We start from the raw sequence: 57,671 nt of genomic DNA, 5'->3' as shown, positions 1-57,671 counted from the left end.
AAATGTTTTTAACGCTAGAACACATAACTATAAAACAGCAAGAGAAGCAGCGTTAAGTAATAATCACATTCCAGAAGCTGTATATGATAATTTAGTGAAAACAGTTCATAAATACTTACCTTTACTTCATCGCTATACTAAATTGCGCAAAGAACTATTGGGCTTAGATGACATGAAAATGTATGATGTTTACACACCACTTGTTAAAGATATTAAATTTGAAATGCCGTACGAAGAGGCTAAAGATTGGATGTTGAAAGCATTACAACCGATGGGTGAAGAATATATGAAAGTTGTAGAAGAAGGATTAAATCATCGATGGGTAGATGTCTTTGAAAATAAAGGTAAACGTTCTGGAGGTTATTCATCAGGTGCACACTTAACAAATCCGTTTATTTTACTAAATTGGTCAAATACTGTTTCTGATTTGTATACTTTAGTACATGAATTTGGTCATTCAGCACATAGCTACTTTAGTCGTCAAAATCAACCATCTAATTTAAGTGATTACACTATTTTCGTTGCAGAAGTTGCATCGACTTGTAATGAAGCACTATTAAGTGATTATATGGATAAACATTTAGATGACAAGCGCAGATTATTACTATTAAACCAAGAACTTGAACGTTTCCGTGCAACACTATTTAGACAAACAATGTTCGCAGAGTTTGAACATAAAATCCATCAAATAGAAGAAGCAGGAGAACCATTAACAGCTAACCGTATGAATGAAGAATACGCAGCGCTCAACAGAAAATATTTTGGAGATTCTGTTGAAACAGATGAAAATATTAGTAAAGAATGGTCTAGAATACCACACTTTTATATGAATTATTATGTGTATCAATATGCAACCGGATACAGTGCAGCTCAAAGTTTAAGTCATCAAATTTTAACAGAAGGTAAACCTGCTGTTGAGCGATATATCAATGAATTCTTGAAAAAAGGTAGTTCAAATTATCCTATTGAAATCTTAAAAAATGCAGGTGTAGATATGACAACTCCAGAACCAATTGAACAAGCTTGCCAAGTGTTCGAACAAAAATTAGACGCTTTTGAAAAGTTAATGAAAGCTTAGTATGAATGTATTCGTTTACAATATGACAAGTTTGTGACAAAGGAGATTTATTTAATTTTAAAGGTTGAAAGGTATATAACACCGTGTTATATTATATACATGAAATTAATCACATAACAAACATACCCCTTTGTTTGAAGTGAAAAATTTCTCCCATCCCCTTTGTTTAGCGCCGTGTAATCAGACACGGCGTTTTTTTTTATGTTCATTTTTAAAGACTTTTATATGTATAAGAAATTGAATAACTATTCAGATATTTCAGCATATATTTTGACTGGAATTTTATATAAAACATGAATGTATATTGAAAATAATGATTAACAATTAGCAACTACTAAGCAAGTAATTGCAAGTATATATTATACAAAAAAGTGATTGAGTGATCATAACTAGGAATGATAAATAAAAATGCCAACTTCTTTAATACTCATATAGAAGTTGGCATTTCTTTACTTTTATGAAATTTTGTAATTCTATCTACTATGATATTAGCGTATATTCAAAATGTTTATTTAACTTTTATAAGTTTATGAAACATTTTCTAGATAAATCATTAACCTATATAAAATCTTTTAAAGTCATTTTATTTTGACTTATGCTTTTAGCTTTTGATTCGGAAAGTAAGCATGTTGTATGTCACAAGTTTTTAACCATAAAATATACTACGTTTTATGGTGCAGTATATTGATATAGATATGAACAAAATTAATATTTCAAACTTTTGACTTCCAAAATTTACCTTCTGGTGAGCTAAGTTTTTCTATTTTTTGCTGTAATGCTAATTTTTTCAGCTCTTTATTCAATAATTTTTCAGGCCATTCATAAATAGTCAGTAATTCTTCTTTGGTTACTAATTGTTGTTGATAGATGTAAGTTTCCAAACTTGGTGGGAGTTCTTTTTCAATCGGTGAACCAATCAGTTCGTTTATGATGTACGTATATATGTGATAAGGGTACAAGCCTTCGACTTTTAAACCTTCTTCATGAATATCTTCATTAAAGAATACAAGAGAGGGTGCTTCTTCAATTTCCATTTCTCGAGCGATATGCAAGTCAACTTGTAAGCTTTCCCTTAAAGCACTTTTATGTAAGTCTTCTTTAAAGACTTCATAATCAAGGCCAGCATTACTTATACAATTATTGACCATCTCTTCAGTGATAATATCTCGTTTTGGTATTATCTCATTTTGAACAAGATGGATAAAACGCTCCGCCCGTAATCGACCTTGGAGTTCGGCGGCCTTATAGGCAAGTGCAATATTATCTAAATTTGATGTACTTTGTGCTTGGCATTTTGTTAATACACGTAAAGAAGGGTTTAAAATATGTCTAATACTTATATATTGTTTATACTCAAGTCGTAATTTTGAAAGTATCGCAGACAATTTAAAGCACTCTTTACTGAATGGATCGAAAAAGGAATAAATTTCAATCTTACTCAAAGGTGAAAGATTTGCATCTTCACGACTATTAGCATTTATCAATTTTAATTCTTCAGCCATGTTTTTTCACCTACAATTAATTTTCGGAATTAACCATGTGATTCGCTGTTAAACGTAATCGTTCATATAAATAATCCCCGACGCCTGCAGAAAAATCTGCTTGTTGAATAGCTTTATACATATTTTCAAGCCATGCGTCACGTTCGTATGTTGTTATTACAAATTCCAAGTGTCTTTTTTTTAACATAGGATGACCATGTTCTTCTGTATACAGTTGAGGTCCGCCTAAAAATTGTGTTAAGAATTGTTTTTGTTTTCTGCTTGTTTCTTCAAAATCTCCAGGAAACAAATGATTGATTCTATCATCACGTTTAACCATATCATAAAAATGGTCAATCATTTTAAATAAGGCGTCTTGTCCGATAACCTCGTAAGGTGTTTGAGTCATAGTATCACCATATCCTATTAATATAATACTAATATAACATGAATTTTTACATTTGGAAGTAATTCGACTTCTTAATATTGTGCGCAATTAACTGTTGTTTAATTTACGTTTGCGATTGAAAAATCTTTGGACTTTATTGTTTGGAATTTCATGATTGATATTAAATTGATTAAGAATCGATTTAAATTGAACTAATCCTTCATTATAATCATTTACTTCATATTCAAGTTCAAAGTCCTGGAAATCCAAGTAATAATTTTTATCTAAAACAAGTAGATTTCCGTTAATTTCTTTTTCTATACGTTCGGTAGTTAGGTCTCCTAAGACGATTAATGCATCAATATCTACGTCCATTTTTAGGAGTTGGTTTAAAATATCTTGGGGCAGATCCTGACTTTTGATGTGCTTGTTTAGTTTTGGTTCAACGATTGTATCGAAATTATACTCCATCAAACCAATTTCAGCTGGTACTTTTAACGTCATTTCGTATGCATCATCTTTAACGCGAATTCTCAAAGCTGATTGATGAGATTTTAAATCGAAATTTAATGTGTCGATGTAATAATTAGTTTGACTAAATGGTTTGATATTTAAAAAATAGGTGTTGTATATAGCTTGATAATCGTCTTCAGACAATAACTGTTTAAATTCAATTTCATTATTAGTTGCCACGCGTTACACTCCTTAAATATATATGATAATTCATTTTAAAGGACTTGTAAGTTAATTTAAATTAGATTGCATTATACGCTGAAAATTATTATATTTACGTTAAGTCAATTGATGACATAATAATAGTCATGTAACGTGTTATGTACGTCTTAATTATGTTAAAATAATGAAGAATAAGGAGGAACAAGCATGCGTATTTATGTGAATGAAATTAAAGTAACAGAAGATAGTTTAAAGTGTTATACAGAACAATCTACAGAAGGCTTACAAGAAGCAGGACAAATGCTTGTTGATAGTGATAATTATAGCTTTGCATATATCTTAGATGACGGCCAGTCGTATTCATATTTGATTTTTGTTCAAGAAACTTGGTCTATGCTACATGAAAATAAAAATAAAAAGATTATCGTTAATGATCATTTAGAACTAAAACAATTCGATAGAGAATTTAATTATATATTAGAAAATATTCAAGGTAATTCAAACTATGGTAAGGAGTTTGTTTCTGTTGTGGAAGATACTTTCGAATTAGAGTGAAGCGGAGTGAAGCACAATGAATCAATGGGATCAGTTTTTATCTCCATATAGACAAGCAGTTGATGAATTAAAAGTAAAATTAAAAGGGCTTAGAAAACAATATGATGTAGAAGATAATGCTTCACCGATTGAATTTGTGACGGGTCGTGTTAAACCTATGACTAGCATTATTGATAAAGCAAATAAAAGACAAATCTCATTTGATCGATTACATGAAGAAATGTATGATATAGCAGGTTTGAGATTAATGTGTCAATTCGTCGATGATATCGATATTGTGGTCAATCTCTTGAGACAACGTCAAGATTTCAAAGTAGTAGAAGAACGCGATTATATCAGTAATACAAAACAAAGTGGATATCGTTCATATCATGTAATTATTGAATATCCAATCGAAACACTTAAAGGTGAAAAGTCAATTTTAGCAGAAATTCAAATCAGAACATTAGCCATGAATTTTTGGGCAACAATCGAGCATACTTTGCGGTATAAATATGATGGAGATTATCCGCCAGAAATTCAGCACCGACTAGAACGTGCGGCTGAAGCAGCGTTTTTACTTGATGAAGAAATGTCAGAAATTAAAGAGGAAATTCAAGAAGCTCAAAAATACTATTCCAAAAAACGTGCTAAAAAGCATGATAATGACTAGGAGGTGCAATCATGCGCTATACAATTTTATCTAAAGGTGATTCTAAGTCGAACGCTTTAAAACATAAGATGATTAATCACATGAAAGATTTTGAAATGGTTGAAGATACGGAAAATCCTGAAATAGTCATATCAGTTGGTGGAGATGGTACTTTATTACAGGCTTTCCATCAGTATAGTCACATGTTATCGAGGTGCGCATTTGTAGGGATACATACTGGACATTTAGGGTTCTATGCAGATTGGTTGCCACATGAAGTAGAGAAATTGATTATTGAAATTAATAATTCAGAATTCCAAGTTATAGAATATCCACTATTAGAAATTATAGTGCGTTATAACGATAATGGATATGAGACGAGATACTTAGCATTAAATGAGGCGACGATGAAAACTGAAAATGGTTCTACACTTGTTGTGGATGTGAATATTAGAGGAAACCAATTTGAACGCTTTAGAGGAGATGGACTGTGTGTGTCAACACCATCAGGTTCTACTGCATATAATAAGGCGTTGGGTGGTGCGTTAATACATCCTTCTTTGGAAGCGATGCAAATCGCCGAAATCGCTTCTATTAATAATAGAGTATTCAGAACGGTTGGGTCACCATTAGTATTGCCCAAACATCATACATGTCTGATTACACCAGTGAATCATGATAAGATTTTAACAACCATAGATCACGTCAGCATAAAACATAAAAATGTTAATGCAATTCAATTTAGAGTGGCAAATGAAAAAATTAGATTTGCTAGGTTTAGACCATTTCCATTTTGGAAAAGAGTACATGATTCCTTTATTTCAAGTGGAGACGATGAATAATGCAATTTACGTATATGATTAGAGACCCTCAAATGCTAAGAACTTTTTTACAGGAGCAAGGGTATTCTAAGAATACAATTAGCGCCATTAAGCATAATGGCGCTTTAATTGTTAATGGACAAGCAGAAACTGTGCGTAAGCAATTACAGAACGGCGATATAGTGGAGGTACATTTAGGTTGCGAGACAGCTAGTAATAATTTAATCCCATTCAATAAGTCTTTAAATATTTTATATGAAGATGCATACTTATTAATCGTTTCTAAAAAAGCTTTTCAAAACTGCGCACCATCAAGAGAACATAAACATTTTAGTTTAGCTGAACAAGTTCTAGGTTATTTTAAACAATCAGGACAAAACATCGTACCGCATATTGTCACTAGGATTGACCGAAATACTTCAGGTATTGTTGTGATTGCTAAACATGGTTTTTTACATCATCTGATGTCAAACATACACATTGATAAAACCTATTTATGCGTATGCTATGGTGAATTGCAATCACAAGGAATCATAGATGCACCTATTGCTAGAGATCCTGCTAGTATTATTACAAGACAAGTCAATTCAAATGGTAAACAAGCAAAAACAAAATATAGATGCTTAGACCATAAAAATAATTACACTTTATGTGAAGTTACTTTATTAACAGGCCGGACACATCAAATTCGCGTCCATCTTCAGCATATAGGACATCCTATTGTGGGTGATGATTTATATGGAGGAGAACATTCGTATTTTAAACATCAGTTGTTACGATGTTTTAAAATATCTTTTATACATCCAATCTATGATCAAAAGATTGAAATACAAGATAAATATGATGCAATAGAAAACATATTTAATATGATATAATTTGAGTAACTATGGAGGTGGGACTTTTGGCAAATGAAAAAGACCAAATCGTTTTAGAAGATGAGCAAGTATATGATCAAGAAATGCTAGATAAATTACTGCATGAAAATCATATTGGTGAATTTAGAGAAGAATTCTTAGCGATGCACACATATGAACAAAGTGAATACTTTGAAGACAGCGATGAAGATATTAGACAAAAAATGTTTGAAGTATTGTCCCCTGAAGAAGTAGCAGATTTCTTTGAACAATTAGAAATTGATGAAGAAGCGTATGAAGCGCTGTTCGATACTATGGATGCTACATATGCTAGCAAAGTGTTAGAAAATATGTCATACGATAACGCAGTAGACATTATGAATCAATTATCTAAGCAGAAAATTGTTAGCTTGCTGACACTGATGAACCGTGAAGATGCAAAAGAAATTAAAGCATTATTACATTACGAAGAGGATACTGCTGGCGGTATCATGACGACGGAATATATTTCTTTAAAATCAACAATGCCAGTGAAAGAAGCTTTAATGCATGTTAAAGAACAAGCGCCAGATGCTGAGACAATTTATGTCATATTTGCAGTGAATGAGCATAAACAATTAGCTGGGGTTTTATCACTAAGAGATTTAATCGTAGCAGAAAATGATGCTTATATAGAAGACATAATGAGCGAACGTGTGATCAGTGCTAATGCTGCTGATGACCAAGAAGATGTTGCTCAGAAAATGCGTGATTATGATTTTATCGCTATGCCAGTTGTCGATTATCAAGATCACTTATTAGGTATTATTACAATCGATGATATCTTAGATGTTATGGATGAAGAAGCGAGTGAAGACTACTCTCGTTTAGCCGGGGTATCTGATGTTGATGCAACCAATGATTCAGTCATTAAAACTGCTAAGAAACGTTTGCCATGGCTAATTATTTTAACGTTTTTAGGAATGATCACAGCCACGATACTTGGATCATTTGAGGATACTTTAGCACAAGTGTCATTATTGGCAGCGTTTATTCCAATTATCAGTGGTATGTCTGGTAATTCTGGGACACAATCACTTGCCGTATCAGTACGTAATATTTCAACTGGTGAAATTGACGAACAAAGTAATTTTAAAGTCGCATTGAGAGAAGCAGGTAGCGGTTTTTTAAGTGGTTTGATTTGTGCTATATTGCTGTTTATTATTATAATGGTGCTTTATGGACAGCCAATTTTAGCTACGATCGTGGCAAGCAGTTTAACAATTGCTATGACAGTAGGTACATTAGTGGGATCAATGATTCCATTAGTTATGAATAAACTAAAAATTGACCCTGCAGTTGCTAGTGGTCCATTTATAACTACAATCAATGATATTGTGAGTATGTTGATTTACTTTGGATTAGCAACTTCATTCATGTCTTACTTATTATAGGGGGTTACATGGAATTTTTATCACTTGTTGTCGTTGTAATGGCAGCATTCCTTACACCGATACTAATCAATAGATTGCGAATTACATTCTTGCCTGTTGTTGTAGCAGAAATATTAATGGGTATTCTTATTGGGCACTCTTTTTTAAACATAGTAGAACGTGATGCTATGTTAAATATTTTATCTACATTAGGCTTTATATTCTTAATGTTTTTGAGTGGTTTAGAAATTGATTTTAAAGCATTTAAAAAAGACAAAGGCGCATTGGAAGATAATGATAAAAGTAAAGAACCTGGTCATTTACAATTAGCACTTACTGTATTTTTATTTATAATGGTTATTTCAATTGTATTTGCATATGCATTTAAATGGTTTGGTTTAATTGATGATGTTTTATTAATGATTATTATTATTTCTACTATTTCATTAGGTGTTGTGGTACCTACACTAAAAGAAATGAATATTATGCGTACAACTATCGGACAATTCATATTATTAGTAGCAGTATTAGCTGACTTAGTGACAATGATATTATTAACTGCGTACGGAACACTACACGCTTCAGGTGGCACATCACTTTGGTTAATAGGGAGTTTAGTAGTATTTGCGCTTGTTTTTTATTTCCTAGGTGGATTATTTAAGAAAGCACAATTCTTGCAAAAACTGATGGATGGTACAACACAAATTGGTATACGTGCGGTATTTGCGTTAATTATCATGCTAGTTGCTTTGGCGGAAGGCGTTGGTGCAGAAAATATTCTAGGCGCTTTCTTAGCCGGCGTGATTGTTTCTTTACTGGGTCCTGATGAGGATATGGTAGAGAAATTAGATTCCTTTGGTTACGGATTCTTTATTCCAATATTCTTTATCATGGTTGGTGTAGATTTAAATATACCAATGTTAATAAAAGAGCCTTCATTATTACTTATCATTCCATTTTTAATATTGGCCTTTTTAATATCTAAATTAATACCAGTATTTTATATACGTCGATGGTTTGATATGAAAACAACAATTTCTTCAGCTTTCTTGCTAACGTCAACTTTATCGTTGGTTATTGCTTCTGCAAAAATTGCTGAAAAACTTGGAACAATATCATCTGAAATATCAGGTATTTTAATATTAAGTGCAGTTATTACATGTGTTTTTGTACCAATTATATTTAAGAAAATGTTCCCGATGCCAGATGAAGCAACAAGACAGATTGAAGTGAGTTTAATAGGTAAAAACCAATTAACCATACCAATTGCTCAGAATTTAACATCACAACTTTATCAAGTTTCTTTATATTATAGAAATGATTTAAGTGATAAACGTAAATTATCAGATGCAATTTCGATGATTGAAATTGCAGATTATGAAGAACCATTATTAGAGCGTTTAGGTTTATTTGAAAGAGATATTGTTGTTTGTTCTACAAATGATGACGATATTAATAGAAAAGTGGCTTTAATGGCCAAAAGCCATGGTGTAAATCGAGTTATATGTAGGTTAGAAGCGAGTACTGGTGATGAAGGTTTACAAAGTGAAGGTATAGAAGTATTTAGTGGCTTTATGAGTAATAAGATACTCTTGAAAGGTTTAATAGAAACACCAAATATGCTTAATCTTTTAAGTAATGTGGAAACATCTTTATATGAAATTGCAATGCTAAATCATAAATATGATCAAATTCAATTACGTAATTTCCCGTTTGATGGGGATATTATATTTGTGAGAATCATTAGAAATAATGAATCGATTGTACCACATGGTGATACTCAATTACGCTATAAAGACCGTGTCATTGTAACGGGATCTAAAGAGTATGTTGATGAGTTAAAACGTGAATTAGAATTTTATTATTAACATCTATATCTGGGATAGTATTGAAATCCTAAAATATGTATTAATAGGTAGTGAAAGAACAATATGCAAGTTACTTTAAGCTGTTAGTACTGATTAATTGAATGAAGCGTTGGTCAAAATTTCAACTCGAAAGAAAGCAAAAAACGATGAATTCGTTTATAGAATGTAAAATGAATTGTTTAAACAATGAAACCAATGTTAAAATAAAGTTTGTTAGAATTGGCATCGAGCGAAGTGATAGGAAGTATGATTATAACATCTCGAACCAATTTACAATGAAAATTTAAAAAAGGAGTTATTTTCATGTTAAATTTAGAAAATAAAACATTCGTCATTATGGGTATTGCTAATAAACGTAGTATCGGTTTTGGTGTAGCTAAAGTATTAGACAAATTAGGTGCGAATTTAGTTTTTACATATCGTAAAGAACGTAGTAAAAAAGAAATGGAAAAACTTGTTGAACAGTTAGATCAACAAACAATTAGAATGTATCAAATAGACGTACAAAAAGACGAAGATGTTATCAATGGTTTTGCAAAAATTGGAGAAGAAGTAGGTAACATTGACGGTGTTTATCATTCGATTGCTTTTGCTAACATGGAAGATTTAAGAGGTCGTTTTTCAGATACATCTCGTGATGGCTTCTTATTGGCACAAGACATTAGTTCATATTCATTAACAATTGTTGCTAGAGAAGCAAAAAAAATCATGCCTGAGGGTGGTAGTATTGTTGCTACTACTTATTTAGGTGGCGAGTATGCTGTGCAAAATTACAATGTGATGGGTGTAGCTAAAGCGAGTTTAGAAGCAAATGTACGTTATTTAGCATTAGATTTGGGTGAAGATAATATCCGTGTCAATGCGATTTCAGCTGGTCCAATTCGTACACTTAGCGCTAAAGGTGTTGGTGGTTTTAACACAATCATGAAAGAAATTGAAGAACGTGCGCCATTAAAACGTAATGTAGACCAAGAAGAAGTAGGTAAAACTGCAGCTTACTTATTGAGTGATTTTTCAAGTGGAGTTACAGGCGAAAATATCCATGTAGACAGTGGTTATCATATCGTTAAATAATTAAATATCTTTAATTATTAACATATAAAAAGACTATTCGTTTCAACAACTGAAACGAATAGTCTTTTTGTTTTATATCATTATTTCATTCTTTGACGTCACTATTGGCTTTTGCAATAATTTCTTGTCTATAACGGAATACGTTTCTGACAACGGTTTTAATGACAGCATATAATGGAACAGCTATTAAGATTAGACCGAAACCGCCAAGATTACCTGCAGCTAATATCACTACAATAATTGTTAAAGGATGAATACTAAGTGATTTACCCATTACGTTAGGTGTAATCACATTACCTTCTAATTGTTGTGCAATCAGCGTGATAATACATACCCATATAAATGTTGTAGGGCTTTGAATAATTGCAATGACTGCAGCGGGTGCAAATGCCATCCAAGGACCTAAGAACGGTATCATATTTGCTACACATGCAAACATAACGAGTAATAATGTGTAGTTAAGTCCTACAATTGAATAACCAATGTATAAGATAATACCAAGAATGATACTTACTGTAACTTGGCCTTGAATATAGGATTTAACAGTTTCATTTAAATCTTTCAATAATTCTACAGTGAAAACTTTTCTGTCTCCTTTAAATAGTCTTGCGATGAAAGGGATAAAACGTTCATGATCTTTTAACATATAAATTAAAAAGAACGGAACCATTATCAGTAAGAAAAGTGTTGAAATAAATGATGTTAAGTAACCTAAAGAGTTAGATAAAATGTCAGCAGTACTGTCGCTGATAGATTGTACCATTTTATTAATGCGATCTGTTACATCATTAGGTAATCTTTCCATTTGATCTAGAGCGAAATTAATGATGTTTTGAACTTCATGTTGTAATGCAGGTATTTGAGTTACTAAGTTTTCAATTTGTTCTGCAATTAACGGAGCTAATACCCCAATAACAATACTAATAATTATGATTAAGCCTATAAAGATTAGAGTAATGCTACCCCAGCGTGGCACATGATTCTTTTCAAGTATTTTTTGAAAAGGCAAACAAATGTAAAACAAAAAGCCACTCAATAATAATGGCAGTAACACAGATTGAAGGATAATAATGAATGGTGTGAAAAGACTATGTACTTCCATAATCAATTTGATTAGTAAAAACAGGATTAATAAAGCGATACCTGTTCTAAACCATACTTTGTTAAGCATAGAATGGTTCCTCCTATAAAACTTTATTTGAATTTATAATTCAGTATATCTTAAAAAAAGATAGAACAAAAGGTAAATTTGTGAAAGTTTGTACTTAGTCGCACCGTGTGGTTGACTGCAATTTCAGGTAAGTAACAATTGTTACTTAATAATAAGTAGTACGTTATAAGATAATATAAGTATTAAATATATTAATGTTATTTATATAAAAAATTCATAACACATTATATAAATTGTTAAAATAATAACTTATATAATGCGTTGCGCGGAACATAACATATGTGTATAATATTAAAAAATATCATTTTCTTTAATGGTATAACAAGGGGGATACGTTATGATAGAAGGTTTTTTAACTTGGCTTTATGACATAGTATGGAGCAAACCATTAGTTTATGGTTTGTTAATCACTGGTATATTGTTCTCACTATTTATGAAATTTTTCCAAGTCAGACACTTTAAAGAAATGATTCGACTTATGTTTCAAGGGGAAAAGTCACCAACTGGTATTTCAAGTTTTCAAGCAATCGCCTTATCGTTAGCAGGTCGTGTAGGTACTGGTAATATTGTAGGTGTATCGACAGCAATATTTATTGGTGGACCAGGCGCCGTATTTTGGATGTGGGCTACAGCATTTTTAGGAGCAAGTAGCGCCTTTATAGAATCGACACTAGGACAAATATATAAACGAGAAGAGAAGGGACAATATAGAGGTGGACCAGCATTTTATATTGAATATGGTATAAAGGGGAAACTGGGCAAAGTATATGGATTGATCTTTGCAATTGTCACTGTAATTTCAGTCGGATTATTATTGCCAGGTGTTCAATCCAATGCTATATCCAGTTCTATGAAAAATGCGTTTCAATTAAATCCATGGGTTGTAGCCATATTTTTAGCAATCATTATCGGATTAATTATTTTTGGGGGAATCAAATGGATTGCTAATGCAGCGACAGCAGTTGTACCATTTATGGCAGTGTTTTATATATTAATGGCGGTTATTATCATTATACTTAATATTGAAGCGGTTCCTGCATTGTTTGCATTAATTTTCAAATCTGCATTTGGCATGCAAGCAGCATTTGGTGGGATTGTAGGTGCAATGATTGAAATAGGAGTCAAAAGAGGTCTTTATTCAAATGAGGCTGGTCAAGGTACTGGGCCACATGCAGCCGCGGCAGCAGAGGTGTCACATCCAGCAAAACAAGGTTTGGTGCAAGCGTTTTCAGTTTACGTTGATACTTTATTTGTCTGTACTGCAACCGCACTAATCATCTTGCTTTCTGGTACATATAATGTAACGGATGGTGGCAATACACCTAGTGATAAAGCGAGTTTGATTAAAGATAATGGTATCTTTGTTGAAATGTCAAATGGAGATAAAGATTATTCTGGTACAGCAATGTATGCTCAAGCAGGTATAGATAAGGCTTTACAAGGCGGAAGTTATCATTTTGATCCATCATTCTCTGGATTCGGATCTTACTTTATAGCAATTGCATTATTTTTCTTTGCTTTTACTACTATATTGGCTTATTACTATATTGCAGAAACCAATATTGCATACTTAACGAGATCTGCAAATTATAGAACTTCCTTTATATTTATCAATATAACTCGTATTGTATTGATATTAGCAACAGTTTATGGCGCAGTGAAAACGGCAGATATAGCATGGTTAATGGGAGATTTAGGTGTAGGCATGATGGCATGGCTTAATATCATAGCGATTTGGCTATTACACAAACCAGCTATAAACGCATTGAAAGATTATGAATTGCAGAAAAAGCGTTTAGGATCTGGTAGAAAAGCGATTTATAAACCAGACCCAGAAAAAGTACCCAATGCTGTTTTTTGGCTAAAAGATTATCCTGAACGCCTTAAAAAAGAGAATATTAACGATTAAAAAATAGTATCTTACTTTGCTAAATAAAAAGGAGTTATTTTAAAATATTGCGTCTCTTGATACAATGTCATTAAGACTATGAGGGGGCGCATTATTTTTATGGACAATTTTCAAGCAGGACGAATTAATAAAATTAATTTTTCAAGCGACATATTAGATAGAGACATCACACTTTCTATTTATTTACCTAAAGATTTCACAGAATTATTTAAATACAAGGTCGTCTTTTGTTTTGATGGTTTGGATTTTTTTAGCTTTGGTAGAATACACAGAACGTATGAAAAATTGTGGGAAGCAAATGAAGTAGAAAGAGCAATCTTTGTGGGTTTTCATTATGAAGATGTTGAAAAAAGAAGAGCAGAATTTCATCCTCAAGGAGCAAAAACAGCACTAACTGTAAAATGTATGGCGAATGAAATTTTACCGTTTATAGACGCTCAATTCCCAACATATAAAGTAGGAAATGGCAGAGTTATTTTAGGTGATAGTTTAGCAGGGAGTGCAGCTTTGATCACAGCCTTATCCTATCCAAGAATTTTTAGCCAAGTAGGTCTATTGAGTCCTCAACATGATGAGGTAATACAAACATTAATTGAACGATGTCAATTTCAAGAACAATTGACGATTTGGCATACAGTTGGATTAGAAGAAAAAGACTTTGCTTTACCAACGACCGGAAAGCAAGCGGATTTTTTAACACCTAATCGCCAGTTGAAATCGATTATCGAAAATAGTGATATTACTTATCACTATGCAGAGTTTGATGGGGGACATAGATGGAAATCTTGGAAACATTTACTAGATGATTTATTAAAATATTTTTTATCAGATAATATTTCTTTTTAAATATCTGTAGGAAATTTAGTTAAAAGTAACGAATTTTTGTGAAATTTGATATAATGTAGTTATGTTAAACAAAGGAGGAATTTAAATGATTTTAGGATTAGCATTAATTCCGTCAAAAGCGTTTCAAGATGAAGTAAATGCATACCGTAAACGTTATGATGCTCACTATGCAACGATTATGCCACACATTACGATTAAAGAGCATTTTAAAATAAACGAAGGTGATCTTGACGCTGTCAAAGAGACAATCAAATCAAGAATCGAGGGGATACCACCGATTGAAGTACACGCGACAAAGGCATCAAACTTTGCGCCAATTACAAATGTAATTTATTTTAAAGTTGCCAAAACGGACAATTTAGAAAAATTATTTAATCAATTCAATAGTGGTGATTTTTATGGTCGTCCAGAACATCCATTTGTACCACATTTTACAATTGCACAAGGCTTGACTAGTCAAGAGTTCGAAGACATTTTTGGTCAATTGAACTTAGCGGGTATTGACTATAAAGAAGCAATTGAGCAACTTTCTTTAGTTTACTATGATGAAAGTGCAGAAAAATGGAAAGTATTAGAGAATTTTAATTTTGCATAATTTTTTTATATAAAATTATCATTTTAATCGATGATAATATTGAAATTTTAAAAGCGTCGCTATCATATTTTTAGATAATTTCTAAAATGATAGCGACGCTTTTGTATGTTGAAACGTACTCATATACTTAAGTGTGATTGTGTTGTTTTTTATTTTTAATAAAATACAAGCCATAAAATATTGCTAAAAATAAGAACACTAATGCTGAAAAATAAAATGTATTATTAACAGATTTAGAGAATTCTGTAATTAAACCACCTACGAGTGGACCAATCATAGACCCGAAACCTTGAACACTATTGAACACGCCCCAAGTCTCTTCTTGTTCATCCATATGGATATGACTAGCCATAAAAGTATTCCATGCAGGTAATAAGATACCATACATTAGGCCAATAAATAATGCTAAGCCCCAGACTAGTTTAATATCTGTAATAATAGATAAAGCAAATATCATTATAGTGTATAAGACGAAACCACCAAAAATGATACTGTACATAAATAATGTTCCATTGTTATCTATAATTTTAGATAAAAATAGCATAGAAATGGCACAACCTATACCACCAATGATAATTGCTATTGTATATTCTACGGTTGAAACGCCGACAACTTTTGTCGCATATGTAGGTAATATTGGGACTAAGGCGGTGATTGAAGCACCTTGTAATAAAATACCTGGAAATAGAATGAGATGACGTTTGGTCACGTTTACAATTTGTCCTAATTGTTGCTTTACAGGTCTTGTATTGTAGTTAGTAAGCCTGATTTTAACGAAATAGTATAAAATCCATGCAATCAATACGACTAATGACATCATAAACGCAAAGCGTGTTGGGTGGAATTTAAAGATTAAGTTCATTCCAACCATCCCGACTAATAAGCCTAGTAGCCAAGAGAAATAGACATATCCCATTTGTTTACCACGGTTATTTTCATCAACACTTGCAAGCATAATGACCCAAATCGGACTCACTGCGATACCTAGTAATATCGCACTTGTGATTAATACGATTGGTGATGTAGGAAACCAAATGACTAAAAACAAACTACCAAAAGCTAATAAAAATCCAAGTGTTAAAACAAGTTTAGTACCTAAGCGTTTAAGTAAAAAACCAATGACAAAGTTTGTTGTTGCATCAGCAATAAAGTGAATAGAAATAGCGATAGATGTAACACCTACCGCAATAGAAGTTGCCGTTGGAAGTAAGGCTAAGTAACTCAATACATACATACCTCTAGCAAACTCCATTAAAAATAAAATAATCAACATAATAATAAAATTTGTGCTTGAATTGTAGTTAGTATTATTTAACGAAGAGCTTTGCATATAAAGGAACCTTTCCATAAACTTCTTCATAACGTGTCGAATGGTCTAGAAGTTCTAACAAATCTTTGCATAATTTATATGTTGAATATGGAATGCGCGATTCACTCATTGCTTCAGACATTTCCACTAGTGAAGTTGGATGATTTGTTAATGAGGCTACTTGTTGTATAGCTTCATCGGGTGAATAAGCGATTGTACCATAACCTTTTTCTTCAAAATAGAGCGCGTTTTCTAACTCTTGTCCTGGCGCAGGATCTAAGAAAATCATTGGTATTTGTCGCGTTAGTGCTTCAGAAATAGTGATGCCACCTGGTTTTGTTATCATCAATTGACTTGAAGCCATCCATTCATTCATTTGTTTTGTATAACCTAAAATCAGTACGTTATCATAATTTTTAAATTGGCTAGATAATGTGCGCTTCAAATCTTTGTTTTTACCACAAACCATGACGACTTGCGAGTGTGGACTTTTAGTCAAAATATCGCTAATCATTTGATCGAATCCTTTAGAAACACCAAAAGCACCTGCTGACATAAGGATTGTTGGTTTGTCAGGATTCAAATTATTTTGACGTAACCATGCAGATTGGTCGATATCTTGTTCGAATTTATCAGAAATTGGAATGCCTGTAACCTTTAATTGATTTCTTGGAATGCCTAATTCAGCAAATTCATCTTTTAATTCCTCAGTTGCCAAATAATATCGTTGAGAATGTGGTGTAACCCAATTCTTCTGTAATCTATAATCTGTCATAACTGTGGCAATGGGAATATTCATATCAAATTGCTCAGTTAATACAGACATCACTGGCGTAGGGAAGGTAAGTAGAATTAAATCTGGCTTTTCTTTTAGTAATAAATTAATTAATTTATTCAAACCATAATATTTGTAGAAACATTTGTCTATTTGGTCAGGTTTACTATAGTAAAAAGACTTGTACATATTTCTGAAGTACTTAAAGCTATTGATATACCACTTTTTACATATAGAAGTCAAAATTGGGTGAGCTTCTAAAAATAAATCATGTTCAATGACAGTTAAATTGTCTAGATTCATTTCGTTGAATTGGTTTACTACGCTTTGAGTAACCTGTAAATGTCCGTTACCAAAAGAACCAGTAATAATCAATATTTTTTTGTTACGAGTAACCATTTTGAGTCACCCTCCAATAGTATAAATTTAGCTCATGCTAAGTTTAACGCATTTTGTTGTCATGCGAAAGAAAAAACATAATTAATAGAGATTATATCATTTTACAAACGCATAGAAAATAATTCATACTTATTTTTAAAAATTATATCATGATAAATTTAGATTGTTCTATATTTATACCATACCACGCATGCTTTTAAAATAAGTCATCTTAAAAGAAATTAAACAAATAAAAAAGAAAATCTACATAATTAATTACATATGATTAACATTTTAAATCTAGTTTATACTTACGGTAATTATAATGTTTTTAAATAAAAACGAAAAAAATATATAATGGTAGAGAAAAGGCAAAATGCAATATTAGTTTCTATAAAATCACTTGAAAATGTGTATAATAGAAGTATTGGAAATAAAGGAGCGGTTAATGTTGAATGCAAACGAGTTGTTTAAAAAAATTAGAGTTAAACAAGTGATTGGAACATTAGATATGAATGTGAATGATATAACAACGGACTCGCGTACAGCTAAAGAAGGCAGCATATTTGTTGCTTCTAAAGGTTATACCGTCGATAGTCATAAATTTTGTCAAGATGTTGTGAATCAAGGCTGTAAAGTTATTGTGGTAAATCATGAACAACTGTTGAAAGGTGATGTAACGCAAGTTATCGTTCCTGACACGTTGCGTGTTGCTAGTTTACTCGTAAATGTATTATTTAATTATCCAAGTAAACAACTTACTACATATGGTGTTACCGGGACAAATGGCAAAACATCTATAGCAACAATGATACACCACATATATAGAAAATTAGGTAAAGGTAGTGCTTATTTAGGTACAAATGGTTTTCAAATTAACGAAGAAAAATCTAAAGGTACAAATACAACTCCTGAAACAGTTGCGTTGACGAAAAAAATTCATGAAGCTGTAGAACAACAAGCACAAGCTATGACTTTAGAAGTATCAAGCCACGGATTATCATTAGGACGCTTAAGTGGTGTTAATTTTGATGTTGCTGTGTTTTCAAATTTAACGCAAGATCATTTAGACTTTCACGGTACAATGGAAGCTTATGGTCATGCCAAATCATTATTATTCAGCCAGTTAGGTGAAGATTTATCAAAAGAAAAATATGTTGTTTTAAATCAAGATGATGAATTCTCAGAATATTTAGCTTCAGTTACACCTTACGAGGTGTTTACGTATGGCATCAAAGAACATGCACAATTTAAGGCTGAAAATATTCATGAGTCTTTACAAGGTGTAACATTTGATTTTAATACACCTGAAGGTACATTTCCTGTGAAGTCACCATATGTAGGCATTTTCAATGTCTCTAATATTATGGCAGCAATGATAGCTGTTTGGGCAAAAGGTGCTACTTTAGAAGAAATTATTCAAGCGGTAGAAAACTTAGAACCAGTTGAAGGTCGACTTGAAGTTTTAGACCCAAAATTACCAATTGATTTAATTATAGATTATGCACACACAGCAGATGGTATGGATAAACTTATAGATGCAGTGAAACCTTTTGCAAAACAGAAATTGATTTTCTTGTGTGGAATGGCTGGAGAAAGAGACATGGGGAAAACACCTGAAATGGGTCGTGTCGCTTGTAGAGCGGATTATGTTATTTTTACGCCTGACAATCCAGCAAATGATGATCCAAAAAAATTAACAAGTGAACTTGCTAAAGGCGCAACGCATAGTAATTATGTTGAATTCGAAGATCGTGCGGAAGGGATTCGTCATGCTATTGAAATTGCTAATCCTGGTGATACAGTTGTCTTGGCGTCAAAAGGGCGTGAGCCTTATCAAATTATGCCTGGTCATGTAAAAGTACCGCATCGAGATGACTTAATCGGTTTAGAAGCGGCTTATAAAAAATTTGGCGGTGGTCCTGTTGAAAATTAAGCCTATAAGTCTGAATGGTGTAACAGTTCGTAGTTATATTTATAAAAATGATGACGCTGATGTCTTACTTATGGCAATACCAGACCTCAATTGGTCATTAGAAATTGATACTTCGTTAAATGATGATGATATCAAGGAGGAACTTGTGATACACTTGTTTACGTTACTTGATGAGTCAACAGCAGTACAAATTGCTGATGATATTGGTCAATCGATATTTGAGAATTAAAGGAGAGAACAAATGAGTATAAAGGAAGAAGTAGAATCCAGAAAAACTTTTGCGATTATTTCACATCCTGATGCTGGGAAAACCACATTAACAGAAAAGTTACTGTTATTTGGTGGGGCAATAAGAGAAGCAGGGACCGTAAAAGGTAAAAAGAGCGGTAAGTTTGCAACAAGTGACTGGATGAAAGTTGAACAAGAACGTGGTATCTCAGTAACGAGTTCAGTGATGCAATTTGATTATGATCATTATAAAATCAACATTTTAGATACGCCAGGGCATGAAGACTTTTCCGAAGACACATATCGAACATTAATGGCAGTGGATAGTGCTGTAATGGTTATAGACTGTGCAAAAGGTATTGAACCTCAGACTTTAAAACTATTCAAAGTTTGTAAAATGAGAGGTATTCCTATTTTTACGTTTATCAATAAGTTAGATAGAGTAGGAAAAGAGCCATTTGAATTGTTAGATGAAATCGAGTCTACACTGGAAATCGAAACGTATCCTATGAATTGGCCAGTGGGTATGGGACAAAATTTCTTTGGTATCATTGATCGAGATACACATACGATTGAGCCATTTAGAGATGAACAAAATGTACTACATTTAAATGATGATTATGAACTGGAAGAAGATCATAATATTAAAAATGATAGCGCCTTTACACAAGCAATCGAAGAATTAATGTTGGTAGAAGAAGCAGGAGAAACATTTGATAATGAAGCTTTGAGAAATGGTGATTTAACACCAGTGTTCTTTGGATCAGCATTAGCGAACTTTGGTGTAGAAAATTTCTTAAATGCTTATGTTGATCATGCACCTATGCCAAGTGCACGACAAACGAAAGAAGATATTGAAGTTACACCTTACGATACGGATTTTTCAGGCTTTATTTTCAAAATTCAAGCCAATATGGATCCCAAACACAGAGATAGAATTGCTTTTATGAGGGTAGTTAGTGGCGCTTTTGAACGAGGTATGGATGTTACCTTACAAAGAACGAAAAAGAAACAGAAAATAACACGTTCGACTTCGTTTATGGCTGATGATAAAGAAACAGTTAATCACGCAGTTGCTGGAGATATCATAGGTTTGTATGACACAGGTAATTACCAAATTGGAGATACATTAGTAGGTGGCAACCAAAAATTCAGTTTCCAAGAATTACCGCAGTTTACACCAGAATTATTTATGAAAGTTTCTGCCAAAAATGTCATGAAGCAGAAGCATTTCCATAAAGGAATTGAACAATTAGTTCAAGAAGGCGCAATTCAATACTATAAAGCATTGCATACCAATCAAATTATTATTGGTGCGGTAGGTCAGTTACAATTTGAAGTATTTGAACATAGACTTAAAAATGAATATAATGTCGATGTCATCATGGAACCAGTTGGTCCAAAAATTGCAAGATGGATTGAAAATGAAGAAGATATTAAAGATAAAATGAGCTCTTCTCGTTCTATTCTTGTTAAAGATGTTTATGATAATTACGTTTTCTTATTTGAAAATGAGTTTGCAACGAGATGGTTTGAAGAAAAATTTCCAGAAATTAAATTATACAGTTTGTTATAATATGATTAATTGTGTATAATACTATATTATTAATAGAATACCTATGACTTTGTAGTCGGAGGGGAGTAACTCAACTGTTTTTAAGGAGATATATGAGATAGTAATATTTTTGTGAAATGTCTGTTTTATATATCTTTTTAACATAGTCATTTTGTCGTCATTACGAAACGTTAAACGTTTCCGGTAAAATGGGCAGAAAAATACTGTCGAGTGAGACCTTTGCTTATAAATGTTACAAACATACAAAATATATAAAGCTAAAAGTTTAATTTACTATAGGCGTGTATATGATCGAAAATGTGTGTAGCATTTACTTAGCTTAGGTCTCTATTTTTATGTAAAAAACTAAAGGAGTTGTCCTAAATGGATCCGAGTTTAATTTTACCTTATTTATGGGTTCTAGTAGTACTGGTATTTTTAGAAGGATTATTAGCAGCAGATAATGCTGTCGTAATGGCAGTCATGGTTAAACACTTGCCTCCAGAACAACGTAAAAAAGCATTGTTTTATGGACTGTTAGGTGCATTTATTTTCCGTTTTATTTCTTTATTTTTAATAAGCATTATCGCACATTTTTGGTGGATTCAAGCATTGGGTGCAATTTACCTATTATACATGTCCATTAAGAATCTCATATCATTCTTTAATGAAAAAGATCACCAAAAAGAAGATGGTACGGATGACCACCATTATGATGAGTCAGGTGAGGAAATACATGCAAGTCCAAAAGCATTTTGGGGTACAGTATTAAAAGTAGAATTTGCAGATATTGCCTTTGCGATTGACTCTATGTTAGCTGCACTTGCTATTGCAGTAACTTTACCTACTGTTGGTATACACTTTGGTGGTATGGACCTTGGACAGTTTGCAGTCATGTTCTTAGGTGGTATGCTAGGTGTAATCATCATGCGTTTTGCTGCCACTTGGTTTGTAAATCTATTGAATAAATATCCTGGTTTAGAAGGTGCTGCATTTGCAATTGTCGGCTGGGTAGGTATTAAATTAGTAATAATGGTGTTAGCGCACCCAGATATTAAAATATTACCGGAACACTTCCCACACAGTGTATTATGGCAATCTATTTTCTGGACGGTTATGATTGCACTTGTGATTATTGGTTGGTTAACTTCTGTTAAAAATAATAAAAAAGAACATAAATAATATAAATAAGTCTGAGCATAAAAACTATGTCTCAGGCTTTGTTTTATTTTTCATGAGATAAAGTTAGAATTTTTTAATAAAAGAGACTATAATCTGTAGTATGCTAACTTTATATGACAAAATAAAGCAGAAAAATTATATTTGATATGTCATAATAGAATTGCAATCAAAAGTAATAGGGGGGCTTATTGTGACGCAAAATAAAAAACATGTCATCCCAAAAGCAAAGTATGGACGCAAACGACGTGAATACTTTCATAACGAGGAACGGGAACAACGTGTGCAACAAGAACGTCAAGCTAGAAAACAGCGTGAAGAAAAGGCTGAAATACTTGCTAAAAATAATGAAGAGCGTGTGAAAGAAAATTTAAGAAAAGCACGTATTGAAAAGCTTACACAAGAAGAAATTCAGCAACAACAAGCCATTGCTGCTGCGCGGAACTCAAAACATACACCAGAGAGAACAGAAAACGATGAGTCAACCTCAGCGGACAATATCAATCATCCATACAATGAAAACGAGAACATAGCGGATGAAAAAAATAATATAAATTCAAAATCATCACATGTTGAGAATGTGGATCAAAATAACAGTGCACAATCAAATGAACAACATGTCCCAGCTGAAAAACAGCAGGAAGAAAACTTTTACTCAGAGAATGCACAACAATCTAGAGTCGATGATTATTTGAGTAATGATGAACAAACATCTTTCCAAATGAAGCACCAAAAAAGTGCCAGTGAACATTCGAATCGTAACAATGAAACTAAGCATGAAAGCACAGCTAATACTTCTGATAAAGTTAAGGCTTTCTTTATTGAACATTGGGCTAAAATTTTAATTGTTGTTGCAGTTATTGTTTTACTTACACTCATACAAGCTATATTCAAAAATGTTGATGAAAATGGTACTTCAAATGATAGCGTGTTTAACGATAATCAAAATAAAGATAAAACTTATACAACAACAATGAAAAGTGCAAACAGTGCAATTCATTCAGTAGTAACTGTTGAAAATGATACAAGTGATGATAGAACTTCTGCCGAAAAAGAGACACAAGAAGCAGGTAAAGAAAATGAATTAGGTTCAGGTGTCGTCTACAAAAAAGTGGGCGACTCTATTTTTATTATGACCAACGCACATGTGGTTGGAGATAAAAAAGAACAGAAGATTACATATGGTAATGATGACTATGCGATTGGAAAAGTTGTTGGCACGGATAAGTATTCAGATATCGCCGTTGTTAAAGCTAAAGTAAAATCGGATAGTAAAGTGAAACCAATTAAAATAGGCGATTCCAGTACTTTAGTACTAGGTGAACCAATTATAGTCGTAGGAAACCCTCTAGGTGTAGATTTTAAAGGAAGTATTTCTGATGGTATTATTTCAGGTTTGAACAGACACATACCAGTGGATATCAATAAAGACGATCAATATGATGTGTTAATGAGTGCTTTCCAAATAGATGCACCTGTAAATCCGGGCAACTCAGGTGGAGCCGTGATTGATAGAAATAGTAAGTTAGTAGGTATAGCATCCTTGAAAATAGATATGGATAATGTTGAAGGTATTGCCTTTGCCATACCGGTCAATGACGCTGAAGACATTGCCAAGCAATTAGAAGATAAAGGTGAAGTTAAATATCCTAATACAGGTGTGAAGATTGCTAATATTAGTGAGGTTGATGAAGCTACCAAACAATCTATTAATTTACCAGAAGATGTTAAAAAAGGCGTGCTAGTAGGTGATGTTAAAAAAGGTTCATTAGGTGAAAAATCCGGGTTGCAAAAAAATGATGTCATAGTAGAATTAGATGGTAAAGCATTAGAAGATAATCTTAGATACAGACAAATTATTTTTAATCATAAAGATGATTTAAAAACGCTACCAGCTAAAATATATAGGGATGGTAAAGAAAAGGATATTAAGATTAAACTGAAGTAACGTTGAGGTGAAGAAACGTTGTCCATTTTCAACCAATTGTTAAAAAAATCAAGTCCTCAACAAGGGATTGTAATGTATTATATCGCGGCAATTATCGTGGCATTTTTAATGCTGAACTTGCCGTTTGTCCATAAGTCCAATGTCTCTGTAGATCCAATTGATTCCTTGTTTGTTGCTGTGTCAGGTGTCAGTGTAACAGGTCTAACGCCAGTTAACATTATTGATACTTACACAACATTTGGCCAAGTGGTTATCATGCTGATACTAAATTTAGGTGGTATTGGTGTTATGGCCATTGGAACTATGCTGTGGGTTGTCTTAGGTAAACATATTGGTATGCGTGAACGCCAATTAATCATGCTTGATAATAATAAACATACGATGAGTGGTACTGTGAAATTGATTTTAGATATTGTTCGAACAATCATTATCATAGAACTTGTTGGTGCATCATTATTAGCATTTTATTTCTATAGAGATAACCCCGACATTCAATATGCAATTATGCAAGGATTATTTGTATCGGTATCAGCAACAACAAATGGTGGGCTTGATATAACTGGACAATCACTTATACCATATGCAAATGACTATTTTGTGCAAACTATTGTTATGTTTTTAATCATGTTAGGTTCAATTGGCTTTCCTGTATTGATAGAAGTGAAAGCATATATCAAAAATCGAATTCCTAATTTTAGATTTTCATTATTTGCAAAAATCACAACGGTCACTTATTTTGGTTTGTTTATTTTCGGTGTATTAATTATCCTTTTATTCGAACATAACCAAGCTTTTCAGAATATGAGTTGGCACAAATCGCTATTTTATGCATTATTCCAATCAGCTACCACAAGGAGCGCAGGGCTTCAAACTATTGATGTAAGTGGTTATGGAGAAGGTACGAATATCGTTATGGGTATACTGATGTTTATAGGTTCATCCCCAAGTTCTGTCGGTGGGGGAATTAGAACTACGACATTTGCGATTTTAATATTATTCCTTTTAAACTTTAGCAACCAACCTGAAAAAACGTCTATCAAAGCATTTAATCGTGAAATTCACATAACTGATGTTCAACGTTCATTTGCTGTTTTTATCATGGCTAGCATATTAACTTTTACGAGTATGATTTTTATACTGGTTGTTGAAAATGGAAAGGTTTCATTTTTACAAGCGTTTTTTGAAGTTATGTCGGCATTTGGAACTTGTGGATTATCATTAGGTATTACTGGTGATGTGAATGATATGAGTAAAGGTGTCTTGATGGTGTTGATGTTAATTGGCCGTGTTGGTTTAATCAGTTTTATTATTATGATTGGTGGACGTAGAGAACCTGATAAATTTCATTATCCTAAAGAACGCGTACAAATTGGTTGATTGTTAAATGTAAATCTGATCTGAATAGTTTGTGAAACAATGGTGCCAGTACATCTAACAAATGATGTACTGGTGCTTTTAGTTTCAGGATCAAAGCGTATAGTTGGCAAATATTCACTGTTGATGATAAATGTTTATTATTATTTCAAGCTATTTTAGAAACGTGTTAGACTAATATTAATGAGGGGAGAGGCGTATGAAAAAAAGTGAAAAAATCGCAATAGACATTATCACTACTTCTGATATGCATAGTTATTTTCAAAGTGGTGAGAATAATTCCAATATTTATAGGGCAGGATCTTATGTTAAAAGTATTAGAGAAACAAATGATCACGTTATTTTATTAGATAGTGGTGGTAGTTTAGCAGGTTCGTTAGCAGCATTTTATTATGCAGTTGTAGCACCTTATAAACGTCATCCAATGATAAAATTGATGAATGCTATGCAATACGATGCAAGTGGTATTAGTCCTAATGAATTTAAGTTTGGTCTGTCATTCTTTTCAAGGGCAGTATCATTGTCTAGGTTTCCATGGTTATCGGCAAATATTGAATATAAACGTACAAAAGAACCATATTTTTCTACACCATATACAATTAAAGAAATAGAAGGTGTAAAAATCGCAATAGTGGGTTTGACTTCAGATGGGCTAATGGAGCGTGAACATTTTGAAATGGAAAATGATGTACGAATTGAAAAAACATTACGCTCTTCTAAACGTTGGATTCGATTTATTCATGAAAGCGAAATGCCAGACTTTTTAATTGTTATATACCATGGTGGACTAAATCAACTAAATAAAACCTCTAATGAGCGTGAGCAAAATGTAAATGAAGCGGAAAAAATCATGCAGACCCTAGGCGTTATTGATTTATTAATTACTGGTCATCAACATCAAACGTTTATCGGTAGAGATGATCAGACGCTTTATGTACAAGCAGGACAAAATGCTGAACAACTTATACATGTGAAGATTAACTTTAAAAAACGCACAAATTCGTATGAATTAGAAGATGTCAATTCTAAAATTGTAGATTTAAATCATTATCCAGAAGACCAAGCATTATTAGATTTGACTTTTTATGATAGAAAAACAGTTTGTAATTGGAGTGAAGAAAGCATAAACGAAAATGCTTTGTCAGCAGAGGTAAATGGTTTGAGTGATGTTATAACAAAACCTCATCCATTCACACAGTTATTACATGATAGTATTCGATTAGCCTATGATTATGATATATCTTGTGTACACTTACCAACGAGTGGTGAAGAGGGGCTCAATGGCATCATTACAAATGAAGATTTATTTAATGCCTATCCTCATCCAGATGTCCCAGTTGATTTAACAATGAAAGGTCAACAGATTCATGATATTTTAGAGTATTGCTATTCACATATAGCTTTTAGTGACGGCGCATTGAGCTTAACAATCGTAGATGAAACCTTATGTACGTTTTGGCAAGGTGTTAACTATACAATAGATATGAATGCAGAGCCATACCATCGTGTGACATTGGAAAATATTAAATTAGACCACATGTATCGTGTAAGTATGACTGATTACTGCTATAGAAACTATAAGCAATATTTAGAAGATGCTGTCATTCACGAAACGGGTGAAATTACGATGGTTGAATTAATTGCTAGAAATTTAAAAGATAATGACTATCACATCGAACAAAAACAAACATTTAATGTTATTATTTGATAAAATTTATGTGCTATAAAAATCTCTTAAAACCAAAGAAAACGCCAATTTCTATATTATTTCAATAGAAATTGGCGTTTATTTTCATTCAGAGACCTTTTATGCCCTCATCTTTTTCAAACTGTGGGGTATAAGCTGTAAAATCTTAATCTTTTTTACATCATTCATAAGCTTGTGTTTCTATTTCAATTTATCCGTGGAAAATTAATAGAATAACTACTGCAACAATTTGTGCTATGACAGTTGTAGCAATTCTACGCGTATAATAATAACTTAATGAAAGTACAATTTGAACGATGAATACAAAGAAAACAATCCACATTTTATCTAGATAGAAAAATAAAGAAGCAGAACAAATTGCTGTTATTAATACGCTTAACCACATTGGAATGTTTAATTTGAGTAGTTCTTTTTGTAATACAGTTCTCATATAAAGTTCATGACACGGTATCACAAATAATAAAGTAACTAACATTTGCCATTTAAAGTATACACCTGTTCGTGTTAACTCTTTAATCAGTGATGCGTACTGAATATCTGATGAGATAGCTGCTAAAACTAGCTGTATAATAATGAGTACGATACCCGTAATAATACCTATCCCTAGAGATGTTAATAATCTTTTTGATTCAATATCTCTTTGGTAAAATATATAACTGATACCTGCGATAAGCATGATACCAGTATAAAGGTACCAGTATTCTTGCTTTTCACCCCACATGATATATAAAATAATGTGAAATACGATGAAGCTTACAATAAACCAGATTAAAGCGTTTGAAATTCTATTCATATAAACTATCCTTCTTGTTCGACGATTGTATATCGCTTGTGATTGATGACAGTTTTTTCAGGCAGGTCTAGATCATTGAAGTTTTCCATAATTGTTAAATCTACAATTACAGAGTTATCATTAATTTTTTCTACGCGGCCTTTTAAACCGTCATAAAATTCTACTATATTTCCGACTTCTGCGACAGTCATATTGAATCCTCCCTAGAAATGCTAACTAGATAGTATTATACAAAAAAACGACAGACAAATAAACAAATAACCTTTAAATATACAGTTATCATTCTTTTTTTAGAAAAATTAGTATAAATCAGTTAAATGATTGGCATTTTTAATGAAAATATTGCATAAATAAGGTAAGGGTATTAAGAGGAAAAGGAGTGCAGTATATGAAATTTATTAGTAATAATGATATTACAGATCCAACATTAAATTTGGCAATGGAAGAATATGTATTAAAGCACATGCCGAATGACGATAGTTATTTTCTGTTTTATGTCAATCGTCCTTCAATTATTATTGGCAAAAATCAGAATACGATTGAAGAAGTGAACCAACCTTATATTGATGAACATGGTATAGATGTAGTCAGACGTATTTCAGGTGGCGGTGCCGTGTACCATGATACAGGCAACCTAAACTTTAGTTTTATAACGGATGATGATGGCAATAGTTTTCATAATTTTAAAAAGTTCACTGAACCTATAGTGGAAGCATTGAAATCACTTGGATTAGATGCAGAAATGAGTGGCCGAAACGATATTCAAATCGGTAAAGCTAAAATTTCCGGTAATGCCATGGTCAAAGTAAAAGATAGAATGTTTAGCCATGGTACTTTAATGTTAAACAGTGAATTAAATGAAGTTCAAAATGCCTTGCGTGTGAATCCAGCAAAAATTAAATCGAAAGGTATTAAATCTGTGAGAAGTAGAGTTGCTAATATCTCAGAATTCTTAACTGAACCATTAGATATTGATACTTTTAAAGAAATTATTTTAAAAACAATATTTGGTGAGGCTACACAAGTTGAAGAATATAAGCTTTCAGACGAAGATTGGGCAAATATAGAGCAATTAAGTAATGAAAAATATCGTACTTGGGAATGGAATTACGGTAGAAATCCTAAATATAATTTTGAACGAGAAGAAAAATTTGAAAAAGGATTTGTTCAAATTAAATTAGATGTTAAAAAAGGAAGAATTGAACATGCTAAAATTTTCGGTGACTTCTTCGGTGTGGGAGACGTTACTGAATTAGAACATGCATTGGAAGGCACATTGCATGACTTTGATAGTATAGAAGAAGCATTAGCAGATTATGATATCTATCACTATTTTGGAGATATTGATAGATATGAGTTAATCAGATTAATGTCTTAAATAAACAATATAAAAGGTCTATTCGCTAACTTTAATTAATTAGTGAATAGACCTTATTTTAAATATATGACAACTAAATTAACCAACGAGATATGCCTCCAAATGTTTATATTCTTCTGTATAGCGTTTGAAATCATTCTCGTTTTTATTTTTAAGTGCATGATCGATGAGATTTTCTAATTGTTGCTTACGGACATTCCTTAACGATTCATCAATGATTAATTCGATACCTAAGTCATTAATTGTTGATACAAAAGACTCTAAAGTATTGTATTTTACATGTGTATTATGTTTCATTATCAACACAACCCCTCTATCTATATTTAAAATACATTATACAAGGTTTTGATTTTTAAATCAACGAATATTCTGACTTTTCCGAAAAAATAAGTGTAAAACGAAACTTTCAATAATTAAAAAATAGAAAAAGATTCGTAACTGAAATTTAATTGTAGAATATATAGAAAATATTTTATAATATAAGTTGATTTTAAAATGATGATAGTATATTATTTGAGTATCACCAAAATTGTAAGGAGGTTACAACTATGATTCAACCGTATATTATTAAAAAAGGTGATATGTCATTGCAACCGTGCCATTTACCCGTTGGCCAATATGAAGGAACAAGAGTGCTAAGGTATAAAGAAGATGAAAGTACAATAAAAGAACGTACCCACAAAATTATTGACCGCTCTTGTAGATTTTATGGTAGTAGTTATGTTTTTAAAAAAGAGGATACCATTCGAATTACAGGTATTAGCAGCAAGCCCCCGATTTTATTCACTCCTTTATTTCCTACTTATTTTTTTCCAACACATTCTGATAGAAAAACACAAAATACATGGATTAATATCCATTATGTTCAAAGTATTAAATCACTAAAAGATAAAAAATGCAAAGTGAACTTTGTTGATAATCAATCTATCGTTGTAAACATTTCAGCTCATAGCATGCAACATCAATATTTAAATGGTATTTATTATTATTATATGATGGATAGAGCGGCAAGAGTTGCAACTTTTGATCCAGAATCTCCTATAGATTATACAAAACCACAATTAAATATATATGAAGCACTTGCTAAGTATTCTTTGTTTGAAAGTAAATAGTAAAGTTTATTAAAAATATTAATGTAAAAGTAGAATATGCGGAATATTATATTAATTTAGTGTAAATGTTCTGCATATTTTTTTACGATATCTCTTGAAAATTTGCTATTAATTGATATAATAATATTTGTGCTTGATTAGAGATACTATTTATCCACAGTAGCTCAGTGGTAGAGCTATCGGCTGTTAACCGATCGGTCGTAGGTTCGAGTCCTACCTGTGGAGCCATTGGAAACGTACTCAAGTTGGCTGAAGAGGCGCCCCTGCTAAGGGTGTAGGTCGCGAGAGCGGCGCGAGGGTTCGAATCCCTCCGTTTCCGTAAATTAGATAATCCCATTAAGTTGACGTGAGTAAAACGTTGATTTGACGGGTTTTTATTATATTTGGATAAGTTTGGCTAAGTGTCTTAAATGAACTTTTAAGACGATGAAACGCCAATAGTTATATAGATTTTACAAGATACGCCAACGCATTGGTGTGAGTTTCCATACTTTCTAACGCTTGAATAGCCTTATCGTTTTCGGCTTTAACTGTTTCCGTTAAAACAGAAAAATCATTTCAAGTAAATACTTTGGATAACAAAAGAACATTGTTAAATCAGCGTTCTTTTTATTTTATGAAAAATATACAAAAGTGAATTCTATAAATTTTGGTCAACATGGGACGACTTGAACACTTTTAAAATTTTTTGTCCGTTGAGTTGTCCAGCTAGAAATTAAAGGCTTTAAGTAGCTTATCATCTTCCTGTGATTTCAATTATTCAAGCAAATGATTATATACTCACCAAGTAATTTCAATATTTGCATGACCTAATCTTTTACTAATATATGGCATTGAAAATTCTTTACTTTAATATATTGATGCATGGGTATGTCTTATCAAAAGTGATGTAAAATTATCAACATTGTTTCTAACAAGAACTTTTTTAAAGTCTTTATAGCTGCTTTATTTGTAATTAATGTCACGGCAGTATTGATAGATTGTAGTATGTAGACGATGAAAGGGAGAGAATATAAAGATGGAAAAAGCCATCCAGTTAAGGATGGGACAATATTATTTATCCGTAAGCAATTTGATACCACGAATGATGTTGAAAAGAAATATAATGCCAGCAATGAGTAATAAAAAAATGCCTATACCGAATGAAACATTAGATATTACTTCTTGATTGTCAAAAGGTTTATCGAAAACTTCTCGAGAAAAGATGAAACCTAGATTTGCAAAGAATAAGAAAATATATACCCAAATGTGATTAAATAATGCTTTTCTACCATGAGTAGAAGTTGGTTTTTCAGCAAATATCCAAACGAATATTGGAAATATAATTGGTGCGAAAAACACACTGAAATAACTTAGTGATGATAAAATATTTTGATTTTTATTAGATTGATTCAATATAATCACCTCCAAAGCAATTAAAACACTTAACAAAATAAATTTGAAGCAATATATAAAATCTAACAATATTGTTAGATAAGGAAGAATATTTAAATTACGAACACACTAGATCAATTATTAATACAAGTAGAACAATGGAGTATAGATATAAAATTACATAATGGTAATTCAGATAGACGAACATTAAAATTCTATGAAGAAGCTGGCGAAGTCGGTGCAGCATTATAACGTAACAAAATGGAAGATTTAAAAGACGGTAAAGGTAATGACGAATTCCCGTTAAATTGATGTAAATAATACGTTGATTTAACTTTTTTTGTTACGTCCGGTTAATTTTCGATAAATACGTAATAAAAATTATGCGACAACATTAGCAAATAGTAATTGCTTTTCAGTAAAACATAAAAGTAAGTTTAAATGAATAATTTAGATGTGGATGGGTGCAGAAAAGAGAGAGATTTATTATTATATGGATTTGTTTTCCGTTATTGCAATGTGACTAGAGCATCATTGCTCATACATAAGCTCGCTAACTCAATAAATAGAGAAGTGGTATTAGGGATTGCCTGATCTAGCTCATGCATAAGCCCCACTAACTCAATAAATTGAGAAGTGGGGCTTTAATTTATTTTGTTTTTTTACTTATTAAGTTTCTAATTCCTCTTACAATATAACCGACAATCAGTGTTCTAAAAACACGTTTTATAATATTCATAAAATTTTACCTCCTAAACGAAACTCATACATGCTACTTACATACCTTTACCCATTTTTTATAAGTGTAATGAAAATGTAAGGGATTTTTTAGCAAGTTAGTATAAAACTATTTTTCGAGGGTAATGAGACCATTTTCATCTGCTTTGTTAAAGAAAATTGTTAATATCCCGCTAATTATAGCAATAATATAAGGGATGCCAGTCCAAAAAAATATTAAATGTATAATACCTTGTAGTAATTGGTTTGAGTAAAATTTATGTATGCCACACCAACCCAAAAGAAATGCAAGTACGACGTATATAACTTTGTTTACTTTCATGTGTATAATGTCCTTTCATTTTCTAGATTATTGTATTAATTATCTCTTAAATAGTGAAATTGAACAAATAAAACAATGTGACAAAATTTGAATTATATGGTTGTTATTACATCGAAATTTTAAATTGATTCAGATATAATGGAATTAATAATCGTAATAAATAAAGGAGAAATAAAATGATTAGAAAAGCTAAGCCTAGTGACAAAAAAGATATTGCAGAATTATGTTATATCATTTGGAGTCAATTAGATATCGATATGGTAAAGGAAGTCGAAAAATTTCGTTTGCTAAATATAATGGAACAAAGCATGGTAGATGTAAAATATAGAGGGCACATTAGTAATGTATGGGTGTATGAAATTGATGGTAACGTTGCAGGCTGTTTGATTGCATATCCTGGCAGTAAAGAATTAGAACTTGAACAAGCATGGCTAGACATGGATTTAGAGGAAGATATAAAATCTTATGGCACACCAATGCCGATGAAAGAGGCTGCTAATGATGAATGGTACATTGAAACTGTAGCAACATTTCCTCATTTTCGTGGAAATGGTGTAGCAACGAAATTGATTAAACATGTCATTTCAAACTACCCAGATGAAAAATGGAGTTTAAATTGTGATGTTGATAATACTGCAGCATTACGTGTCTATGAAAAATTAGGTTTTGAAATTAAAAGTGAATTTGATTTATATGGACATATGCATTATCACTTAGTACATGTTTAGCATATACTAGTAAAAATACAAAATCGTTCATCAAATGAATGAAGAACGATTTTGTATATATAATAAATTAAATACAGAGTGTTATTAAATCCCACCCAATAAAGCACTGATATAGATACCTAATGCATAAAGGAAACCAAAGAAAGTATTTGTTTTTCCAGTAGCAGCCATTGCAGGCATCATTGTTTCAGGTGTGTCGTTCTTTTTAAATCTTCTAACTGCTTTGATTGGCATTGGGAAAGATAATAAAGCTAGCAAGAAGAAAATCGAACCACCAGGTTTAAAGAAAGTGATATAGATAACGAGCAAATAAGCGACGATATACATCAATGCTAAAAAGCGAACAGCATTATTTTTCCCTAATAAAATGGGTAATGTTTTTCGACCACTTGCCTTATCTTTAACCCAATCCCTGATATTATTGCCCATGTTGATAAGACCAATTGTGATTACGATTGGAATGCTAATCCATACCGCTAAACTTTGTATGTTACCAGTTTGGATAAAGAAGGCAATTAAAATAATTATCATACCCATAAATATTCCTGAAAATAGTTCTCCAAAAGGTGTCCATGAAATCGGGAATGGTCCACCTGTATATAGGTAACCTACTGCCATGCATACTAACCCAATAGGAAGTAACCAGAATGAACTTTGGAAAGCGATAAATATACCTAAAATCGCTGCGATAATATAAAATGTTATGGCTAAGTTCATGACTAATTTTGGACTCATGCCATTTCGTACAATTGCGCCACCGATACCTACTGAAGTATGGTCATCTAAGCCTTTTTTAAAATCATAGTATTCATTAAACATGTTTGTAGCTGCTTGGATAAGTAAACATGCCACTAGCATAGCAATGAATAAGCTAAGCTTTAGATGATCTTCACTACCTAGAAGGAATATTTTTGCAGTTGCAGTACCTACTAAAACTGGAACTACTGCAGCAGTCAATGTGTGTGGCCGCATTAAGTGCCAGTATTTTCTGACTGTTGAATATTGTTGGTATTGAGATGCCATAATGATTTACCTCGAATTCTTTTAATATAATTAATTTTTATCAAATTAATTTTAATAGAAGAAGTTGTAAAGGTCAACTTACGTAAAAATTGTCTACATGAAATAAGCTGAAAAACGTACACAGATTGTGAAAAGTGGTACAATATTATAATGAGTGTAAACTGATATTGAAATGAAAGAAGTGAAATAGATGACTTTAGATGTCAAGGAAAGTGAAATTGTCGAAGCGGTATACGAAAGTAACCATACTTGGGTTTCTGTAGAAGCAAAATTAGATTATGAATTAGAGCCTACATTATTATTTCATTTAACCGAAGATTGTGCGGGAGACCGTTTTTATTTCAAGAAAAATGACAACGAAACTTCATTCTTTGGCTATCATGCTATCACGAGATTTAAAAACGATTTTGAAAATAAACAATCTATTTTTCGTGAGTGGGAAAAGTATAAAAATGATATTGAGTTAATACATCCAAATTCAGAAAGACATCATTTGAAAATTTGTGGTGGTTTCCAATTTTCAACGCATAAATCAGGTGATGAATGGCGTGAGTTTGGTATTAATCATTTTGTCTTACCTGAAGTACTCGTTACGATGGAGCAGGGACAATCATTTATAACGTATACAGTAGAAGCCGATAAGTTTGAGATAGATACTTTCTTAGCAATCATTGATAGACTTACACAAAAGGACGTTCAACCTAGTGATGAAATAGGGGATATTAAAAGAATTGACGATATTTATAAAGACGAATGGCGTGAGTTAGTTAAAGATACAATTGATATTTTAGATGAAAATAAAAAAATTGTCCTTGCAAGAAAAAGGCTTATTATGTTTGATAAAAACATTAACATTCCATATATACTCAATAGGGCAATGCAGGGTGAACATAATAGCTACTTATTTGTGCTTGAATCACAAGATAGTGTGTTTTTCTCCCAAACCCCTGAGCAATTAATGGAAGTCAAAGATGACGTGTTATCGACGAAAGCTGTTGCTGGTACAATTAAAAGAACACATCGAGATGACATAGATAAGGCAAATATTGATGCATTTTTAAACGATGACAAGAATTTAAATGAGCATCATTTTGTTGTTAAAAGTATATTAAATGATATCAAACCTTATGTAGAAGAAATTACATTTAATAAAAAACCTCAAATTTTAACAAATGATCATTTATATCATTTATATACCAAAATTGAAGGACGGTTGTTACAAAATTCATATATTGGATTATTAGATAATCTTCATCCTACACCAGCATTAGGTGGTTATCCTAAGGAAGAAGCAATTTCTTATATTGAAAATAATGAATTTGGTACACGAGGTCTATATGGCGCACCAGTAGGATATATTGATATGTATGATAACTGTGAGTTCATCGTAGCTATTAGATCGATGTTAATTAAAAAGAATCAAGCTACTTTATTTGCTGGTTGCGGTATTGTACAAAATTCTGATGCTGATAGTGAAGTAGAAGAAACTGCGGTTAAATTCAATCCGATGATGAAAGCTTTAGGAGTAGAGAAATATGAGTAATCACACAGACGCTTTAACAAAACAAGTTTTTACATTAGTCTCAGAACTATATGCATATGGCATAAGAGAAGTGGTAATAAGCCCTGGTTCTCGTTCAACGCCACTAGCTATTGCTATAGAGGCACACCCAAAACTGAAATCTTGGATTCATCCAGATGAACGTAGCGCTGCTTTTTTTGCGATGGGGTTAATGAAAGGTAGTGAAAGACCAGTTGCAATTTTATGTACATCTGGTACTGCAGCTGCCAATTATACGCCTGCAATTGCAGAAAGTGATTTAAGTCATTTACCATTAGTCGTATTGACGAGTGATAGACCGCATGAATTAAGAGGAATAGGTGCACCGCAAGCGATAAATCAAACAAATATGTTCGAGAATTATGTTCAATACCAATTTGATTTTCCAATAGCAGATGCCGATGAATCACAAGATTATTTGTTAAACACTATCAAATTTCAAATACAAAAAGCAAGCCAATATTTCTACGGTCCGCATCGTGGACCCATACATTTGAATTTGCCATTTAGAGAGCCATTAACACCGAACCTAGAAAAAGTAGAATGGTTAAATTCAGATAATAAGATCTTGCCTCATTATCAAAAAACAGCAAGTTTGAATGAAATCAAAACGATTATGCAAAAACGTAAAGGCATCATTGTTGTGGGTGATATGCAACATCAAGATGTAGATCAAATACTTACTTATGCAACCATACATGACATGCCTATTTTGGCAGACCCTTTGAGTCAATTACGTAAAGAACATCATCCTAATGTAGTGACAACTTATGATTTACTGTATAGATCGGGGTTATCTATAAATGCTGATTTTATTATTCGCGTAGGTAAACCAGTGATTTCTAAAAAAGTAAATCAATGGTTAAAAGCTACAGAAGCTTTTCAAATATTAGTGCAAAATAATGATCAACCAGATGCATTTCCAAAGGTACCGCATGTATCTTACGAAATGTCGGCCAATGATTTCTTTAGGCAGCTTTCTGAAATTCCAACTGTAGAACGAAAAAATTGGTTAGAAAAATGGCAATCACTAGAAAAGCAAGCACATATTAAAATCAAAGATTATTTGAGAACTGCTACGGATGAGTCAGCTTTTGTAGCAAATCTATTAGATAAATTGACGAAAGAGGATGCATTATTTGTTAGCAATAGTATGCCAATCCGTGATGTCGATAACTTATTTATAGATTGTGAAGCAGAGATTTATGCTAATAGAGGTGCAAATGGCATAGATGGTGTTATTTCTACAGCGATAGGAATGGCAGCACATAAACGTGTCACATTATTAATAGGTGATTTAGCATTTTACCATGATATGAATGGTTTACTTATGTCAAAATTAAATGATATTAACTTAAATATCATACTTTTAAATAATGATGGCGGCGGAATTTTCTCCTTTTTACCACAAAAGTCGTCTGCTGATATTTATTTTGAAAGACTATTTGGTACACCGACAGGATTAAACTTTGAACATGCTGCATTACTTTATGATTTTTCTTACAGACGTTTTGAAACAATTGAAACTTTTAAGTATGCAGAACTGTCAAAACTTGGTGCACATATATATGAAATCATTACAAATCGTGATGAAAACTTAAGCCAACACCAAAATCTTTATTTGAAATTGAGTGATATTATAGATGTTACATTATAAATTTCATCAATCTACAAAGAACTCAAATGATTTGATCGTATTATTACATGGATTTATAAGTGATCAATCGACATTCGATGAACATATCAAAACGTTCACGGATGAAATCAATGTATTAACCATTGACTTGCCAGGTCATGGTTTTGATCAATCAAGTGAAACGAGTACTTGGAATTTCGAATTTATCTGCCAATTATTAGACGATACATTAGCTTTGTTTAAGGCGTATCGTATTTTTTTACACGGTTATTCTATGGGTGGTAGAATCGCTTTATATTATGCGCTTTATGGAACGTGCCACTTAAATGGATTGATATTAGAAAGCAGTTCACCAGGAATTGCAGATGAAGACGACCGCATCGAAAGAATTCAAATTGATCAAGCACGTGCAAAAGTTTTAGAAATCGCTGGATTAGAAATTTTTGTAAATGATTGGGAAAAATTACCTTTATTTCAAAGTCAGTATAATTTAAATACAGAAACAAAACGAAAGATTCGTCAAATGCGATTACAACAAAATCCTGTGAGATTAGCAAAAGCTTTACGAGATTATGGTACTGGACAAATGCCTAACTTATGGCCAAAAATATCAGATATTGCAATTCCAACTTGCATAATTGTAGGAAGTTTCGACGAAAAATTTATAAAAATTGGTTATCACATGTGCGACTTAATACCAGAGACGAGTCTATTTGAAGTTAAAGGTAGTGGTCATACTGTACATGTGGAAGAAATAACAGAATTTGATAAAATAGTGTTAGGTTTTATTTTTAAGGAGGAGCAAAATGACTAGACAATGGGAAACAATTAAAGAATATAAAGAGATTAAGTACGAATTTTATAACGGTATAGCCAAAGTAACTATTAATAGACCTGAAGTTCGTAATGCGTTTACGCCGAATACGGTACAAGAAATGATAGATGCATTTACAAGAGCTAGAGATGATCAACGTATTTCAGTTATTGTCCTTACAGGTGAAGGTGATAAAGCATTCTGTTCAGGTGGAGACCAAAAAGTACGTGGCCATGGTGGCTATGTAGGTGAAGATCAAATTCCGCGTCTTAATGTGTTGGATTTACAAAGATTGATACGTATTATTCCAAAACCTGTCATCGCTATGGTTAGAGGATATGCAATTGGTGGCGGAAATGTATTAAATGTTGTTTGTGACTTAACAATCGCTGCAGATAATGCAATATTTGGTCAAACAGGTCCAAAAGTAGGATCATTTGATGCAGGTTATGGTTCAGGATATTTAGCGCGCATTGTAGGACATAAAAAAGCACGTGAAATATGGTATTTATGCCGTCAATACAATGCACAAGAAGCTTTAGACATGGGCTTAGTAAATACTGTTGTACCTTTAGCTGATATAGAGGATGAAACGGTGAAATGGTGTGAAGAAATGATGCAACATTCTCCGACAGCATTAAGATTCTTAAAAGCAGCGATGAACGCTGACACTGATGGATTAGCAGGATTACAACAAATGGCGGGCGATGCTACGCTGTTGTATTACACAACAGACGAAGCTAAAGAAGGCAGAGATGCGTTTAAAGAAAAACGTAATCCTGATTTTGATCAATTCCCTAAATTTCCATAAGTAAAGATATTTAGTAACAACGCGTCAATAAATATAGAGGCTTTTGAATGAAAGTCATGGTATTAAAACTAAAACGACAACCGTTAATTTCTAGTGAATATTTAGAAATTAACGGTTTTTTTATTGTTTTAAAGTTGTCTAGTGATTATTTGATGCTGAGTGACAAATTGACCAATGCATGGTTCGAACGAATACACCTTATTACCAAAATGATACATAATGACTGGTTATATGAATGAATCTAAAGTTAAAAAAATTCATTTTCATCAATGATAAAAATGAGAATATAAAATGAAAATCCAGGTTTTAAATTTATTATTAAAAATTAAATGAAAAACATGTAAGTTGGATAAAATTAGTTTTCAGAATATTCTATTGACTAATACTAGTAATGTTAAAACTTTTAAACATTTTGTTATTATATTTGACCAAAAATAAAATTTCTATTAATATAATAAAAAAGGGCAGAGGAGAGTAATGAATGACACAATATAAAAATAAAGAACTTATGAAAGATATGTGTTTTCTGTTTTATGTTTCTAGTAAAGAGATAGTAAATAAATTTAACAAACACCTAAAGCAGTATGATATTAGCTTTCCAAATTATGTAGTGATGTTATATATTGAAAACTCAAATCCTGTATTTATCAAGACATTATGCGATCAATTATATTTAGATTCTGGTACAATAAGCCCAATTATTAAGAGACTCGAAAAAAAAGGACTAATTGAACGTATGAGAACAGAAGAGGATGAACGAAGAGTTAAAGTACAATTGACACAAAAGGGAAGTGTGTTAAAAGAGAAATTTGAGCAAATTTCAGATGAAGTGTTAACTCAGTTCAATATGAGTTCAGAAGATATAGATATATATTATAAATTAATGAAAAAATTTGCTGAAAAAAATATTTATCAATAAAATGCACATATTTGAAATATAAAGCGTAATATAAAAGAAGCCCGTAAATGAATTTTTAGAAATTCATTTACGAGCCTCTTTTATGTCATACTTCTTAACAGATATATTTTTAAGAAAATTACCTCTGCTTAAGTGCGTAGTTATCTCTAAGTAAGTTTTCCACATAATCCTCAGCATAATAATCACATTAAAAAATTCACTTTATTAATCCTACTATTATTAACAATTTGATATAGTTTCTCGATTTATTAAATCATTATACCGACTAATCGAATGTCGGATATTAATCACACTAAAATTTTTTGATTATATTCAATTGAGTTTTTTGACTGCCTACATAGAATATGGAAGTTAGCGTAGTAATCATTGGTAAATAAATTTTAAATACAAAATAACAAGGCGTTATTCATAATGTTCTTTTATATAAAGTTCTAATCTTCTCATTGCCTCTTTTAAGGCATCGAGTTCATAGGCATAAGAAATACGCACATGGCCTTTACCAATGTCTGTAAATGAAGAACCTGGTACTATTGCAACGTGTGCTTTTTCGAGTACATCAACGCAAAAATCAAAATCATTTTCTGTGAAATTTTCAATACTTGGGAAGATATAAAAAGCACCTTCTGGTTTAGCGTCGAGTTTAAAACCTAAAGATTGTAGTTTTGTGATTAAAAAATCTCGTCTTTCAATATATGCTTTGTTCATATAGTGAGGTGCATCTAATCCTTCGTTTAATGCTGCTATACAAGCTATTTGAGCAGGTACATTAGCACATATACAATTATAGGCATGCATAAATGTTAACTTTTCAATTAAATATTCAGGACCTATTAGAAAACCAATGCGAATCCCAGTAGCAGAGTGAGATTTACTTAATCCATTGACGAGCAATAACTGATCACGGATGGATTTAAATTCAGCAAAAGAAGTGTGTTGATGATTAAAGGTATTTTCTGCATAAATTTCATCACTAATGATAAAAATCTCTTCATTTTTTAACATTTCTGTAAGTGCATGAATTTCATCATAAGTCAAAATAACACCAGTGGGATTTGTTGGATAATTTAAAAGAATTGCTTTTGTTTTTGACGATATATTTTGCTTGATTGCTTCAGGTGTTATTTTGAAATCTGTTTTTGTAGTGTCGATATATACAGGAACGCCACCAAGTGTTTTAATTAAAGGGATATAACCTGCATAAATAGGGCTGGGGATTAATATTTCATCACCTGGGTTAATAATGCTTCTCAAAGCTGTGTCTAACGCTTCACTAGCGCCATTTGTAATAATAATTTCATCAGAGCTATAATGGAAACCATAGCGCTGTTTAAAATAATGACTGACTGCATTTCGTGTTTCAAGTAACCCTTTGTTATGAGAATACTTTGTTTGATTTTCTTTTATTGCAGTAATATATGCATTTTTTACGACATCAGGCATAGGAAAATCTGGTTGACCGATTGTTAAATTGATACAATCATCAATATCTTTAATTTTATTTGAAAATTGCCTAATACTTGGTGCTGTTAAAAATTTAGAATTGTCGTTTAATGATAGCTTCATTGTTTTTCACCTCAAAATAAAAATACCGATTTGTAGTTAAATAAGTATGACTAGCTTAAAATATCAAATTACTACCATCATAACATATTTGAATCAACTACAAATCGGCTGGAAATTATTTTAATCTTTAAAATTCGAAGGGGATTGCAAGTTAATAATTGGATTGGTCCACTTAGATATAAATCTAGTTGATAATACATATACAATTATACTAGTAAATAAGAGTAGATATATATAAGTCAGTATAGAGATGTGGTCTTTAAATGGATAAATATTAAAACCACGTATAATACCAATTACAATGCCATGTAGTAAATAGACATACATAGTTCGACGCCCAATGTATGTGAAAAATCTTTCTTTTTCAGGTATTAAATTAAGGAAAGAAAACATTGTAATTAAAATAATAAAGTATAATAGCAAACGTTTAATTGGACTATATAAATCTTGTTTACCTTCCAGTGACATATAAGGTGAATCACCTAATAACCAATCAGCATTTATAGGATGCAAGGTATAAATGATATAAAAAAGGAGTAAAATGCTAACAGCGACCGGTATGAATTTCTTATTTCTTAACACACGTGTATGTTCACTCGTAAATAAATAACCTAAATAAAAAATAGGGAAGAACATGATTGTTCTTGAAAAACTTAAATAATTGTCAATATTATCTGAGTAACCTGCAAATAAAGAAATAATAATAGATATTGGTAATACAAAATAAGGTTTATAGTCTTTTACTATTACTAATATGACATGGAAAAAGAATAATGTAAGTAAAAACCATAATGCAAAAACAGGATCAAATGGATCGAATTTAACACTGTCCTCTTTTCCTGTGAAATAATAGTAAAAGGTGAAAAACCCAAAGAAAATAAAATAAGGTATTAACAATTTTTTTGAAACTTTCTCTAGATAACCAGCTTTGCCTGCTTTTTTAGCAAAATAACCTGAGATGAATAAAAAACAGGGCATATGGAAACTATATATAGTTAAATAAAGTGAAGAAAGATATTTACTTTCTTCAGTATATGGTTGTAATAAATGACCAAATACAACAAGAAAAATTAATATCATTCTCGCATTGTCGAAGAAATAATCTCTTTCTTTTAACTGTGTCATAGGGTTGCTCCTTTTATATACAGGTAAAATTTATAATCACTGTTACTAATTTATTATAAAACATATGACAAATGCAACAAAACCGACTGATTTGTAGATTATTATTGTATATTATGAGGAATAACATTATAATATTAGAAAATAAAATAATAAATTTAAATGCTATTGAACATTTTAATTAAAGTAGTGGAGATGAAACAACATGTATAAACAACTAGAACAATTAATTACACTTACAAGTAATGATTTAAATTTAGTCAGTAGAAGGTTTGGCCAACGCACAGATTTAACTTCAGAACAGTTAGAAATGTTAAGGATTTTATATCATTATAATGTGTTATCACAATATGATTTAACAATGAAAATTAATAAAGAACAGTCTATTGTGTCTAGATGGATCAAAAAATTATGTCAAATGGGCTATATAACTAGTAAACAGTCAAACAAAGACTTAAGATGTAAAGATTTAATGATTACAGAAAAAACAAAAGCACTTGTTCAACAAATTAACGAAGTTAGGGTGGCTTTGATAGAAGCAAGGTGTCAAAATTTAACTTCAAATGATATTGAAAATCTAAATTATTTATTAAATAAATTAAATACGCATCATCATTATATCAAGTAAATGATAAATGGAGGCTAAAATTTTCAGCATCATTTTATTATGTAACACAGCGATATGATACAAATTTATGATAGGGTTCAAATGAACCAAAAATGCATAGAAACAATAAATAGCTATCCAATGATTGGAAAAGCTTTCATGTTGGAAAAGAACAATATGTCATAACAGAGATTTAAAAAGCTTCTATGACGTTTACAAAACTGTTTAGTATAATGATACTTAATATGTTAGCACTATATAAACAAATAAACCTTAGGTGAATTTTCACCTAAGGTTTATTTGTGTTTTAAAACTTACACATTATGATTTCATGCTATTTATATGTGTTTACATCAAAATATTTGCCCAATTTATTCATTGAATCATAGAAACCTTTAATACGTGTAGCATTATGAGATGCCCATGCAACATCAGTTGCATATTGATGAACGCCTGGATTATCAGGATTCCAACGCATTTTATACAAAGTATTTTGTCCTTGGTTAATGTATGAATTAGCAATGTATTTAGCGCCACCAACAATTGCTTTTTTAACAGTATCCCAGCCATTATTTTTAGCGGTAGCAAAACCTTGTTTTACAGGATCTTTATCAACGGCTCCAATACCAAACATATTGTAATATTTTTTAGCGCCATTAGTGACAACTTTATTATTTACTACGTCACCACCATTAGCAAGCTTAGAAGTTCCATTTCCAGTTTCAAGTAGGGCATGAGAAACTAAATAAACTTCATTAATGTTATAAGTTTTAGCAGCTTCACTAAATGCCTCACCTTGTCCTTCTAATATGCCTTTGCCAACTAATAGTTTATCTAAATCAGTACCAGAAATATTTTGTGATTTATCTAAGCGTAAGAATTGGTATTTTTGAGTTGGATCTTTAGCAAGCTTACTACTATCCATAGCATTTTTAATCTCACTTTTTGTTGCATCTTCCCATTTTCCAGGTGTACGTTGAATTTGAGGTTTGAATTTCAAACCATGTTGTAACGCTACTGCCTGATCTAAAGTAAGATTAGATTTATAGTATTTTACAAGCTCTTTTCGTAAGTCGCTTTCTTTTATCCAAACAATTTTACCGTTCGATAATTTACCATGATACCAAGTTACCCCATTAATGATTTGTTTTTCAAAAACAGTAAATATGCTTTCATGGAAACCTTTTAATGATCCAGCTGATTTTGTAGCATTAGGATCAAGGTAATAGTTACCATTGGCATTGTAAATAACATAGTCGAATTTTTGTGGTGTGATTTTTGATTGTGTTGGAGTTTTATTCAAATCTTTAGCTGCAATCCAACCAGTTTTATTATTGACGTTTCCGTATAGGTACTCGTCTTTATCAACAAACACAGATTTTGATGCGTTAAATTTACTGTTTTTAATATTATTTTGGGGATCTAATTGCTGATTTTTTGTACCCCATGGAATTGCATATAAGCCATTGTTAGTAGCTTTTACAGTATATTGTCCATTTTTAGCTTTTGTTTTGCTTAAGTTACGCGTATTTATATCTTTAGTATTAACCCAACCAATTGGTGTATTTTGTTTTGTATTTTGGATTAACACATAAGTGTTATTACCTTGAGTACGTTGCTTAGTTACAGTATACGTACGACCAGCAAATTTAGAAGCATTTTTACCTTTTTTATCATAAACAGTTGCTTTAATACCAGAATTATTTGTGTTTAATTGTCCGATTTTACTAACAGATGTTGTAGGAGTAGCAGTAGCTTTTGTAACTGCTTCTTTAACAGTGATGTCACCTGTTTGCATCCAACCTAGGTTAGTATTTGTTTTGTTATCTGTAATTAAATAAAATGAATTTTTACCTAATGTAGCTTTTTTACTTAATTTGTAAGTTTTACCATTCACATATGATTTTTGAATACCTTTTTGATCATATACAGATGTATAAACACCATGATTTGTTTTAGCGACTGTACCTTGTTGATTGATAAGCGTATTGACAGTTAAATTATTACTTGTACTAGGGGAGGTAGCTGTTTTACTTGTTGAAGTTAATTTACTTAAGCTTACCCAACCGGATAAATTATTTACTGTGCCATAAATATAATTTGTTTTGCCAATTTGCTGCTGTTTTGATGCTTTGAATGTTTGACTAGAGCTGCCTGAAACTGTGCCTGCTTTCTGAGAACTAGTGCCCCAAGGTACAGTATAAATCACTTCACCAGGTTTGATTTTATAAGATTGATTATTTTTAGCAACTGGCTTAGCAGAGTTATAACTTACATCACTTTGATGTACCCATCCAATTAAATTACCTTTATTATAATCAGAAACTAAGTAAAAGTTTTTGTTTCCTAAAGTCGCCGATTTTGTAACTTTTAACGTTTGATTCGTTTTACTTGTTTTTCTACCATTTTGATCATAAACAGTGGTATATAATCCATCATTATTTGTGTTTATGCGCCCAACACCGTTGTTCGTTGATACTGTTAATTTACCAGTATTAGTAGACGGTTTTGTAGTAGAACCACTTGACTCATTTTTGCTTCCACTTGTACTTCCAGATGACGTAGAACCCCAAGCGGCAGCTTTACCTGTTTTAATTAAATATTTTTCATAAATTAAATCATAAAGTTCATCATAACTATAATTATGATTAGCTAAATAACCATGTGGATCGATATGATCTGATCCACCTAAATAATTACTTACAGCTTTATGCGTCCAAACAGTCCCAACACCATCATACTCAGCGCTATCAGGAGCAAGTCCATAATATTGTAGGTTTGTAGCTGCATAGTCTGCATAGTTATTGATAGAACGAGCAAATGAATCATAGTCATGAGTATGGACTAATTCTACATGAATAAAGCGTTCGTTTGCAGCTGGACCAGCACCCCATGCTAAATAATCTGTATTAGCTGTTTCAATAATACGATTACCATCTACATAAGCATGTACAAATGCGCTATTATAATTATTTTTCATGTAATTTATTTCACCAGTTATTGTTGAATTATCGTTTGCAGTATCATGCATAACGATACCTTCAGGTTTACCATAACGATACTGATATTTTGGTAAATAACTTGCGATATCTTGTTCATAGTTAGGTGCTTTGAAGTTATTTTTACGAATATAATTATTTATTGACGAATTTACTTTTGGCGTATATTTAGGTAATGAACTTTTAGATGTAGATTTAGTACTGACAGCTGATCTTGTAGCTATAGTTGGTGTACTAACTGATCTAGCCATTCTTAATTTTGGTGTTGCCTCACTTTTATAGACTTGAACTGTTTTTGGTGACGTATTTATATCTGAATCTAAAGTATTCACTTTTTCAGTTTGTGCTTCATTGTCAGATTGAGTTGTTGTAGTTGTCTCACCAGAAGTTACCTCAGAGTCAACAACCTCAGAATCATTATCATTTTGAGCGACATTAGCGTTATCATCATTCTGATCTGCTACGTTAGTGCTGTCGTCTTTACTTTCATTAGTGTTGGAAGCCGTACTATTATCGTTTGCAGAATCAGAAGTTGATTCATCAGAAGCGACCTCAGAGTCAGCAACATCAAAAGCATTATCATCTTGAGCGACATTAGCGTTATCATCATTCTGATCTGCTATGTTAGTACTGTCGTCTTTACTTTCATTAGTGTTGGAAGCCGTACTATTATCGTTTGTAGAATCAGAAGTTGATTCATCAGAAGCGACCTCAGAGTCAGCAACATCAGAAGCATTATCATCTTGAGCGACATTAGCGTTATCATCATTCTGATCTGCTATGTTAGTACTGTCGTCTTCACTTTCATTAGTGTTGGAAGCCGTACTATTATCGTTTGCAGAATCAGAAGTTGATTCATCAGAAGCGACCTCAGAGTCAGCAACATCAGAAGCATTATCATTTTGAGCAACAGTAGTTTTATCATCATTCTGATCTGCTACGTTAGTGTTGTCGTCTTTACTTTCATTAGTGTTGGAAGTAGTACTATTATCGTTTGTAGAATCAGAAGTTGATTCATCAGAAGCGACCTCAGAGTCAGCAACATCAGAAGCATTATCATCTTGAGCAACATTAGCGTTATCATCATTCTGATCTGCTACGTTAGTGCTGTCGTCTTTACTTTCATTAGTGTTGGAAGCCGTACTGTTATCATTTGCAGAATCAGAAGTTGATTCATCAGAAGCGACCTCAGAGTCAGCAACATTAGAAGCATCATCATCTTGAGCGACATTAGCGTTATCATCATTCTGATCTGCTACGTTAGTGCTGTCGTCTTTACTTTCATTAGTGTTGGAAGTAGTACTATTATCGTTTGTAGAATCAGAAGTTGATTCATCAGAAGCGACCTCAGAGTCAGCAACATCAGAAGCATTATCATCTTGAGCAACATTAGCGTTATCATCATTCTGATCTGCTACGTTAGTGCTGTCGGTTTTCACATCAGTACTTATAGAAACATCATTATTTACTGCTTGGGCATCTGTATTTTTATTGCTGTCAGAATTATTTTGATTTTCTTGATTTTGTGTAGAATATGTATTTTGACTTGATGTGTCTTTGTTTAGTTCGTCTAATTGTGCATCATAATTTTCAGGTTCATCTGACTTGAGTTCTTGCACTTGACTTGGATCATTGTATGTTTGTGTCCCTGAAATATTTGTCGTTGGATTACTAACTTCAGATTTTATTTCTTCGCTTTGCTTTAAGGTATTTTCATCATTCAACACATTTTTATTTGATTTCTGATTTTGTGTATTATCAGCTGCATGTGCATAATGGGTTGTCAAAGCTGTACCAGCTAACGTCAATGCAACTATTGAAGGTACCTTATAATTCAACTTTTTATTAGTCATTTAACTGCCCCTTTTATTATTAATATTTAATACCATTATAATACGAAGATAGTTTAATTGAATTGATTTCATAGATTTGTAATATAAAATTAATCTTATTAAGACACTAAAAAAGTAGAAATAATTTAAGAAAAGGCGGAAATACGCCTAATTTTAAATATATTAAAATATTACACTCTTTGGAATATTACATAATAAAGATGTACATTAACTGCAACTTTATTAAATTATTTAGTTCAAATTGTTTTATTCATTAAAATATGTTCAATATTTTCTTCTAAGAAAATATCACCTGAAGCTTTATAACCTAAAGATTCATAAAAGCGTTGTGCATGGCATTGGGCATTAAGCGTTAACATATTATACCCTTGTTCTTTTGCTACTGTTTCAATAAAAAGCATTAAAGCTTTGCCATGACCTGATTTTCTATGTGTTGGTAAAATTGCTACGCGCTCAATTTTTGCTCCATTTTGATAGGGTCTAAACCTTCCAGTTGCAAAAGGGGAGTGTAGTTCATCATAACCTATGACATGAGTAGCGGTAGATTCAAATTGATCTATTTCATTTTCAAGCGGGACTCCTTGTTCATGAACAAAAACTGCTTTTCTAATTTCGTATGCATCATCCAACATTTTAGATGTAGTAACCACTTCGAACATGATAAAACCTCATTTCTTTTGAATATAATAAAACTACCCTATCACATTTATAATGTAATAGGGTAGTTATTTAATGTATTATTGAGCTTCTTGACGTACTAATGCAGTGTATTGCCAAAAAATTCTCATTTGTGCAATATTCCAATTGTTCATCCCCATAGTAAAACCTGACGGCCTAAATAAATTGACGTCTGTTACTTCAAGGGCTGCTGCAATTAAATATTGTAGTGGTACACTAAGTTCTTTCATTGTTTCCGTTATACCATTTTGGTCATAAACCCAAGAAAAAGGCAGTTCTGATTCAAAAACATCAACTTTATCAAAAATTTCGGGTAGTGCTACGATATAACATGCACCGTCTACAACAGGGTTGGTTTCACTATCCTTGTAGTAGATTCGTAAAGCTTCATAGTTTTCACGATGTGCGTGATTAACATAGAAAAATTCATTTCTAAAAAGTGCCATATCCTTACTATGGATTAATTGTTGTTCTAAAACGTTAAACATACCGTTTATATTCGCTAATTTTTCATATGTTTTTCGTGACATGTCGCGATCTCCTCTCTACAGCTTAATATAGATTTGTTTGTAATTCTTGTGTGTTTTGTTGTTGATTTGGATCCTGCTGCTGTTGGTTAGGATCTATTTGTTGGTTGTAATCAGATTGTTGATTTGAATCGTTCGGTTGCTCTGTCGTTTGGTTATTATCTGTTTGATTCATATTATTTTGTTGATTTTCATTTGTAGAATTTGGATCTTGTGAATTTGAATTATTTTGTTCCGATTGTGAATTTGAATCGTCTTCATCTTCCTCAGAGCTATCTTTTTGATTTTTACGTAATAAACTACTATCAATTTCTGTTTGTGGTACGAGTGTACCATAAAAGTCGATGACACGTTTATTTAAGAAATCGTCTGTATCTTTAATTTTAGGTAAATTTAAATCGCTGCGCAAAAGATTTGCAGTATCTTGTATATTTTTAATATTAGGATTATAGTAATAAACACCATTTAAATAATCATCTTGACCTTCTAGCTGTTTACTTTTAATTTTAACATCATCTTTTAAGTAAGATGTAGCTAGTGCTTTTACTTCTTTGTAACTTAAATTATGCTTCGCGTTTTTACCTACTATTTCAATTACATCATCTAATTTACTGAATGAATCTGCTTTTTGAGCTTTAATAAATAGCTTTTTAATTAAATCCATCTGTCTTTGGCCACGTTTTAAATCTGAATCTTGATGACGTGTTCTAGCGACTGCTAAAGCTTCATCTCCATTTAGTTTTTGGTGACCTTTTTTCACTTTTATTTTTCCTGTATCGTTTGTATTTGGTTCAGAAATATTATATGGAACATCGTATTCAATGCCACCGAGTTCATCAACGGCATCCACGAATGCTTCCATGTTAATTCTTACATAATAATCAACGGGCACATTTAATGTAGCTTCTACTGAATCCATAGAAGCTGTAGGGCCGTTGTATGCATGTGCGTGTGTAATTTTATCATAATAGCCGACTTCTGGAATGTAACTGATTGTATCGCGTGGGATACTTAACATTCGAATTTGTTCTTTATCTGCGTTAAAAGTAGATAATATCATTGCATCAGTTCTTGATTGTTCAGCACTTTGCCCATTCTTTTCACGACCACTATTATCATCGATACCTAAAAATAAAATAGAGATTGGATCTTTAGACGGGTTTACTTTAGATTCACGAATACTTGATTCTCTAGAAGTATCGCTCGTATTCAATGAATGCTCAAATGCACCTTGTGACGATTTAAGTAATAAAACGGCAAATATAACTGGAACAACTACAAGAATTAAAGATAGAAATATTAAAAGGTATTTTAAAAATTTATTCATGTATGAAGCTCCCCATCGTATGTGATTTTGTATATATTACAATATTGATCTAATGTTAAGTTTTTGATTATTTCATTAAATTATTGTAAAGAGAAATTTGTACTATAACTTATAATTTTATAACTAACATTAAAAAATATCAACTAAGAATTTATCCTACTAAAGTTTGAATTATAAATTGGCGTACAGTTGACCATTAAAATATTCTTGATGAAAATAAAAGAAATAATTATTAAGAAAAACGACATGGCTAAAATGATTTATTTATAAACTTACGATATAATTAGCATATGTTAAATGTTATCAATGATTGATAATATTAATATTTTTACTTCAGCAAGTTTTTAAGCAGAGATTTTAAAGTCATAGCGATTTTTGGTATTTATTAAATTAAATCAAAGATAATACCGTATGAATAAATTGTTAATATATTGAAGTTTCAAGGAGGATATAACCATGAAATCAGAATGGTTGGATAAATTAGATGAAAGTTTAGTAAAAAAATTTTATGAAGCACAAACAGAAAAAGAAATAGAAGAAGGGTTTAGCGGAAACCTAACATTTGGGACTGCTGGAATACGTAGTACTTTCGGTTTAGGACCGGGTCGATTGAATGCATTTACAGTCCGCAAAGTTGCATTGGGTTTATCGCAATATTTGAAAGCAAAATTTGATAATCCATCCATCGTAATCCATTTTGACACAAGATTGTTATCGAAAGCATTTTCAGAAGAAATGGCGTCGGTTTTAGCTCAAAATAATATTACTACGATTTTATCAGAAAATTACAAATCCACACCTGAATTATCATTTGCGGTGAGATATTTAAAAACAAGTGCAGGTGTGATGATTACTGCTAGTCATAATCCCAAAAACTATAATGGGATTAAAATATACGATCAAAACGGTGGACAATTATTACCCGATGAATCAGAACATTTAAGTCAATATATTAACGCTATTGAGCATCCACTACAGATTGATAGAGATGATTTTAATTTATTACTCGAAGATAATAAAATCACATATATGTCAAATGAAGTCACTGAAGCTTATAAAAATGAAGTGAAAGATTTAGTAGGGGATATTCCTGAGAAACAAGCTAAAGTCGTACTTACGAGTTTACATGGTACGAGTTTACCTTTGGCTTCTGATATATTATCAGAATTAAACTATGATAACTTTGTTATTGAAAAAGAACAGTCAACCCCAGATGGTAATTTTCCAACTGTAGCGATAGCTAATCCTGAAGATGAGGCTGTTTTTGAACGCGGTATTAAGCTCGCAAACGATACAGATGCACAATTAATTATAGCGACTGATCCTGATGCTGATAGATTGGGTATAATTGAACGTTATAATGACCAAACGTACAGATATTTTAATGGAAATGAAATTGGTATTTTGCTTACTAAATTAAGATTCCAAGATTTAGTAGAAGAAGGTAAGCAACTATACATGATTAAATCTATAGTCACAAGTGAACTTGCGGAAAGGTTAGCCATAGCATTAGATGTAGAAGTGAATAATGTATTAACAGGATTTAAATACATTTCAAATTTATTGGAAACAGAAAATGCTCATCAAGATAAGCAATTACTAATTGCTTTTGAAGAAAGCCATGGCTATTTAGCAAAGCCATTTTCAAGAGACAAAGATGCAATACAAATGGTTCCTTTATTAATCAAATATAAAAATTTATTAGCGAATAACGGAATGACATTTAAAGATACAATAGAAGATATTTATGCGCATATCGGTGCATATAAAGATAAAACTCTATCACCGACATTTGAAGGCGCAGAAGGCATTGAAAAAATCACTAAAATAATGGATCAATTTAGAAATAAAGATGTTTCAACGATTTGTGGTCTTGAAGTAACACAAGTTGAGGATTACCAATTAGGTACCATTAAAAATTTAAGAGAGGGTAGTACTGAGGCATTATCATTACCTGAAACCAATTTAATTCGCTTTATTTTTGATGAAGGTTTCATTGCATTGAGACCTTCTGGTACTGAACCTAAAATCAAGTTGTATTTCTCATTAAATATAGAAGATATTGATGCTTTAACAAATCAATTTAAAGAGGAATATATCAATCATATAAAATAACAACAAAGAGGCAACAACATGAAAGTCAACAAATATAAAATAATCATTGTTTTAATCATTTTCATATTTTTGGTTTTAAGTTTTACTGGTTATAGACACTATAAACAAATGAAAGATTATATTAGTCCTTCAAAGATTTCAACCAAGGAAAATGAAAAACAATCATCTAAGAAACAAAAAAAGTTAAAAACAGTCGTTGATCACAAACATCCACAAATTAATAAAATAGATGAATATTTGGAACAAACTCATTTTAATGGTACGATTGCGCTTTTTGAAAAAGGTAAACTTAAATTGAATAAAGGCTATGGTTATCAAGATTTTGAAAAGAGTGAAGAAAATAATGCTAATACGATGTTTTTAATTGGCTCAGCACAAAAATTTTTGACAGGTATCATGTTAAAACAATTAGAAATTGAAGACGAGATTCATATGATGACGCCAGTAAAGCATTATTTAGAATGGTTTGATTCAATTTATCCACTTTCGATTAAGCAACTAATGTTACATCAAAGTGGGTTATATAAATATAAAGCTAATCCAAAATTTAAAGATTTAAATGATGCAACACATGCAATACAACAGAGAGGTATCAACCCTTTAGAATATAATAAATATCAATATAACGATGCTAATTATTTAATATTATCGAAAGTAATAGAGACGGTGACACATAAGTCTTATATGCAGAATTTAAATGAAAGATTAGTGAAACCATATAATTTAGAATATACGGCACGTTATAGTAATTTAAATTTTCAAAAATATATGGCTGTTGGTTATAAAAATGATAAATTAACTGGAAGACGTATTCGTCAAAAACCTAATATATTAAATCAATATGATGGGGCAGGTAACCTTTACATGTCTCCTTATGATATGGGGAAAGTGGTATTAAATTTACAAGACAATAGAATTTTTGACGAAACAACGACCATGCCTTTTATTCATGAAAGTTTGACTACACAATATCCTAGACCATACCGATACGGTTTTTATTCTTTTGCTGATAAAAATAGAATTAATGGCATTTTTTTCGGCAATATATTCACAGTATATTTTAATGATAATTATGTTATTGTACTAGCAACGAATTATGACAACGGCAAAATGAATAATGAATATAAAATGAAACATATTTACTTTAAGTTATTACATCAAGATGGTCATTATAATAGAGTAAAACAGTTGTATTGAAAGGGAATAGTGATAGGTGTTTAATATCACTGATTAAAACATAACCGTCAATTTCTATCAAACCACGATAGAAATTGACGGTTTTTCTTTTATAATAAGTTGTTTATGTTTTGAGGACAAATTATAGTTCATGTTTCGCAAAATGCATGCTTTTTATACGGTAATGTTAATTAGAGATAAATACATGCATGATATATCTCGCTAAATTAGTTTGTCCATGGATTTCCTTAGAAAAGGTGTGTTAGTTTTTCTGCAAAATAAATACTTTTTTGTTTTGTAAGATGCAGACTGGATTGTCGTAGATATGATTAATTACGAATCTGAGTTCATACATATGATCCAAAATTGTAAATAATAAAAGATGAGTCAAGCGATTTGTGTATTAAAATTTTACTTACAATACTTTAAAGCATCGATAAACATCTGCTTAAAGATATTTGCTTGTACTGACATTACTACGGTTGTATTAGGAAATTGAGATTTGAAGTCAACTACTGAAGCACCCTTGGTTAATTTGCCATCTGTTTCAATTTGCACATCAGCTTCTCGTACAACAAAGTGTTCTGGATGCAGTAGATAAAGCAATGTATAAGCATCGTATACATTAATACCTTTTTCAAAATCGTCTCCTCTATAATGTTTGAATAACTGATGCAACATCTTACCAGTCTCGTTGATTGATTTTAGTTCATTAATTGTTTCATGTGTCAAACTAGAACTTCTAGCAACATCTAATCCTATCATTGTTATAGGTAGGCCAGAATTAAATACGATTTGAGCAGCTTCAGGATCACAATAAATGTTAAATTCAGCTAATGGTGTTACATTACCTCGAAATGCTGAGCCACCCATTAATACAATTTCTTTAATGTATGCTTTCACTTCAGGATAAGTCATTAATAATAATGCAATATTCGTTAATGGGCCAATAGGAATAAGTGTGATAGGCGTTTCGCTTTTGAGTAAAACATCTCGCATGGCCTCAACAGCATGAGTAGAATCGAGATCACTTTCATTGATTTCTGGGAAAGTATATCCTTCCATTCCCGATTCACCATGTACTTCACTTGCATCTACAATAGCTGATAAAAGTGGTTGTGAAGCACCTCTATGTACAGGTACATCGCTATTAAAGAAACGTTTGATTTTTAATGCATTAGCAGTTGTTTTTTCGATTCCAACATTACCATTGACTGTAGAAATCATTTTCAAATCAAATTCTGGATGGTTTAAAGCAAAGCTAATCGCTGCTGCATCATCAATACCTGGGTCTGTATCAATAATAATTGGTTGTTTCATAATTATCTAATCCTCCTGTTACAAAAATAGCATTATCAATTATATTCTACATCTTTTGGAGAAAGAAATGTTACAAAGTAAATTATTTAATGAAAGGTATAGGGGAGATGGATACGGGAATAAAAAAAGACTTCTCTTTCGAGAAGTCTTTTTGGGATTATAAGTGGCTTGAGTGTCCACCTTGCATTACCCAATACGTACCAATAACTGTAATTAGAGTAATGATAACCGCAAATATAACTTTAAACCCTTGTACATTTCCATCTTTACCTTCAGTTAAGTGCATGAACATTAATAATTGTACTGCAGCTTGGATAAAGGCAAAGCCAAAGATGATTGTAATCTTAGCATTTAGTGCCATTGATGTGTATAGGGTTACGAATACTGCTAAAATAGTCAAAACGATTGAGCCAATAAAACCTACTGTGTGTTTTACAATTGTATTCATCCGCTAAACACCATCCCTATCATATATACGGCAGTGAAGATGAAGATCCAAACAACATCTAAGAAGTGCCAATATAAACTTACTATAAATAATTTAGGAGCATTATCTTTATTTAATCCACGCATTGCAACTTGAATTAATAGACATGTAATCCAAACAATCCCTAGAGATACGTGGGCACCATGTGTTCCTAAAAGAATAAAGAAACTAGACCAGTAAGAACCAATAGTTAAGTTAACACCTTCTGAGACATAGTGAGCAAACTCATAAATTTCAAAGCCTACGAACACTACTCCGAATAGTAAAGTGATAATCATCCATATTGTCATTAATTTTGCTTTTTCTTGTCTCATATAGTAAATAGAAATACCACAAGTGTAAGAACTAATTAATAACGCAAATGTCATTATTAAAATTAGGGGTAATTCGAACATTTCAGTTGTCATTTTACCGCCATAATCGCCACCGTGTTGAAGCGTTAATAGGGTTGCGAATAGCGTACCGAATAATGAGACTTCCGCTGTAAGGAATACCCAAAAGCCAAGTCTATTTAAATTACCTTCATGCGAACGTTGATCAATAGTGTTTGCATCATGACTCATGACTTACAGCCTCCCTTTCTTTAATACGTGCTTCACGTAAACGTTTTTCGGTTTCTGCTACTTCAGAAGCTGGAATATGATAACCGTGGTCTACTTGGAAACTGCGGTAAATCATAGTACCAAAGATACCTATTAAGCAAATAACGGCTGGAAGTATAGTTTCAAAGACAAGGAAGAATCCACCGATTGTGAAGAAAATTCCCATCCAGAAACCAACTGGCGTATTATTTGGCATATGGATATCAGAATAATTGTGATTATCTAAGTAGTGTCTACCGTGTTCTTTCATATTTACAAATGTATCGTAGTCATTCCAATCTGGTGTAATAGCAAAGTTGTATTTAGGTGGCATTGCTGAAGCAGTTGACCACTCTAAT

At 31.9% G+C, this 57,671-nt stretch carries 53 protein-coding genes, 2 tRNA genes and 1 pseudogene (2 of these 56 running past the window's edge); 33 read left to right on the top strand and 23 right to left on the bottom strand.

What is annotated here, in order from left to right:
• Nucleotides 1-1,078, top strand: the 3' portion of a protein-coding gene (gene pepF / locus KA883_RS04565; RefSeq protein ID WP_046208059.1) for an oligoendopeptidase F. Its footprint begins 731 nt before the window's first position; the window shows 1,078 of its 1,809 coding nt (coding positions 732-1,809); its start codon lies beyond the left edge, outside the window; it ends in the stop codon at nucleotides 1,076-1,078.
• Nucleotides 1,079-1,791: 713 nt separating this feature from the next.
• Here pepF and yjbH read toward each other — a convergent pair.
• The 3 genes from yjbH to KA883_RS04550 form a co-directional block, all read right to left on the bottom strand.
• Entirely contained in the window at nucleotides 1,792-2,580 is a 789-nt protein-coding gene (gene yjbH / locus KA883_RS04560) for a protease adaptor protein YjbH (protein ID WP_046208060.1), read from the bottom strand.
• Nucleotides 2,581-2,596: 16 nt separating this feature from the next.
• A complete protein-coding gene (locus KA883_RS04555; RefSeq protein ID WP_046208061.1) occupies nucleotides 2,597-2,968 on the bottom strand; it encodes a globin domain-containing protein in 372 nt (123 codons plus the stop codon).
• 87 nt (nucleotides 2,969-3,055) lie between these two features.
• Nucleotides 3,056-3,640: a CYTH domain-containing protein gene (locus tag KA883_RS04550; RefSeq protein WP_046208062.1), complete on the bottom strand. Its 585-nt coding sequence runs from the start codon at nucleotides 3,638-3,640 to the stop codon at nucleotides 3,056-3,058.
• Between the two features lie 189 nt (nucleotides 3,641-3,829).
• Here KA883_RS04550 and KA883_RS04545 point away from each other — a divergent pair, with 189 nt between their 5' ends.
• The 7 genes from KA883_RS04545 (at nucleotide 3,830) to fabI (ending at nucleotide 10,837) form a co-directional block, all read left to right on the top strand.
• Nucleotides 3,830-4,177 (top strand): UPF0738 family protein, encoded by a 348-nt coding sequence (locus KA883_RS04545; RefSeq protein ID WP_046208063.1) that lies wholly within the window; start codon nucleotides 3,830-3,832, stop codon nucleotides 4,175-4,177.
• A 16-nt stretch (nucleotides 4,178-4,193) separates the two neighbouring features.
• The gene (gene yjbM / locus KA883_RS04540; protein ID WP_046208064.1) at nucleotides 4,194-4,829 is read left to right on the top strand and encodes a GTP diphosphokinase; all 636 of its coding nucleotides are present in this window, start codon (nucleotides 4,194-4,196) and stop codon (nucleotides 4,827-4,829) included.
• A gap of 11 nt (nucleotides 4,830-4,840) precedes the next feature.
• The gene (locus tag KA883_RS04535) at nucleotides 4,841-5,650 is read left to right on the top strand and encodes an NAD kinase (protein WP_019469071.1); all 810 of its coding nucleotides are present in this window, start codon (nucleotides 4,841-4,843) and stop codon (nucleotides 5,648-5,650) included.
• Nucleotides 5,650-6,504 carry an RluA family pseudouridine synthase gene (locus tag KA883_RS04530; RefSeq protein WP_046208065.1) on the top strand — a complete coding sequence of 285 codons (855 nt, stop codon included), beginning with the start codon at nucleotides 5,650-5,652 and terminating at the stop codon, nucleotides 6,502-6,504. Before KA883_RS04535 ends, KA883_RS04530 begins: the two co-directional genes overlap by 1 nt.
• A gap of 83 nt (nucleotides 6,505-6,587) precedes the next feature.
• Nucleotides 6,588-7,916, top strand: a complete 1,329-nt coding sequence (mgtE, locus tag KA883_RS04525; RefSeq protein WP_151362710.1) for a magnesium transporter — start codon at nucleotides 6,588-6,590, stop codon at nucleotides 7,914-7,916.
• Nucleotides 7,917-7,924: 8 nt separating this feature from the next.
• On the top strand, nucleotides 7,925-9,763 hold the full coding sequence (locus KA883_RS04520) for a monovalent cation:proton antiporter family protein (RefSeq protein ID WP_046208067.1): 1,839 nt from the start codon (nucleotides 7,925-7,927) through the stop codon (nucleotides 9,761-9,763).
• A gap of 303 nt (nucleotides 9,764-10,066) precedes the next feature.
• Entirely contained in the window at nucleotides 10,067-10,837 is a 771-nt protein-coding gene (fabI, locus tag KA883_RS04515; RefSeq protein ID WP_046208068.1) for an enoyl-ACP reductase FabI, read from the top strand.
• Between the two features lie 85 nt (nucleotides 10,838-10,922).
• Here fabI and cozEa read toward each other — a convergent pair whose 3' ends face one another.
• Entirely contained in the window at nucleotides 10,923-12,008 is a 1,086-nt protein-coding gene (gene cozEa, locus KA883_RS04510) for a lipoteichoic acid biosynthesis protein CozEa (protein ID WP_046208069.1), read from the bottom strand.
• Nucleotides 12,009-12,345: 337 nt separating this feature from the next.
• Between cozEa and KA883_RS04505 the strand changes: the two genes are divergently transcribed.
• The 3 genes from KA883_RS04505 to KA883_RS04495 all read left to right on the top strand — a co-directional run bounded on the left by KA883_RS04505 (nucleotide 12,346) and on the right by KA883_RS04495 (nucleotide 15,358).
• Nucleotides 12,346-13,917 carry an alanine/glycine:cation symporter family protein gene (locus tag KA883_RS04505; RefSeq protein WP_046208070.1) on the top strand — a complete coding sequence of 524 codons (1,572 nt, stop codon included), beginning with the start codon at nucleotides 12,346-12,348 and terminating at the stop codon, nucleotides 13,915-13,917.
• 99 nt (nucleotides 13,918-14,016) lie between these two features.
• A complete protein-coding gene (locus tag KA883_RS04500; RefSeq protein WP_046208071.1) occupies nucleotides 14,017-14,763 on the top strand; it encodes an esterase family protein in 747 nt (248 codons plus the stop codon).
• A gap of 85 nt (nucleotides 14,764-14,848) precedes the next feature.
• On the top strand, nucleotides 14,849-15,358 hold the full coding sequence (locus tag KA883_RS04495) for a YjcG family protein (RefSeq protein WP_019469079.1): 510 nt from the start codon (nucleotides 14,849-14,851) through the stop codon (nucleotides 15,356-15,358).
• A 127-nt stretch (nucleotides 15,359-15,485) separates the two neighbouring features.
• Here the strand turns inward: KA883_RS04495 and ltaA are convergent, their stop codons facing one another.
• Nucleotides 15,486-16,688, bottom strand: a complete 1,203-nt coding sequence (ltaA, locus tag KA883_RS04490; RefSeq protein WP_046208072.1) for a lipoteichoic acid biosynthesis MFS flippase LtaA — start codon at nucleotides 16,686-16,688, stop codon at nucleotides 15,486-15,488.
• On the bottom strand, nucleotides 16,666-17,841 hold the full coding sequence (locus KA883_RS04485) for a diglucosyl diacylglycerol synthase (RefSeq protein WP_046208073.1): 1,176 nt from the start codon (nucleotides 17,839-17,841) through the stop codon (nucleotides 16,666-16,668). The genes ltaA and KA883_RS04485 overlap by 23 nt, the downstream gene beginning before the upstream one ends.
• 430 nt (nucleotides 17,842-18,271) lie before the next feature.
• Between KA883_RS04485 and KA883_RS04480 the strand changes: the two genes are divergently transcribed.
• The 7 genes from KA883_RS04480 (at nucleotide 18,272) to KA883_RS04450 (ending at nucleotide 27,748) form a co-directional block, all read left to right on the top strand.
• Nucleotides 18,272-19,756 carry a UDP-N-acetylmuramoyl-L-alanyl-D-glutamate--L-lysine ligase gene (locus tag KA883_RS04480; RefSeq protein ID WP_046208351.1) on the top strand — a complete coding sequence of 495 codons (1,485 nt, stop codon included), beginning with the start codon at nucleotides 18,272-18,274 and terminating at the stop codon, nucleotides 19,754-19,756.
• The gene (locus tag KA883_RS04475; protein ID WP_046208074.1) at nucleotides 19,746-19,985 is read left to right on the top strand and encodes a YueH family protein; all 240 of its coding nucleotides are present in this window, start codon (nucleotides 19,746-19,748) and stop codon (nucleotides 19,983-19,985) included. The genes KA883_RS04480 and KA883_RS04475 overlap by 11 nt, the downstream gene beginning before the upstream one ends.
• A gap of 12 nt (nucleotides 19,986-19,997) precedes the next feature.
• The gene (locus KA883_RS04470; RefSeq protein WP_046208075.1) at nucleotides 19,998-21,560 is read left to right on the top strand and encodes a peptide chain release factor 3; all 1,563 of its coding nucleotides are present in this window, start codon (nucleotides 19,998-20,000) and stop codon (nucleotides 21,558-21,560) included.
• 363 nt (nucleotides 21,561-21,923) lie between these two features.
• Nucleotides 21,924-22,721, top strand: a complete 798-nt coding sequence (locus KA883_RS04465; RefSeq protein ID WP_046208076.1) for a TerC family protein — start codon at nucleotides 21,924-21,926, stop codon at nucleotides 22,719-22,721.
• A 190-nt stretch (nucleotides 22,722-22,911) separates the two neighbouring features.
• Nucleotides 22,912-24,666 (top strand): S1C family serine protease, encoded by a 1,755-nt coding sequence (locus tag KA883_RS04460; RefSeq protein ID WP_046208077.1) that lies wholly within the window; start codon nucleotides 22,912-22,914, stop codon nucleotides 24,664-24,666.
• An 18-nt stretch (nucleotides 24,667-24,684) separates the two neighbouring features.
• Nucleotides 24,685-26,043, top strand: a complete 1,359-nt coding sequence (locus KA883_RS04455; RefSeq protein WP_210139880.1) for a TrkH family potassium uptake protein — start codon at nucleotides 24,685-24,687, stop codon at nucleotides 26,041-26,043.
• A gap of 196 nt (nucleotides 26,044-26,239) precedes the next feature.
• Nucleotides 26,240-27,748, top strand: coding sequence for a bifunctional metallophosphatase/5'-nucleotidase (locus tag KA883_RS04450; protein ID WP_046208079.1), 1,509 nt, complete (start codon nucleotides 26,240-26,242; stop codon nucleotides 27,746-27,748).
• Between the two features lie 190 nt (nucleotides 27,749-27,938).
• Here KA883_RS04450 and KA883_RS04445 read toward each other — a convergent pair whose 3' ends face one another.
• Together KA883_RS04445 and KA883_RS04440 are read right to left on the bottom strand one after the other, a co-directional pair.
• Nucleotides 27,939-28,541, bottom strand: coding sequence for a CPBP family glutamic-type intramembrane protease (locus KA883_RS04445; protein ID WP_046208080.1), 603 nt, complete (start codon nucleotides 28,539-28,541; stop codon nucleotides 27,939-27,941).
• Nucleotides 28,542-28,546: 5 nt separating this feature from the next.
• Complete coding sequence (locus tag KA883_RS04440; protein WP_002508073.1) at nucleotides 28,547-28,732, bottom strand: YkvS family protein; 186 nt, start codon at nucleotides 28,730-28,732, stop codon at nucleotides 28,547-28,549.
• A 197-nt stretch (nucleotides 28,733-28,929) separates the two neighbouring features.
• Between KA883_RS04440 and lplA the strand changes: the two genes are divergently transcribed.
• Entirely contained in the window at nucleotides 28,930-29,919 is a 990-nt protein-coding gene (gene lplA / locus KA883_RS04435) for a lipoate--protein ligase (protein WP_046208081.1), read from the top strand.
• A 78-nt stretch (nucleotides 29,920-29,997) separates the two neighbouring features.
• Here the strand turns inward: lplA and KA883_RS04430 are convergent, their stop codons facing one another.
• Nucleotides 29,998-30,216, bottom strand: a complete 219-nt coding sequence (locus tag KA883_RS04430) for an IDEAL domain-containing protein (protein ID WP_046208082.1) — start codon at nucleotides 30,214-30,216, stop codon at nucleotides 29,998-30,000.
• A 251-nt stretch (nucleotides 30,217-30,467) separates the two neighbouring features.
• Here KA883_RS04430 and KA883_RS04425 point away from each other — a divergent pair, with 251 nt between their 5' ends.
• From KA883_RS04425 to KA883_RS04415, 3 genes are all read left to right on the top strand, one after another.
• Nucleotides 30,468-31,031 carry a competence protein ComK gene (locus KA883_RS04425; protein ID WP_046208083.1) on the top strand — a complete coding sequence of 188 codons (564 nt, stop codon included), beginning with the start codon at nucleotides 30,468-30,470 and terminating at the stop codon, nucleotides 31,029-31,031.
• Nucleotides 31,032-31,184: 153 nt separating this feature from the next.
• Nucleotides 31,185-31,259, top strand: a tRNA-Asn gene (locus KA883_RS04420).
• A gap of 2 nt (nucleotides 31,260-31,261) precedes the next feature.
• Nucleotides 31,262-31,350, top strand: a tRNA-Ser gene (locus tag KA883_RS04415).
• A 734-nt stretch (nucleotides 31,351-32,084) separates the two neighbouring features.
• Here KA883_RS04415 and KA883_RS04410 read toward each other — a convergent pair.
• On the bottom strand, nucleotides 32,085-32,426 hold the full coding sequence (locus KA883_RS04410) for a magnetosome magnetite crystal formation protein family (protein ID WP_080937822.1): 342 nt from the start codon (nucleotides 32,424-32,426) through the stop codon (nucleotides 32,085-32,087).
• 96 nt (nucleotides 32,427-32,522) lie between these two features.
• Between KA883_RS04410 and KA883_RS13730 the strand changes: the two are divergent.
• Nucleotides 32,523-32,654: pseudogene (locus KA883_RS13730) on the top strand (nucleoside triphosphate pyrophosphohydrolase family protein); the annotation flags it as partial.
• Nucleotides 32,655-33,054: 400 nt separating this feature from the next.
• Here the strand turns inward: KA883_RS13730 and KA883_RS13725 are convergent.
• Together KA883_RS13725 and KA883_RS04405 are read right to left on the bottom strand one after the other, a co-directional pair.
• Complete coding sequence (locus tag KA883_RS13725) at nucleotides 33,055-33,144, bottom strand: SAR1012 family small protein (RefSeq protein WP_019469096.1); 90 nt, start codon at nucleotides 33,142-33,144, stop codon at nucleotides 33,055-33,057.
• 108 nt (nucleotides 33,145-33,252) lie between these two features.
• Nucleotides 33,253-33,465 (bottom strand): TM2 domain-containing protein, encoded by a 213-nt coding sequence (locus KA883_RS04405; RefSeq protein WP_046208085.1) that lies wholly within the window; start codon nucleotides 33,463-33,465, stop codon nucleotides 33,253-33,255.
• A gap of 176 nt (nucleotides 33,466-33,641) precedes the next feature.
• Between KA883_RS04405 and KA883_RS04400 the strand changes: the two genes are divergently transcribed.
• Nucleotides 33,642-34,193 (top strand): GNAT family N-acetyltransferase, encoded by a 552-nt coding sequence (locus KA883_RS04400; RefSeq protein WP_046208086.1) that lies wholly within the window; start codon nucleotides 33,642-33,644, stop codon nucleotides 34,191-34,193.
• Nucleotides 34,194-34,277: 84 nt separating this feature from the next.
• Here KA883_RS04400 and KA883_RS04395 read toward each other — a convergent pair whose 3' ends face one another.
• The gene (locus tag KA883_RS04395; RefSeq protein WP_046208087.1) at nucleotides 34,278-35,216 is read right to left on the bottom strand and encodes a 1,4-dihydroxy-2-naphthoate polyprenyltransferase; all 939 of its coding nucleotides are present in this window, start codon (nucleotides 35,214-35,216) and stop codon (nucleotides 34,278-34,280) included.
• A 190-nt stretch (nucleotides 35,217-35,406) separates the two neighbouring features.
• On the opposite strand from KA883_RS04395, the gene KA883_RS04390 reads away from it, so the two are divergent.
• The 6 genes from KA883_RS04390 to KA883_RS04365 all read left to right on the top strand — a co-directional run bounded on the left by KA883_RS04390 (nucleotide 35,407) and on the right by KA883_RS04365 (nucleotide 40,957).
• Nucleotides 35,407-36,759 carry an isochorismate synthase gene (locus KA883_RS04390; RefSeq protein ID WP_046208088.1) on the top strand — a complete coding sequence of 451 codons (1,353 nt, stop codon included), beginning with the start codon at nucleotides 35,407-35,409 and terminating at the stop codon, nucleotides 36,757-36,759.
• The gene (menD, locus tag KA883_RS04385; protein ID WP_046208089.1) at nucleotides 36,752-38,434 is read left to right on the top strand and encodes a 2-succinyl-5-enolpyruvyl-6-hydroxy-3-cyclohexene-1-carboxylic-acid synthase; all 1,683 of its coding nucleotides are present in this window, start codon (nucleotides 36,752-36,754) and stop codon (nucleotides 38,432-38,434) included. The genes KA883_RS04390 and menD overlap by 8 nt, the downstream gene beginning before the upstream one ends.
• Nucleotides 38,421-39,227 (top strand): 2-succinyl-6-hydroxy-2,4-cyclohexadiene-1-carboxylate synthase, encoded by an 807-nt coding sequence (gene menH, locus KA883_RS04380; RefSeq protein ID WP_046208090.1) that lies wholly within the window; start codon nucleotides 38,421-38,423, stop codon nucleotides 39,225-39,227. The genes menD and menH overlap by 14 nt, the downstream gene beginning before the upstream one ends.
• Complete coding sequence (menB, locus tag KA883_RS04375) at nucleotides 39,220-40,038, top strand: 1,4-dihydroxy-2-naphthoyl-CoA synthase (RefSeq protein WP_046208091.1); 819 nt, start codon at nucleotides 39,220-39,222, stop codon at nucleotides 40,036-40,038. The genes menH and menB overlap by 8 nt, the downstream gene beginning before the upstream one ends.
• Nucleotides 40,039-40,085: 47 nt before the next feature.
• Nucleotides 40,086-40,277, top strand: coding sequence for a hypothetical protein (locus KA883_RS04370; protein ID WP_046208092.1), 192 nt, complete (start codon nucleotides 40,086-40,088; stop codon nucleotides 40,275-40,277).
• A 242-nt stretch (nucleotides 40,278-40,519) separates the two neighbouring features.
• The gene (locus KA883_RS04365; RefSeq protein ID WP_064209412.1) at nucleotides 40,520-40,957 is read left to right on the top strand and encodes a MarR family winged helix-turn-helix transcriptional regulator; all 438 of its coding nucleotides are present in this window, start codon (nucleotides 40,520-40,522) and stop codon (nucleotides 40,955-40,957) included.
• Between the two features lie 402 nt (nucleotides 40,958-41,359).
• Here the strand turns inward: KA883_RS04365 and KA883_RS04360 are convergent, their stop codons facing one another.
• Both KA883_RS04360 and KA883_RS04355 read right to left on the bottom strand, forming a co-directional pair.
• Nucleotides 41,360-42,520 carry an aminotransferase class I/II-fold pyridoxal phosphate-dependent enzyme gene (locus KA883_RS04360; RefSeq protein ID WP_046207913.1) on the bottom strand — a complete coding sequence of 387 codons (1,161 nt, stop codon included), beginning with the start codon at nucleotides 42,518-42,520 and terminating at the stop codon, nucleotides 41,360-41,362.
• A 120-nt stretch (nucleotides 42,521-42,640) separates the two neighbouring features.
• Complete coding sequence (locus tag KA883_RS04355) at nucleotides 42,641-43,645, bottom strand: acyltransferase family protein (RefSeq protein ID WP_046207912.1); 1,005 nt, start codon at nucleotides 43,643-43,645, stop codon at nucleotides 42,641-42,643.
• 202 nt (nucleotides 43,646-43,847) lie between these two features.
• On the opposite strand from KA883_RS04355, the gene KA883_RS04350 reads away from it, so the two are divergent.
• Nucleotides 43,848-44,270, top strand: coding sequence for a MarR family transcriptional regulator (locus tag KA883_RS04350; protein ID WP_046207911.1), 423 nt, complete (start codon nucleotides 43,848-43,850; stop codon nucleotides 44,268-44,270).
• 313 nt (nucleotides 44,271-44,583) lie between these two features.
• On the opposite strand, the gene KA883_RS04345 is transcribed toward KA883_RS04350, so the two are convergent.
• The 4 genes from KA883_RS04345 to KA883_RS04330 all read right to left on the bottom strand — a co-directional run bounded on the left by KA883_RS04345 (nucleotide 44,584) and on the right by KA883_RS04330 (nucleotide 51,633).
• The gene (locus KA883_RS04345) at nucleotides 44,584-49,101 is read right to left on the bottom strand and encodes a GW dipeptide domain-containing protein (protein WP_046207910.1); all 4,518 of its coding nucleotides are present in this window, start codon (nucleotides 49,099-49,101) and stop codon (nucleotides 44,584-44,586) included.
• Between the two features lie 236 nt (nucleotides 49,102-49,337).
• Nucleotides 49,338-49,760 carry a GNAT family N-acetyltransferase gene (locus KA883_RS04340; protein WP_046207909.1) on the bottom strand — a complete coding sequence of 141 codons (423 nt, stop codon included), beginning with the start codon at nucleotides 49,758-49,760 and terminating at the stop codon, nucleotides 49,338-49,340.
• Nucleotides 49,761-49,838: 78 nt separating this feature from the next.
• Nucleotides 49,839-50,309 (bottom strand): DUF2538 family protein, encoded by a 471-nt coding sequence (locus KA883_RS04335; protein WP_019468155.1) that lies wholly within the window; start codon nucleotides 50,307-50,309, stop codon nucleotides 49,839-49,841.
• Nucleotides 50,310-50,331: 22 nt separating this feature from the next.
• Nucleotides 50,332-51,633 (bottom strand): LCP family protein, encoded by a 1,302-nt coding sequence (locus KA883_RS04330; RefSeq protein WP_046207908.1) that lies wholly within the window; start codon nucleotides 51,631-51,633, stop codon nucleotides 50,332-50,334.
• 456 nt (nucleotides 51,634-52,089) lie between these two features.
• Between KA883_RS04330 and KA883_RS04325 the strand changes: the two genes are divergently transcribed.
• Both KA883_RS04325 and KA883_RS04320 read left to right on the top strand, forming a co-directional pair.
• Nucleotides 52,090-53,748, top strand: coding sequence for a phospho-sugar mutase (locus KA883_RS04325; RefSeq protein ID WP_046207907.1), 1,659 nt, complete (start codon nucleotides 52,090-52,092; stop codon nucleotides 53,746-53,748).
• An 18-nt stretch (nucleotides 53,749-53,766) separates the two neighbouring features.
• Nucleotides 53,767-54,945 carry a serine hydrolase domain-containing protein gene (locus tag KA883_RS04320; protein ID WP_046207906.1) on the top strand — a complete coding sequence of 393 codons (1,179 nt, stop codon included), beginning with the start codon at nucleotides 53,767-53,769 and terminating at the stop codon, nucleotides 54,943-54,945.
• A gap of 390 nt (nucleotides 54,946-55,335) precedes the next feature.
• Here KA883_RS04320 and rihC read toward each other — a convergent pair whose 3' ends face one another.
• The 4 genes from rihC to qoxB all read right to left on the bottom strand — a co-directional run.
• Nucleotides 55,336-56,244 carry a ribonucleoside hydrolase RihC gene (gene rihC, locus KA883_RS04315; RefSeq protein ID WP_046207905.1) on the bottom strand — a complete coding sequence of 303 codons (909 nt, stop codon included), beginning with the start codon at nucleotides 56,242-56,244 and terminating at the stop codon, nucleotides 55,336-55,338.
• A gap of 157 nt (nucleotides 56,245-56,401) precedes the next feature.
• Nucleotides 56,402-56,692: a cytochrome aa3 quinol oxidase subunit IV gene (gene qoxD / locus KA883_RS04310; RefSeq protein ID WP_046207904.1), complete on the bottom strand. Its 291-nt coding sequence runs from the start codon at nucleotides 56,690-56,692 to the stop codon at nucleotides 56,402-56,404.
• The gene (qoxC, locus tag KA883_RS04305; RefSeq protein ID WP_046207903.1) at nucleotides 56,689-57,294 is read right to left on the bottom strand and encodes a cytochrome aa3 quinol oxidase subunit III; all 606 of its coding nucleotides are present in this window, start codon (nucleotides 57,292-57,294) and stop codon (nucleotides 56,689-56,691) included. Before qoxC ends, qoxD begins: the two co-directional genes overlap by 4 nt.
• Nucleotides 57,284-57,671, bottom strand: the final stretch of a protein-coding gene (gene qoxB / locus KA883_RS04300; RefSeq protein WP_046207902.1) for a cytochrome aa3 quinol oxidase subunit I. 1,601 nt of this gene lie beyond the right edge of the window; 388 of the gene's 1,989 nt are visible here — the last part of the coding sequence; its start codon lies beyond the right edge, outside the window; its stop codon occupies nucleotides 57,284-57,286. The genes qoxC and qoxB overlap by 11 nt, the downstream gene beginning before the upstream one ends.

It is taken from the genome of Staphylococcus sp. GDY8P54P (genome assembly GCF_017892645.1).
Classification (GTDB): domain Bacteria; phylum Bacillota; class Bacilli; order Staphylococcales; family Staphylococcaceae; genus Staphylococcus; species Staphylococcus ureilyticus.
The sequence above is the reverse complement of the archived record's forward strand: the minus strand, read 5'-3'. Positions and strand labels throughout refer to the sequence as shown.

Coding starts and splice junctions, on each gene's coding strand:
- yjbH (WP_046208060.1), bottom strand. CDS start 2,580: ATGGCTGAAGAATTAAAATTGATAAATGCTAATAGTCGTGAAGATGCA.
- KA883_RS04555 (WP_046208061.1), bottom strand. CDS start 2,968: ATGACTCAAACACCTTACGAGGTTATCGGACAAGACGCCTTATTTAAA.
- KA883_RS04545 (WP_046208063.1), top strand. CDS start 3,830: ATGCGTATTTATGTGAATGAAATTAAAGTAACAGAAGATAGTTTAAAG.
- yjbM (WP_046208064.1), top strand. CDS start 4,194: ATGAATCAATGGGATCAGTTTTTATCTCCATATAGACAAGCAGTTGAT.
- KA883_RS04535 (WP_019469071.1), top strand. CDS start 4,841: ATGCGCTATACAATTTTATCTAAAGGTGATTCTAAGTCGAACGCTTTA.
- KA883_RS04530 (WP_046208065.1), top strand. CDS start 5,650: ATGCAATTTACGTATATGATTAGAGACCCTCAAATGCTAAGAACTTTT.
- mgtE (WP_151362710.1), top strand. CDS start 6,588: ATGCTAGATAAATTACTGCATGAAAATCATATTGGTGAATTTAGAGAA.
- KA883_RS04520 (WP_046208067.1), top strand. CDS start 7,925: ATGGAATTTTTATCACTTGTTGTCGTTGTAATGGCAGCATTCCTTACA.
- fabI (WP_046208068.1), top strand. CDS start 10,067: ATGTTAAATTTAGAAAATAAAACATTCGTCATTATGGGTATTGCTAAT.
- cozEa (WP_046208069.1), bottom strand. CDS start 12,008: ATGCTTAACAAAGTATGGTTTAGAACAGGTATCGCTTTATTAATCCTG.
- KA883_RS04505 (WP_046208070.1), top strand. CDS start 12,346: ATGATAGAAGGTTTTTTAACTTGGCTTTATGACATAGTATGGAGCAAA.
- KA883_RS04500 (WP_046208071.1), top strand. CDS start 14,017: ATGGACAATTTTCAAGCAGGACGAATTAATAAAATTAATTTTTCAAGC.
- KA883_RS04495 (WP_019469079.1), top strand. CDS start 14,849: ATGATTTTAGGATTAGCATTAATTCCGTCAAAAGCGTTTCAAGATGAA.
- ltaA (WP_046208072.1), bottom strand. CDS start 16,688: ATGCAAAGCTCTTCGTTAAATAATACTAACTACAATTCAAGCACAAAT.
- KA883_RS04485 (WP_046208073.1), bottom strand. CDS start 17,841: ATGGTTACTCGTAACAAAAAAATATTGATTATTACTGGTTCTTTTGGT.
- KA883_RS04470 (WP_046208075.1), top strand. CDS start 19,998: ATGAGTATAAAGGAAGAAGTAGAATCCAGAAAAACTTTTGCGATTATT.
- KA883_RS04465 (WP_046208076.1), top strand. CDS start 21,924: ATGGATCCGAGTTTAATTTTACCTTATTTATGGGTTCTAGTAGTACTG.
- KA883_RS04450 (WP_046208079.1), top strand. CDS start 26,240: ATGAAAAAAAGTGAAAAAATCGCAATAGACATTATCACTACTTCTGAT.
- KA883_RS04445 (WP_046208080.1), bottom strand. CDS start 28,541: ATGAATAGAATTTCAAACGCTTTAATCTGGTTTATTGTAAGCTTCATC.
- KA883_RS04440 (WP_002508073.1), bottom strand. CDS start 28,732: ATGACTGTCGCAGAAGTCGGAAATATAGTAGAATTTTATGACGGTTTA.
- lplA (WP_046208081.1), top strand. CDS start 28,930: ATGAAATTTATTAGTAATAATGATATTACAGATCCAACATTAAATTTG.
- KA883_RS04430 (WP_046208082.1), bottom strand. CDS start 30,216: ATGAAACATAATACACATGTAAAATACAATACTTTAGAGTCTTTTGTA.
- KA883_RS04425 (WP_046208083.1), top strand. CDS start 30,468: ATGATTCAACCGTATATTATTAAAAAAGGTGATATGTCATTGCAACCG.
- KA883_RS13725 (WP_019469096.1), bottom strand. CDS start 33,144: ATGAATATTATAAAACGTGTTTTTAGAACACTGATTGTCGGTTATATT.
- KA883_RS04405 (WP_046208085.1), bottom strand. CDS start 33,465: ATGAAAGTAAACAAAGTTATATACGTCGTACTTGCATTTCTTTTGGGT.
- KA883_RS04400 (WP_046208086.1), top strand. CDS start 33,642: ATGATTAGAAAAGCTAAGCCTAGTGACAAAAAAGATATTGCAGAATTA.
- KA883_RS04395 (WP_046208087.1), bottom strand. CDS start 35,216: ATGGCATCTCAATACCAACAATATTCAACAGTCAGAAAATACTGGCAC.
- KA883_RS04390 (WP_046208088.1), top strand. CDS start 35,407: ATGACTTTAGATGTCAAGGAAAGTGAAATTGTCGAAGCGGTATACGAA.
- menD (WP_046208089.1), top strand. CDS start 36,752: ATGAGTAATCACACAGACGCTTTAACAAAACAAGTTTTTACATTAGTC.
- menH (WP_046208090.1), top strand. CDS start 38,421: ATGTTACATTATAAATTTCATCAATCTACAAAGAACTCAAATGATTTG.
- menB (WP_046208091.1), top strand. CDS start 39,220: ATGACTAGACAATGGGAAACAATTAAAGAATATAAAGAGATTAAGTAC.
- KA883_RS04370 (WP_046208092.1), top strand. CDS start 40,086: ATGAAAGTCATGGTATTAAAACTAAAACGACAACCGTTAATTTCTAGT.
- KA883_RS04365 (WP_064209412.1), top strand. CDS start 40,520: ATGACACAATATAAAAATAAAGAACTTATGAAAGATATGTGTTTTCTG.
- KA883_RS04360 (WP_046207913.1), bottom strand. CDS start 42,520: ATGAAGCTATCATTAAACGACAATTCTAAATTTTTAACAGCACCAAGT.
- KA883_RS04355 (WP_046207912.1), bottom strand. CDS start 43,645: ATGACACAGTTAAAAGAAAGAGATTATTTCTTCGACAATGCGAGAATG.
- KA883_RS04350 (WP_046207911.1), top strand. CDS start 43,848: ATGTATAAACAACTAGAACAATTAATTACACTTACAAGTAATGATTTA.
- KA883_RS04345 (WP_046207910.1), bottom strand. CDS start 49,101: ATGACTAATAAAAAGTTGAATTATAAGGTACCTTCAATAGTTGCATTG.
- KA883_RS04340 (WP_046207909.1), bottom strand. CDS start 49,760: ATGTTCGAAGTGGTTACTACATCTAAAATGTTGGATGATGCATACGAA.
- KA883_RS04335 (WP_019468155.1), bottom strand. CDS start 50,309: ATGTCACGAAAAACATATGAAAAATTAGCGAATATAAACGGTATGTTT.
- KA883_RS04330 (WP_046207908.1), bottom strand. CDS start 51,633: ATGAATAAATTTTTAAAATACCTTTTAATATTTCTATCTTTAATTCTT.
- KA883_RS04325 (WP_046207907.1), top strand. CDS start 52,090: ATGAAATCAGAATGGTTGGATAAATTAGATGAAAGTTTAGTAAAAAAA.
- KA883_RS04320 (WP_046207906.1), top strand. CDS start 53,767: ATGAAAGTCAACAAATATAAAATAATCATTGTTTTAATCATTTTCATA.
- rihC (WP_046207905.1), bottom strand. CDS start 56,244: ATGAAACAACCAATTATTATTGATACAGACCCAGGTATTGATGATGCA.
- qoxD (WP_046207904.1), bottom strand. CDS start 56,692: ATGAATACAATTGTAAAACACACAGTAGGTTTTATTGGCTCAATCGTT.
- qoxC (WP_046207903.1), bottom strand. CDS start 57,294: ATGAGTCATGATGCAAACACTATTGATCAACGTTCGCATGAAGGTAAT.